Source organism: Sphingobium lactosutens (assembly GCF_013393185.1).
GTDB lineage: Bacteria > Pseudomonadota > Alphaproteobacteria > Sphingomonadales > Sphingomonadaceae > Sphingobium > Sphingobium lactosutens_A.
On record NZ_QJQX01000057.1, the window covers coordinates 56,368 to 111,390 of the forward strand.

General features: G+C 64.6%; 59 protein-coding genes (2 of these 59 cut by a window edge). 29 read left to right on the forward strand and 30 right to left on the reverse strand.

The genetic code is table 11. From position 1 onward, the window contains the following. Positions 1–83 carry the final stretch of a (2Fe-2S)-binding protein gene (locus DM806_RS16450; protein WP_179044268.1) on the forward strand. The gene continues 496 nt to the left of window position 1, outside the view, so the window shows 83 of its 579 coding nt (coding positions 497–579); its start codon lies off the left edge, out of view; the stop codon is at positions 81–83. A 130-nt stretch (positions 84–213) separates the two neighbouring features. Here the strand turns inward: DM806_RS16450 and DM806_RS16455 are convergent, their stop codons facing one another. From DM806_RS16455 to DM806_RS16465, 3 genes are all read right to left on the reverse strand, one after another. Further along, positions 214–1,023, reverse strand: a complete 810-nt coding sequence (locus DM806_RS16455; protein WP_179044269.1) for a DODA-type extradiol aromatic ring-opening family dioxygenase — start codon at positions 1,021–1,023, stop codon at positions 214–216. Between the two features lie 270 nt (positions 1,024–1,293). Next, positions 1,294–3,855: an HWE histidine kinase domain-containing protein gene (locus tag DM806_RS16460; protein WP_179044270.1), complete on the reverse strand. Its 2,562-nt coding sequence runs from the start codon at positions 3,853–3,855 to the stop codon at positions 1,294–1,296. Further along, a complete protein-coding gene (locus DM806_RS16465; protein ID WP_372859585.1) occupies positions 3,848–4,387 on the reverse strand; it encodes a biliverdin-producing heme oxygenase in 540 nt (179 codons plus the stop codon). Before DM806_RS16465 ends, DM806_RS16460 begins: the two co-directional genes overlap by 8 nt. A 247-nt stretch (positions 4,388–4,634) precedes the next feature. On the opposite strand from DM806_RS16465, the gene DM806_RS16470 reads away from it, so the two are divergent. From DM806_RS16470 to DM806_RS16480, 3 genes are all read left to right on the forward strand, one after another. After that, complete coding sequence (locus DM806_RS16470) at positions 4,635–5,648, forward strand: RcnB family protein (protein WP_256869353.1); 1,014 nt, start codon at positions 4,635–4,637, stop codon at positions 5,646–5,648. Positions 5,649–5,749: 101 nt separating this feature from the next. Beyond that, on the forward strand, positions 5,750–6,424 hold the full coding sequence (locus DM806_RS16475) for a prolyl hydroxylase family protein (protein WP_179044271.1): 675 nt from the start codon (positions 5,750–5,752) through the stop codon (positions 6,422–6,424). A 187-nt stretch (positions 6,425–6,611) separates the two neighbouring features. Continuing rightward, a complete protein-coding gene (locus tag DM806_RS16480) occupies positions 6,612–7,082 on the forward strand; it encodes an RcnB family protein (protein ID WP_179044272.1) in 471 nt (156 codons plus the stop codon). Positions 7,083–7,286: 204 nt separating this feature from the next. Here the strand turns inward: DM806_RS16480 and DM806_RS16485 are convergent, their stop codons facing one another. Next, complete coding sequence (locus DM806_RS16485; RefSeq protein WP_179044273.1) at positions 7,287–8,882, reverse strand: lysine--tRNA ligase; 1,596 nt, start codon at positions 8,880–8,882, stop codon at positions 7,287–7,289. A gap of 129 nt (positions 8,883–9,011) precedes the next feature. Here DM806_RS16485 and DM806_RS16490 point away from each other — a divergent pair, with 129 nt between their 5' ends. Genes DM806_RS16490 through DM806_RS16505 form a run of 4 tightly spaced genes read left to right on the forward strand, consistent with a single transcriptional unit; the run spans position 9,012 to position 13,228 of the window. Continuing rightward, complete coding sequence (locus tag DM806_RS16490) at positions 9,012–9,371, forward strand: PilZ domain-containing protein (protein ID WP_179044274.1); 360 nt, start codon at positions 9,012–9,014, stop codon at positions 9,369–9,371. 41 nt (positions 9,372–9,412) lie between these two features. Continuing rightward, a complete protein-coding gene (locus DM806_RS16495) occupies positions 9,413–12,166 on the forward strand; it encodes an ATP-dependent DNA helicase (RefSeq protein ID WP_179044275.1) in 2,754 nt (917 codons plus the stop codon). Then, complete coding sequence (locus DM806_RS16500; protein ID WP_179044276.1) at positions 12,163–12,705, forward strand: SixA phosphatase family protein; 543 nt, start codon at positions 12,163–12,165, stop codon at positions 12,703–12,705. The genes DM806_RS16495 and DM806_RS16500 overlap by 4 nt, the downstream gene beginning before the upstream one ends. Before the next feature lies 1 nt (position 12,706). Further along, positions 12,707–13,228 (forward strand): GNAT family N-acetyltransferase, encoded by a 522-nt coding sequence (locus tag DM806_RS16505; protein ID WP_179044432.1) that lies wholly within the window; start codon positions 12,707–12,709, stop codon positions 13,226–13,228. A 6-nt stretch (positions 13,229–13,234) separates the two neighbouring features. On the opposite strand, the gene DM806_RS16510 is transcribed toward DM806_RS16505, so the two are convergent. The 5 genes from DM806_RS16510 to rpmF all read right to left on the reverse strand — a co-directional run bounded on the left by DM806_RS16510 (position 13,235) and on the right by rpmF (position 16,297). Next, entirely contained in the window at positions 13,235–13,582 is a 348-nt protein-coding gene (locus DM806_RS16510; protein ID WP_179044277.1) for a MerR family transcriptional regulator, read from the reverse strand. Positions 13,583–13,669: 87 nt separating this feature from the next. Then, a complete protein-coding gene (gene ihfA / locus DM806_RS16515; protein ID WP_179044278.1) occupies positions 13,670–13,954 on the reverse strand; it encodes an integration host factor subunit alpha in 285 nt (94 codons plus the stop codon). Between the two features lie 104 nt (positions 13,955–14,058). Continuing rightward, the gene (locus tag DM806_RS16520; RefSeq protein WP_179044279.1) at positions 14,059–15,027 is read right to left on the reverse strand and encodes a beta-ketoacyl-ACP synthase III; all 969 of its coding nucleotides are present in this window, start codon (positions 15,025–15,027) and stop codon (positions 14,059–14,061) included. Then, positions 15,024–16,049 (reverse strand): phosphate acyltransferase PlsX, encoded by a 1,026-nt coding sequence (gene plsX, locus DM806_RS16525; RefSeq protein WP_218647532.1) that lies wholly within the window; start codon positions 16,047–16,049, stop codon positions 15,024–15,026. Before plsX ends, DM806_RS16520 begins: the two co-directional genes overlap by 4 nt. A 68-nt stretch (positions 16,050–16,117) precedes the next feature. Next, complete coding sequence (gene rpmF / locus DM806_RS16530) at positions 16,118–16,297, reverse strand: 50S ribosomal protein L32 (RefSeq protein WP_056690759.1); 180 nt, start codon at positions 16,295–16,297, stop codon at positions 16,118–16,120. 243 nt (positions 16,298–16,540) lie between these two features. On the opposite strand from rpmF, the gene DM806_RS16535 reads away from it, so the two are divergent. Next, positions 16,541–16,969, forward strand: coding sequence for an MAPEG family protein (locus DM806_RS16535; protein WP_179044281.1), 429 nt, complete (start codon positions 16,541–16,543; stop codon positions 16,967–16,969). 35 nt (positions 16,970–17,004) lie between these two features. Here the strand turns inward: DM806_RS16535 and DM806_RS16540 are convergent, their stop codons facing one another. Next, positions 17,005–17,664 carry an MBL fold metallo-hydrolase gene (locus DM806_RS16540; protein ID WP_179044282.1) on the reverse strand — a complete coding sequence of 220 codons (660 nt, stop codon included), beginning with the start codon at positions 17,662–17,664 and terminating at the stop codon, positions 17,005–17,007. 197 nt (positions 17,665–17,861) lie between these two features. Between DM806_RS16540 and DM806_RS16545 the strand changes: the two genes are divergently transcribed. Next, entirely contained in the window at positions 17,862–18,107 is a 246-nt protein-coding gene (locus tag DM806_RS16545; RefSeq protein WP_179044283.1) for a hypothetical protein, read from the forward strand. 107 nt (positions 18,108–18,214) lie between these two features. Here DM806_RS16545 and DM806_RS16550 read toward each other — a convergent pair whose 3' ends face one another. The 4 genes from DM806_RS16550 to DM806_RS16565 form a co-directional block, all read right to left on the reverse strand. Next, complete coding sequence (locus DM806_RS16550; protein WP_179044284.1) at positions 18,215–18,640, reverse strand: RrF2 family transcriptional regulator; 426 nt, start codon at positions 18,638–18,640, stop codon at positions 18,215–18,217. An 89-nt stretch (positions 18,641–18,729) separates the two neighbouring features. After that, positions 18,730–19,773, reverse strand: coding sequence for a glycerophosphodiester phosphodiesterase (locus DM806_RS16555; RefSeq protein WP_179044285.1), 1,044 nt, complete (start codon positions 19,771–19,773; stop codon positions 18,730–18,732). Next, positions 19,770–20,126 (reverse strand): ArsC family reductase, encoded by a 357-nt coding sequence (locus DM806_RS16560; RefSeq protein WP_179044286.1) that lies wholly within the window; start codon positions 20,124–20,126, stop codon positions 19,770–19,772. Before DM806_RS16560 ends, DM806_RS16555 begins: the two co-directional genes overlap by 4 nt. 15 nt (positions 20,127–20,141) lie before the next feature. After that, on the reverse strand, positions 20,142–20,522 hold the full coding sequence (locus DM806_RS16565; RefSeq protein ID WP_179044287.1) for a RidA family protein: 381 nt from the start codon (positions 20,520–20,522) through the stop codon (positions 20,142–20,144). 138 nt (positions 20,523–20,660) lie between these two features. On the opposite strand from DM806_RS16565, the gene DM806_RS16570 reads away from it, so the two are divergent. After that, positions 20,661–20,963, forward strand: coding sequence for a hypothetical protein (locus DM806_RS16570; protein WP_179044288.1), 303 nt, complete (start codon positions 20,661–20,663; stop codon positions 20,961–20,963). A 170-nt stretch (positions 20,964–21,133) separates the two neighbouring features. Further along, complete coding sequence (locus DM806_RS16575) at positions 21,134–21,736, forward strand: thermonuclease family protein (protein ID WP_179044289.1); 603 nt, start codon at positions 21,134–21,136, stop codon at positions 21,734–21,736. Between the two features lie 102 nt (positions 21,737–21,838). Here the strand turns inward: DM806_RS16575 and DM806_RS16580 are convergent, their stop codons facing one another. The 6 genes from DM806_RS16580 to DM806_RS16605 all read right to left on the reverse strand — a co-directional run bounded on the left by DM806_RS16580 (position 21,839) and on the right by DM806_RS16605 (position 26,643). After that, a complete protein-coding gene (locus tag DM806_RS16580) occupies positions 21,839–22,435 on the reverse strand; it encodes a glycine zipper 2TM domain-containing protein (RefSeq protein ID WP_179044290.1) in 597 nt (198 codons plus the stop codon). A gap of 257 nt (positions 22,436–22,692) precedes the next feature. Continuing rightward, positions 22,693–22,890, reverse strand: coding sequence for a hypothetical protein (locus DM806_RS16585; protein WP_179044291.1), 198 nt, complete (start codon positions 22,888–22,890; stop codon positions 22,693–22,695). A 35-nt stretch (positions 22,891–22,925) separates the two neighbouring features. Continuing rightward, positions 22,926–23,165 (reverse strand): hypothetical protein, encoded by a 240-nt coding sequence (locus DM806_RS16590; protein ID WP_179044292.1) that lies wholly within the window; start codon positions 23,163–23,165, stop codon positions 22,926–22,928. 139 nt (positions 23,166–23,304) lie between these two features. Next, positions 23,305–24,354 (reverse strand): ribonucleotide-diphosphate reductase subunit beta, encoded by a 1,050-nt coding sequence (locus tag DM806_RS16595; protein ID WP_179044293.1) that lies wholly within the window; start codon positions 24,352–24,354, stop codon positions 23,305–23,307. A 6-nt stretch (positions 24,355–24,360) separates the two neighbouring features. Next, positions 24,361–24,678 carry a hypothetical protein gene (locus DM806_RS16600; protein WP_179044294.1) on the reverse strand — a complete coding sequence of 106 codons (318 nt, stop codon included), beginning with the start codon at positions 24,676–24,678 and terminating at the stop codon, positions 24,361–24,363. Between the two features lie 66 nt (positions 24,679–24,744). Continuing rightward, positions 24,745–26,643, reverse strand: coding sequence for a ribonucleoside-diphosphate reductase subunit alpha (locus DM806_RS16605; protein ID WP_179044295.1), 1,899 nt, complete (start codon positions 26,641–26,643; stop codon positions 24,745–24,747). Between the two features lie 733 nt (positions 26,644–27,376). Between DM806_RS16605 and DM806_RS16610 the strand changes: the two genes are divergently transcribed. Next, positions 27,377–28,897: a fumarate hydratase gene (locus DM806_RS16610; protein ID WP_179044296.1), complete on the forward strand. Its 1,521-nt coding sequence runs from the start codon at positions 27,377–27,379 to the stop codon at positions 28,895–28,897. 111 nt (positions 28,898–29,008) lie between these two features. Then, positions 29,009–29,257 (forward strand): hypothetical protein, encoded by a 249-nt coding sequence (locus tag DM806_RS16615; RefSeq protein ID WP_179044297.1) that lies wholly within the window; start codon positions 29,009–29,011, stop codon positions 29,255–29,257. 76 nt (positions 29,258–29,333) lie between these two features. Here the strand turns inward: DM806_RS16615 and DM806_RS16620 are convergent, their stop codons facing one another. Continuing rightward, positions 29,334–31,631: a TonB-dependent receptor gene (locus tag DM806_RS16620; RefSeq protein ID WP_179044298.1), complete on the reverse strand. Its 2,298-nt coding sequence runs from the start codon at positions 31,629–31,631 to the stop codon at positions 29,334–29,336. 556 nt (positions 31,632–32,187) lie between these two features. Here DM806_RS16620 and DM806_RS16625 point away from each other — a divergent pair. Together DM806_RS16625 and DM806_RS16630 are read left to right on the forward strand one after the other, a co-directional pair. After that, positions 32,188–33,405: an MBL fold metallo-hydrolase gene (locus DM806_RS16625; RefSeq protein ID WP_179044299.1), complete on the forward strand. Its 1,218-nt coding sequence runs from the start codon at positions 32,188–32,190 to the stop codon at positions 33,403–33,405. Positions 33,406–33,480: 75 nt separating this feature from the next. Further along, complete coding sequence (locus tag DM806_RS16630; protein WP_179044300.1) at positions 33,481–33,909, forward strand: GFA family protein; 429 nt, start codon at positions 33,481–33,483, stop codon at positions 33,907–33,909. Between the two features lie 6 nt (positions 33,910–33,915). On the opposite strand, the gene DM806_RS16635 is transcribed toward DM806_RS16630, so the two are convergent. The 3 genes from DM806_RS16635 to DM806_RS16645 all read right to left on the reverse strand — a co-directional run bounded on the left by DM806_RS16635 (position 33,916) and on the right by DM806_RS16645 (position 35,345). Continuing rightward, on the reverse strand, positions 33,916–34,434 hold the full coding sequence (locus DM806_RS16635) for a DUF3617 domain-containing protein (RefSeq protein WP_179044301.1): 519 nt from the start codon (positions 34,432–34,434) through the stop codon (positions 33,916–33,918). A 70-nt stretch (positions 34,435–34,504) separates the two neighbouring features. After that, the gene (locus DM806_RS16640) at positions 34,505–34,786 is read right to left on the reverse strand and encodes an HNH endonuclease (RefSeq protein ID WP_179044302.1); all 282 of its coding nucleotides are present in this window, start codon (positions 34,784–34,786) and stop codon (positions 34,505–34,507) included. Further along, positions 34,776–35,345, reverse strand: a complete 570-nt coding sequence (locus tag DM806_RS16645; protein WP_179044303.1) for a DUF3617 domain-containing protein — start codon at positions 35,343–35,345, stop codon at positions 34,776–34,778. Before DM806_RS16645 ends, DM806_RS16640 begins: the two co-directional genes overlap by 11 nt. Positions 35,346–35,619: 274 nt before the next feature. Here DM806_RS16645 and uvrB point away from each other — a divergent pair, with 274 nt between their 5' ends. From uvrB to DM806_RS16665, 4 genes are all read left to right on the forward strand, one after another. Next, positions 35,620–37,803, forward strand: a complete 2,184-nt coding sequence (gene uvrB / locus DM806_RS16650; RefSeq protein WP_179044304.1) for an excinuclease ABC subunit UvrB — start codon at positions 35,620–35,622, stop codon at positions 37,801–37,803. 115 nt (positions 37,804–37,918) lie between these two features. Further along, entirely contained in the window at positions 37,919–38,170 is a 252-nt protein-coding gene (locus tag DM806_RS16655) for a type II toxin-antitoxin system HicA family toxin (RefSeq protein ID WP_179044305.1), read from the forward strand. After that, complete coding sequence (locus DM806_RS16660) at positions 38,170–38,388, forward strand: type II toxin-antitoxin system HicB family antitoxin (protein WP_218647523.1); 219 nt, start codon at positions 38,170–38,172, stop codon at positions 38,386–38,388. Before DM806_RS16655 ends, DM806_RS16660 begins: the two co-directional genes overlap by 1 nt. A 53-nt stretch (positions 38,389–38,441) precedes the next feature. Next, positions 38,442–38,723 carry a HigA family addiction module antitoxin gene (locus DM806_RS16665; RefSeq protein WP_256869358.1) on the forward strand — a complete coding sequence of 94 codons (282 nt, stop codon included), beginning with the start codon at positions 38,442–38,444 and terminating at the stop codon, positions 38,721–38,723. Between the two features lie 6 nt (positions 38,724–38,729). Here the strand turns inward: DM806_RS16665 and DM806_RS16670 are convergent, their stop codons facing one another. Both DM806_RS16670 and pip read right to left on the reverse strand, forming a co-directional pair. After that, a complete protein-coding gene (locus DM806_RS16670; RefSeq protein WP_179044307.1) occupies positions 38,730–39,140 on the reverse strand; it encodes a membrane protease subunit in 411 nt (136 codons plus the stop codon). Between the two features lie 18 nt (positions 39,141–39,158). Then, positions 39,159–40,100 (reverse strand): prolyl aminopeptidase, encoded by a 942-nt coding sequence (pip, locus tag DM806_RS16675; protein ID WP_179044434.1) that lies wholly within the window; start codon positions 40,098–40,100, stop codon positions 39,159–39,161. 113 nt (positions 40,101–40,213) lie between these two features. On the opposite strand from pip, the gene DM806_RS16680 reads away from it, so the two are divergent. The 4 genes from DM806_RS16680 to DM806_RS16695 all read left to right on the forward strand — a co-directional run bounded on the left by DM806_RS16680 (position 40,214) and on the right by DM806_RS16695 (position 45,206). After that, positions 40,214–40,975: a class I SAM-dependent methyltransferase gene (locus tag DM806_RS16680; protein WP_179044308.1), complete on the forward strand. Its 762-nt coding sequence runs from the start codon at positions 40,214–40,216 to the stop codon at positions 40,973–40,975. Between the two features lie 54 nt (positions 40,976–41,029). Further along, positions 41,030–41,734 carry a 2OG-Fe(II) oxygenase gene (locus DM806_RS16685; RefSeq protein ID WP_179044309.1) on the forward strand — a complete coding sequence of 235 codons (705 nt, stop codon included), beginning with the start codon at positions 41,030–41,032 and terminating at the stop codon, positions 41,732–41,734. A gap of 174 nt (positions 41,735–41,908) precedes the next feature. After that, a complete protein-coding gene (locus tag DM806_RS16690) occupies positions 41,909–44,710 on the forward strand; it encodes a TonB-dependent receptor (protein ID WP_218647535.1) in 2,802 nt (933 codons plus the stop codon). A gap of 76 nt (positions 44,711–44,786) precedes the next feature. Beyond that, complete coding sequence (locus tag DM806_RS16695; protein WP_179044311.1) at positions 44,787–45,206, forward strand: response regulator; 420 nt, start codon at positions 44,787–44,789, stop codon at positions 45,204–45,206. On the opposite strand, the gene DM806_RS16700 is transcribed toward DM806_RS16695, so the two are convergent. From DM806_RS16700 to dnaN, 3 genes are all read right to left on the reverse strand, one after another. Continuing rightward, entirely contained in the window at positions 45,203–46,141 is a 939-nt protein-coding gene (locus DM806_RS16700) for a homocysteine S-methyltransferase family protein (protein WP_179044312.1), read from the reverse strand. The genes DM806_RS16695 and DM806_RS16700 overlap by 4 nt on opposite strands. 91 nt (positions 46,142–46,232) lie before the next feature. Continuing rightward, entirely contained in the window at positions 46,233–48,851 is a 2,619-nt protein-coding gene (locus DM806_RS16705; RefSeq protein WP_179044313.1) for an EAL domain-containing protein, read from the reverse strand. 94 nt (positions 48,852–48,945) lie between these two features. After that, positions 48,946–50,070 carry a DNA polymerase III subunit beta gene (gene dnaN, locus DM806_RS16710; protein WP_179044314.1) on the reverse strand — a complete coding sequence of 375 codons (1,125 nt, stop codon included), beginning with the start codon at positions 50,068–50,070 and terminating at the stop codon, positions 48,946–48,948. 169 nt (positions 50,071–50,239) lie between these two features. On the opposite strand from dnaN, the gene DM806_RS16715 reads away from it, so the two are divergent. The 3 genes from DM806_RS16715 (at position 50,240) to DM806_RS16725 (ending at position 52,685) form a co-directional block, all read left to right on the forward strand. After that, positions 50,240–50,740 carry a hypothetical protein gene (locus tag DM806_RS16715; protein WP_179044315.1) on the forward strand — a complete coding sequence of 167 codons (501 nt, stop codon included), beginning with the start codon at positions 50,240–50,242 and terminating at the stop codon, positions 50,738–50,740. A gap of 167 nt (positions 50,741–50,907) precedes the next feature. After that, positions 50,908–52,167, forward strand: coding sequence for a 23S rRNA (adenine(2503)-C(2))-methyltransferase RlmN (rlmN, locus tag DM806_RS16720; RefSeq protein WP_179044316.1), 1,260 nt, complete (start codon positions 50,908–50,910; stop codon positions 52,165–52,167). Positions 52,168–52,262: 95 nt separating this feature from the next. Continuing rightward, positions 52,263–52,685, forward strand: a complete 423-nt coding sequence (locus tag DM806_RS16725) for a hypothetical protein (protein ID WP_179044317.1) — start codon at positions 52,263–52,265, stop codon at positions 52,683–52,685. Between the two features lie 56 nt (positions 52,686–52,741). On the opposite strand, the gene DM806_RS16730 is transcribed toward DM806_RS16725, so the two are convergent. Further along, complete coding sequence (locus tag DM806_RS16730; protein ID WP_179044318.1) at positions 52,742–53,254, reverse strand: porin family protein; 513 nt, start codon at positions 53,252–53,254, stop codon at positions 52,742–52,744. Positions 53,255–53,568: 314 nt separating this feature from the next. Between DM806_RS16730 and DM806_RS16735 the strand changes: the two genes are divergently transcribed. Further along, on the forward strand, positions 53,569–54,300 hold the full coding sequence (locus DM806_RS16735; protein WP_179044319.1) for a cytochrome b/b6 domain-containing protein: 732 nt from the start codon (positions 53,569–53,571) through the stop codon (positions 54,298–54,300). Further along, on the forward strand, positions 54,297–55,023 hold the 5' portion of the coding sequence (locus DM806_RS16740; RefSeq protein WP_179044320.1) for a molybdopterin-dependent oxidoreductase. 20 nt of this gene lie beyond the right edge of the window; the window shows 727 of its 747 coding nt (coding positions 1–727); its start codon is at positions 54,297–54,299; the stop codon falls past the right edge of the window. The genes DM806_RS16735 and DM806_RS16740 overlap by 4 nt, the downstream gene beginning before the upstream one ends.

The window sequence follows — 55,023 nt, forward strand, 5'->3', positions numbered from 1 at the left end:
CGGGCATCGCGCCCGAAGAGGCGGCGAAGACCGTGCCGGCGCTCGGGCGTCCGGGCAATCCGAGGGGTAAACGCGTCGAATGACGCGCCCACGCCTCTGATTTGTGGGCGCGTTGTGCGAGCCGTCGGCCGTTCCGGCCGACTTCAAAATGCTCATGATTTTTTGTGGTCGCATTTTGCGAGCCGTCGGCTGTTCCAGCCGACTTCAAAATACTCAGCCGAAACGATAACCGGAAACGGTCCAGCCCATCACGCTGCTGCGATGGGTGCAGGTCGCTGCGTCATCCCCGCCCGCACCGAGCGCCACCATCAGCGGCAGCAGATGCTCCTCGCGCGGATGGGAGAAATGGGCATGCGGCAGCGCGTCCCAGGCAGCGACGCGGGTCGCGCGGCTCTGCGGGTCGGGATCGGTGACGGCGGCGGTCAGCGCATAGTCCCAGGCGGTCGATGGCGCGATCGCCTGCGGACCGCGCACGCGCAGATTGTGGAAGCTCATCCCCGATCCGACGATCAGCACGCCTTCGTCGCGCAGCGGGGTCAGCGCCCGGCCCGCCGCGATATGCGCGGCCGGGTCGAGGTCGCGGCGGAGCGAAAGCTGGGCGAGCGGAATGTTGGCATCGGGCAGCGCCACCTTCATCGGAATGAAGACGCCATGGTCCCAGCCGCGCGCCGCTTCCTCGCCAGCGGCGAAACCGGCTTCGCGGAGCAGGCCGGCGGCGCGGCGGGCCAGATCGGGCGCACCGGGCGCATCCCAGCGCAGCTCATAGGTGTGCGGCGGGAAGCCATAATAGTCGAAGAGCAGCGACGGCCGCTCACCGGTATGGACGGTGAAGTCATCCTCCTCCCAATGGCCCGAGACGAGCAGGATCGCCCTGGGCCGTTCGGGCAGGTCGGCGATCAGATGCGACAGATGATCCTGCATCGGATGCCAGATCGGATCGCTGTGCGGCCGGTCGGGATCGGACGGGTCCATGAAGAAACAGGGGCCGCCGCCATGGGGGATGAAGAAAGTCGGCTGTGTCATGATCGTCTCGATTGTAGGAAATCGCGGGCTTAACTTCGCATGTTTCCCGCAGATTCTGATATTTTGTTGCGCGGGTGCGATCCTATCGGAAAGCGGAAGCGGTCGGACAGGAACGGTCGAGACACGTCATGGCAGGTGATCCTATCATGGGCGCCTCAAATAGGACAGGAAGAGGGGAATATAGCATGGCGGCTACATCGGGACGCCGCCGCCCCGCCGCAATCGGACAAGTGGAAACTGTCCGTTTCGCTGTCGGATTTTACCGAAACCTCAGCCCTGCGCTGCGATGACCGGTCCCAGCGCCGCCGCCAGCGTCGCGCCCGAATAGGGCTTTTTGACCAACATTATCTGCTCGAACCGCGCCGGTAGTTCGAGCCCGTCGCCATAGCCGGTGGCGAAGAGGAAGGGAATGCCGCGCTCTGCCAGCAGGTCCGCGACCGGCAGGCTGGTTTCATGGCCAAGGTTGAAGTCGAGCACGGCGAAGTCCACCTGCTGGATCGCGATCGCCTCCCGCGCGCGGCCGACGCTGGCCGCCGTCATCACTTCAGCGCCGAGGTCGCGCAGCGCATCCTCGCCGTCCATGGCGATGATCATATTATCCTCGACCAGCAGGACATGGCGACCCTTGAGCAGGCTGGGCGTGGCCGGCGCGGCGGGCTTGGCGCGCTCCCGCCCGCTGCTTTCCGGCAGGACCGACACGACATGGCGCGAGGGGATGCAGAAATGCGCCTCGATCCCCGCGAGCCGATAGTTGATCTCGGCATGGCCGCCCAGATCATAGGGGATGGACCGTTCGATCACGGTCGAACCAAAGCCGCGCCGCGTGGGCGCCACGACCGGCGGGCCGTCGCTTTCGGTCCAGTCGAGCAACAGGCTGCCATCCTCGTCCACGCGCCAGTCGATCGCCACCGCACCATTGTCGGACAGCGCGCCATATTTGGCGGCATTGGTCAGCATCTCGTGAATCACCAGCGCCAGCACGGTGAAGCAGCCGGGCGTCAGCAGCACATTGGGACCGGTCAGGCGCACCCGGTCGCTGCGCTCGCCGAGATAAGCGCCCGCCTCCACCTCTATGAGGTCGTAGAGCCGCGCGGGGCTCCAGCGGTCGGCGGTGATCTGGTCATGCGCGCGGGCGAGCGCATGGACGCGGCTTTCCAGCGTGCCGATAAACTCGTCGACCGAGCGGGCGCTGTCGCGGGTCTGCGACAGCAGGCCGCGGATCAGCGAGAGGATGTTGCGGACGCGATGGTTGAGTTCGGCGATCAGCAGTTCCTGCTTCTCATGCGCCCGCTGCCGTTCCGCATCGGCGGAATCGGACAGGCGCAGGATCACTTCCAGCAACGCGGTGCGCAGCGCTTCGGCCACGCGCAGTTCGGCAGGCGTAAAGGGCAAGGCCACGCCCTGCACCAGTTGCGACCATTGCTCGAAACTCTTGCGCGGAGTCAGGCGCGGGCCGTTCGGCCCATATTCGATTTCCTTTTCCGGCTTGCCCGCCCAGCGCACCGAACGCAATTGTTCGGCGCGGAACAGCACGACATAGTCGCGCGGGCGGCGTGACAGCGGAATGGCGAGGATGCCGGAGGCGCGGTCGGCATAGGCGACGGCTTCAGGCAGAACCCGGCTCAAGCTGTCGGTGGTGTAGACCTGACTGGCGGCGACGCGGTTCAGCATCAACACGATCGCGACGAAGGCGGGTTCGTCGGGGGTCAGGCCCGAAAAGGTCATCTGCCCGTCGATATAGACGCCAACGCCATCGGCGGGGATGGTGTCGAAGATGATATCGCCCAGCCAGCGCGCGTTGGACAGAAGATCATGGTCCTGCGCCACGGCCGACAGCAGCCGGTCGGCAACCTGACGCGCCTTGCCTTCATAGCTGGCGGTTTCGGCGCGCTCGCGGCTTTCCAGCATCATCGAGAAGATCTGGCCGAACAGTTCGGCTGCGCTGCGCTGCGCAAAGGTCGGCAGGCGCGGGCTGTAATGATGGCAGGCGAACAGGCCCCAGAGCTTGCCCTCGACGATGATCGAGATGGAGAGCGAGGCCCCCACGCCCATATTGCCGAGATATTCGATATGGATCGGCGACACCGCGCGGGTCAGGCAGAGCGACATGTCGAGCGCGGCGCCGGTGGGATCGAGCGCGGGAACCACAGGAACCGGCTGCGCCTGCACGTCGGCGATGATGCGGAAGATGCTGCGCAGATAGAGGGCGCGCGCCTGCGCCGGGATGTCGGAGGCCGGATAATGGAGGCCGAGGAAACTGTCGACGCCGGGCTTGAGCGCTTCGGCGACGACCTCGCCATCGCCGGCGTCGGCGAAGCGATAGACCATCACCCGGTCGAAGCCGGTGAGCGCCCGCACCTGTCGCGCGCCGTCGCGCAGGAAAGCGGTCATGCCGTCGGCCTGCGCGAGACGGGCGACCATGGAGCGGACGGTGCTGCTCGCCTCCATCTCGTCATGGCTGGCGGGTTCACCCTCGATCACCACCAGCGGGCCGGAGAAATGGACCGCGACGTCGAAGGCGGGTCCGCCCTCCATCAGGGCGAGCGAAAAGACGCGCTCGACCGAATCGGGGCCGCGCAGCAGGGTGATGCGGTTGCGCAGCGTATGGATGGCTTCGGCCGCGAAAATGGCGCTGACCGGCTGGCCAAGCATCTGATCGGGCGACAGGCCGATGAAGTCGGCGCTGTTGGCCGAGGCGCGCGACACCAGCCAGTCGGCGGTCAACGCGATCAGGAAGCCGAAGGACTGGACCTTGCCCAGCACATGGATCGGCTCGCGATCGCAATTGGTGAGGTCGACCGCGAAATCGGTCGCGTCGCCGCCGTCAGCCATGGACAGTCTTCCGCGCTTCCTCGCCAGCGGCGGCGAAGAGGGCGAAGGCGGCGAGGGCGCCCTGCACGGCATCCTCCAGCCAGCCCTCGCCGCCTTCCGCTGCCGCGCTGTCGAGCGCGTGCTGGAAGGCCACCCATTCGCCCTTGCCATGGACGGCGGAGAGATAATTTTTGGGCAGGCCCTCGCCCACCTGTCGCGACAGCATCGCGCCGCCGAGCCGCGATCCTTCCAGCGCATAAAGCAGGCCCCAGCGATAGCCGTCGGCATCATTGGCAGGCGTCGGCAGCGGCGTGGGCATGGGCGCGTCCAGCGCGGCCATGTCCTGCGCCAGCAGCGGCAGGCGCGGCGCATCAGGGCGCGCCGCCGGCTCGATCGCGCCGACCGCGCGGCCATGGGCGGTCAGGAAATGGCGGTAGCTCCGGGGCGAATCGAGCGAAAAATCGGCGAACAGCGCATCCACCCGGCGATGGCTCGCCATCGTCGCATCACGCAGGGCCTGACGGACGCGGCCGGCATCGGGGGATTTCGTCACTCGGCAGTCCTAATGGGAGTGTAGGTGCATTGCACTGATCTGGATCAGCTTTTCCCGCAAGAAAGCGCGTTTTCAGCCCAGAACCGCACAGGAGCGACCATGAGAAGAATATGCCCCAATGTCCATATTCGATGTCCAGATTCTTTCTGAACGCTGACGGACGGGTTCAGACTTGCGACACGCCGTATCGCTTAGACCGGCATCATCAGGGGACGGTCTGTCCGTCTCCGCTTGAGGAAGACGGACGATGTTCAGGAAGTTGATGCTGACCGGTCTGATGGGCGCGACGCTGCTGAGCGGCATTGCGCCGGCCTATGCCCAGGCAGGACAGGCCCAGCCCAGACAGGAAGGTGGCGATCGCGGTGGACGTGGTGAACGGATGGCGCGGCCCGAAGGCAATGTCGCCGTGTCGCGCGGCAATCGCATGATTCAGCCGCGCGGCGATGATGGCGGTCAGCGCTGGCAGCAGCGTGGCGATGCCGGTGGACGGGGTTCGTCTGGCGGACAGGGCTGGCAACAGCGCGCAGCCGACCGGCCGGCGGGACAGATGGCGCCGCCGCGCCCCGATCCGCGCTGGCGCGGCGATCCCAACCTGCCCGCCAATCGCGCGGTCGAGCAGCAGGTGCGCGAACGCCGCGAGCAGCAGCAGCAGAATTGGCGCGGCGACCGGCGGGATGACAGGCCGCGGGATGACAGGCCGCGGGATGACAGGCCGGATGTACGCCCCGAGCGCCGGGACGACCGTCCGAACTGGTCCAATAATGGTCGGGAAGATCGGCGCGACTGGCGCAATGACGGCCGCGATAATCGGCAGGATTGGCGCAACGACCGCCGGGATGACGACCGGCGCGATGATCGGCGCTGGTCGGACAATCGCGGCGGCTGGAGCGGCACCAGTTGGAATAACGGGCGGCGCTTCGATGATCGCACCCGCTGGAGCAGCCAGCGGCGCTGGGACAGCGGCTGGCGCAACGATCGCCGCTATGACTGGAACAGCTATCGCAACCGCTATGGCGACCGCTACCGGGCCGGCCGCTATTATGCCCCGCGCGGCTGGGATTATGGCTATCGGCGCTTTTCGGTCGGGATCTACCTGAACAGCCTGCTCTATTCGAACAGCTACTGGATGGACGATCCCTATAGCTATCGCCTGCCACCCGCCTACGGCACGCTGCGCTGGATCCGCTATTATGACGACGCGCTGCTGGTCGATATTCGCGACGGCTATGTCGTCGACGTGATCAACGATTTCTTCTGGTGAGTTTCCCCGCTTCCTGAACTGGCCTTCAGGAGTGACTGACCCCGGCGTGGCGACGCGCCGGGGTCTTTTCTTGGGGGGCGCTGCTGTGGCAGAGCAGACGCATGACCGAGATGATCGACGATGGCGGGATAGCATCGACCGCCCGCGCGCAATTTGGCGACAGCGTCCGCGCGCGCCTCGACCGCAATCCGATGGTGAGCCGGATCGATGCGCCCAACCTGGAAATCTATGGCCGCCAGAATTTCCTCAGCGCGGAGGAATGTGCGGGCCTGCGCGAACTGATCGACGCCAGCGCCAAGCCATCCTCGCTCTTTTCGGGCAGCGCCAATGCCGAATATCGCACCAGCCACAGCGGCAACCTCAGCCCCTGGAATCCGCTGGTCGAAACCATCACCGCCCGCATCTGCGCGCTCACGGGGCTGCCCGCCAATCATGGCGAAACATTGCAGGGGCAGCGCTATACGCAGGGTCAGGAATATAAGGTCCATTGCGACTATTTCCCGGTGACGGCCGATTATTGGCAGCGGATGCGCACGACCGGCGGCCAGCGGACCTGGACGGCGATGATCTATCTGTCGCCGGTCGAGGCCGGGGGCGAGACACATTTCCCGCAATGCGAATTCATGGTGCCCCCGGTCGAGGGGATGATCCTGATCTGGAACAATATGGACCGCGACGGGGCGCCCAACCGCTACAGCTTGCACGCCGCAAAACCGGTGGAGCGCGGGACCAAATATGTCGTCACCAAATGGTTCCGCGAACGGCCCTGGGGATGATTTGGATTGAGAATGTGCTTTCGCGCATTCCATCTTCTCCCCGATACAATTTGCGACATAAATGACTGGAATCTGACTGCTTCATTCCCGGTCCGTTCAGGCGGCTGGCTGCATATCTCCTTGTGTTGGCGCAGGAGCCCAGCCCTTCGGAAAGGGCGCCGCCGCCAAACCGAATGGGAGACAAGATATGCGTAAGTTCATCATTCTGGGCCTGCTGGCCGCCACCGTCGTGCCGAGCGTCGCTTCGGCCCAGTCCTATGGCGAAGCGCGCCGCAGCGAACAGCGCCTGCGCGAGGAACAGCGCGACCTGCGCCAGGCGCAGCGCCATGGCGACCGCCGCGATGTCCGCGAGGCGCGCCGCGACGTACGTGACGCCCGCCAGGAAGCGCGCGAGGACTGGCAGGATTATCGCCGCTCGCACCGCGACGTCTATCGCGGCGGCAACTGGCGTGCGCCCTTCCGCTACAATGCCTGGAACCGTGGCGCGCAACTGCGTCCGACCTATTACAGCTCGCGCTATTATATCGCCGATCCCTACCGCTATCGCCTGCCCCGTCCGGGTGCGAACATGCGCTGGGTGCGCCACTATAATGACGTGCTGCTGGTCAATGTCCGCACCGGTCGGGTGATGGACGTGCATCGCGGCTTCTTCTGGTAAGCCGACGCGAACAGGAAAAGGAAAAGGCCCCGATCGGGGCCCTTTCTGTGTTTCCCGCCCCTTGGCCGCGTCGCCCGTTTCCAGGCGCACGCGGCCGATGATGCGCCTTGCGACGCAGCACCAGTCCGAAAGGGGGGTGGACCGTTTGCGCAAACGCAAATCCGGCCCGAATGTTCCCCTTCTGGCCTCAATGCCGGCGATAAATTATGCGGCCAGTGCCTCGGCGATCAGCTTGCGGCTGTTGTCGATGCCATAGAGGGCGATGAAGCTGCCCATGCGCGGCCCCTGATCGGCGCCCAGCAGGGTTTGGTAAAGCGCCTTGAACCAGTCGCGCAGCTCGGCAAAGCCGAATGCCTCCTCCTTGCCGATGGCATAGACGATATTCTGGATATCCTCCGCCGAAGCATTGGCCGGCAGCGCGGCCAACTGGTCGTCCAGCTGGCGTAGCGCGGCGGCCTCGTTGGCGTCGGGCGCGCGGCGCTTGAGCGTCGGGGCGACGAAATCGCGGTGATAGGCCAGCGCATGGCCGATCAGCGCATCCAGTTCGGGATAGGTCTCCGCACTGGCGCCGGGGACATAATTCTGGAGATAGCCCCAGACCTGTTCGCGGCTGGCGTCGCCCATCACGCCGACGAGGTTCAGCAGCAGGCCGAAAGTCACTGGCAGCTCGCCTTCGGGCAGCTTGCCGTCATGGATATGATGGACCGGGTTGCCGAGCTGCTGCTCGATCGCCTGCTTGGGATAGTTGCCGCGGAACTGCCAATATTCGTCTACCGCGCGCGGGATCACGCCCATGTGCAGCTGCTTCGCCTTTTTCGGCTCGCGATAGGCGTAGAAGGCGAGGCTTTCCTGCGGGCCATAGGTCAGCCATTGTTCGAGGCTGAGGCCATTGCCCTTGGACTTGGAGATTTTCTCGCCCTTTTCGTCGAGGAACATCTCATAGTTGAAACCCTCGGGCGGGCGACCGCCAAGTGCGCGACAGATCTTCGACGATTGCGTGACCGAATCGATCAGATCCTTGCCCGCCATTTCATAGTCGACGCCCAGCGCATACCAGCGCATCGCCCAGTCGACCTTCCATTGCAGCTTCGCGCCGCCGCCGAGGATCGACTGTTCGATCGTCTCGCCTTCATCCATGAAGCGGACGAGACCAGCTTCGGCGTCGATCACCTCGACCGGCACCTGAAGGACGATGCCGCTCTTGGGCGAAATCGGCAGGACGGGCGAATAGGTCGCCTGCCGTTCCTTGCGCAGGGTCGGCAGCATGATATCCATGATCGCCTGATAACGGCGCAGCACCTGGCGCAGCGCCTCGTCGAAGGCGCCGGCCTTATATTGCTCCGTCGCGGAGACGAATTCATAGTCGAAGCCGAAACTATCGAGAAACTCCCGCAGCATCGCATTATTGTGATGCGCGAAGCTTTCGAACTTCTCGAACGGGTCGGGCACCTGCGTCAGCGGCTTGCCCAGATACTCGCTGAGCATCGCCTGGTTGGGGACATTGTCGGGCACCTTGCGGAAGCCGTCCAGATCGTCGCTGAACGCCACCAGCCGGGTCGGAATGTCCGACAACGCATGGAAGGCGTTGCGGACCATGGTGGTGCGCAGCACTTCGTTGAAGGTGCCGATATGCGGCAGGCCCGAGGGGCCATAGCCCGTCTCGAACAGGATATGGCCTTTCTCCGGCGCGCCGCCCTCCGATCCATTTGGGGAATAGCGCTTCAGGAGCTTGCGGGCTTCCTCATAGGGCCAGGCCTTGGACGCCTGCGCGGCGGTGCGGAGAAGTTCGGACACGGTCATGCGCCAAGCCCCTACCTCCGGACGACGCGAAAGAAAACGGTGTTTGCAGGCAAAAGCATGTTAAGAATTGTTCTCAATTTAAATATTGCTTAACTTCATTTAGGGAAAGTCGATAGGATTGGAGGCACTATGCACATCACACGCAGCCGCGAACGCATTGCCGTCGATATCCCCATCGTGGTCACGACGGTGCTCGACAGCCTGGAAGGGTCGATCGTCGATCTGAGCGAAGGCGGCGCACAGGTGGTCGGCTGCACATTGCCCGCACGCTCCCAGTGCCAGCTCGATCTGGACGGCCATATCGTGTTCGGCACGGTGCAATGGTCCGAAGAAGACCGGATGGGTATCCGCTTTCCCTATGAACTGACCGACGGCCCCTTCTACGAACAGCTGGAGCTGGCCCGCGCAGCGAAACGCGCGCCGGTTGCGTTCCAGCCGCGCACCAGCCCCGGGCCGATCACGGGCGGATTCGGACGCCGCGCGAACTGAAACAGGTTTTCCTTTTGTTCCCGTTCGCCTAAACCGGGCGGGTGATCGATCCAGCCTCATTGCCCGCACTCCACGCCAGCCATGGCGGCATCTGGCTGTGCGAAGACGGCCGCACCCAGGCGCTGGCCAAGGGGCAGGCGATAGCGCGCGCGGCCGAAACGCCGGTTCTGCTGCTGAATGCGCCGCTGACCGGGCAGCGCCTCGGCTATCCCGAACTCAACGGTCTCGACCTGCTGGAACTATGGGCTTTCCTCCACCCGGCCCGTTTTCTGGTGCCGACGCCCAAGGGGCTGGCGGAAGCATTGGGCCTGCCCGCGCCGGGTAATGAAGGCGATATTCCCGCGCTGCTGCAACAGGCGACGGCGATATTGCTGGCGCGGCTTACGACGCCCGAATGGTTGGAGCGCGAGGGCGGCTGGACGGCGGCGCAGGCGTTGCACCGGCTGCGCTGGCCCTGGTCGCCTCTGGTCGCGCCGCGCATCCCCAAACCGCGCGAGGCCGAACGCTGGCTCTTTTCCAAACTGCCCGAATGGGAGGAAGCGCAGCCCCGCCCTGCCCCGCGCACCGTCAATCTATCCGAAGAACAGGTCGTCGCCCGGCTCGATGCACTGACCGGTGTCTGCGCGGAGCCGCGCCCCGGCCAGCGCGCCTATGCCGCCGCCGCCAGCGCCGCCTTCCGCCCGCGCGCCTATCGCGACCAGCCCAACATGCTGCTGGCCGAAGCTGGGACGGGTATCGGCAAGACGCTGGGCTATCTCGCGCCCGCCTCGCTCTGGGCCGGCGAAGCTCAGGGGACGGTGTGGGTATCGACCTATACCAAGGCGTTGCAGCGGCAACTGGACCGCGAATCGCTGCGCCTGTTCCCCGATCCTGCCGTCGCCGCGCGGCGCGTGGTGGTGCGCAAGGGGCGGGAAAATTATCTCTGCCTGCTGAACCTTGAGGATGCGTTGCAGGGCGGCTTTTCCGGTCGCGCCGCGATCCTGGCGCAACTGGTGGCGCGCTGGGCCGCCTTCACCAAGGATGGCGACATGATCGGCGGCGACCTGCCCGGCTGGCTGCCGACTTTGTTCCGCCGCAACGGATCGACCGCGCTGACCGATCGGCGGGGCGAGTGCATCTATGCGGGCTGCCCCCATTATCGCAAATGCTTCATCGAGCGGTCGGCGCGCGCGTCGGCCGATGCCGACATCGTCATCGCCAATCATGCGCTGGTGATGATCAACGCCGCGCGCGGGCGGGAGACGGGGCAGCGGCCGCAGCGCATCGTCTTCGACGAAGGCCATCATCTGTTCGATGCGGCCGATTCGACCTTCTCGGTTGCGCTGTCGGGGCAGGAGGCGATCGAGCTGCGCCGCTGGATCATGGGGCCGGAGGGCGGATCGCGCGGGCGGCGGCGGGGCCTCGCCGCGCGCCTGTCGGACCTTGCCAGCTATGACGAGGAAGGCGGACAGGCGATTCGCGCGGCGATCGACGCGGCGCAGGCGCTGCCCGCCGACGACTGGCTGAAGCGGGTGGTCGCGGGCGAACCGTTCGGGCCGCTGGAAGCGCTGCTCGCCGCGGTGCGGGGCACGGTCTATACCCGTGCGGAAGCGGCGGGCGAGGCGGATGCCGGATATGGGCTGGAGACGGAACTGGCCGAACCCGACGGCGCGCTGGTCGAGGCCGCGCAGGAAGCAGCGCTGGCGCTGGATGCCCTCATCAAACCATTGGTGCGGCTGGCGCGGCGGTTGGAGGCGGTGATCGAGGACGCGCCCGACTGGCTGGACGGCGCGGCGCGGGCGCGGATCGAGGGGGCGGTGGCCTCGCTCGGCTGGCGGCGCGACCTGATTGCGGCCTGGCTGGCGCTGTTGGCGCGGATCGGCGGGCCGGCGGACCCGGACTATGTCGACTGGATGACGGTCGACCGGGTCGAGGGGCGCGAATATGATATCGGCATCCACCGCCACTGGCTCGATCCAACGCGGCCGCTGGCCGAAACGGTGCTCAAACCCGCGCAGGGCGTGCTGCTGACATCGGCGACGCTGAAGGGCGGGGGCGATTGGAGCAATGCGGAGGCGCGCAGTGGCGCTGTCCACCTGCCCCATGGCGCCGAGCGGTTCGAGGCGGCCAGCCCGTTCGATTATCCCGACCGGGCCGAGGTGCTGATCGTCACCGACATCAAGCGTGGCGACATCGCCGCCCTGTCCGGCGCCTATGCCCGGCTGATCGAGGCGGCGGGCGGCGGGACGCTCGGCTTGTTCACCGCGATCCGGCGACTGCGCGCGGTCCATGCCCGGATCGCCGACCGGCTGGCGCGCGCGGGGCTGCCGCTTTACGCCCAGCATGTCGATCCGATGGACACAGGGACATTGGTCGACATCTTCCGCGACGATCCGCGCGCCTCGCTGCTGGGTACCGACGCACTGCGGGATGGCGTCGACGTGCCGGGCCATTCGCTGCGGCTGGTGGTGATGGAGGGGGTGCCATGGTCCAAGCCGACCGTGCTGCACGCCGCTCGCAGGCTGGCGGGCGGCGGCAATGCCTATGACGACCGGCTGATCCGCGCACGGCTGGCGCAGGCCTTCGGCCGCCTCATCCGAAGGGCCGAGGATCGGGGCAGTTTCGTCATCCTTTCGGCCGCCATGCCGAGCCGGTTGCTGAGCGCCTTTCCGCCCGGCACGCCGGTCCGCCGCCTGACGCTGGACGAGGCAATCATCGCCGTAAGCGCGGGAACCCGCCGCGAAAGCCTTGGCGAAGCGGCCGGCTTCGGGCATCAGGGATACGAATCCGGCTTGCCCCGACAGGAGATAAAATGAAACGCCTGACCCTGTTGCGCCATGCCAAATCGGACTGGGACGATCCGGTGGCGCGCGACTTCGACCGGCCCCTGAACCGGCGGGGGGAAAAGGCCGCGCTGTTGATGGGCCAGTTCGCCGCCCGGCGCGCCATGGGTTTCGACTATCTGGTCGCCTCTCCCGCGGTGCGGGTGACGCAGACGCTGGACACTTTCTTCGAAGGCTATGGCGAGACGCTGGACGCCCATTGGGACCGCCGCATCTACCTCGCCTCCTCCGCGACGCTGCTCGACGTCGTGCGCGACCTGCCCGACAATGCGGAAAACGTCCTGATGGCGGGACATAATCCGGGCTTCGAGGAACTGATCCTCGATCTGGTCCCGGATGACGGCAGCAGCACATTGCGCGAAGATGTGGAGATCAAGCTGCCTACCGCCAGCCTGGCGGTCATGGAGTTTGCGATCGACAAATGGCGCCAGGCGGCAGCCGGTGGCGCGACGCTGGCGAGCTTCACCCGCCCGCGCGACCTCGACCCCGCGCTGGGGCCGGGATCGCGCTGACGTGACGCCGATCCTGTGGCGCCGCGCCGAACCGGGCGATGCCGCAGCGCTCTCCATTTTGGGCGGCGCGACATTCCTTGCCAGTTTCGCACATGACCATCCGGGCGCGGCGCTGCTCGCCCATATCCAGGGCGCGCATGGGGCGCCCTATTATGAGGCGGCACTGGCCGACCCGGAACAGACGATCCTGATCGGCGAGACGCCGCTCGGCGCGCCGGTGGGCTATGCGATGATGATGCCGCCCGACCTGCCGGTGCCGACCGATGCGACACAGGATCTGGAACTCAAGCGCATCTACCTGCTCGCGGGATGGCAGGGCGGCGGCCGGGGCGATGCCCTGATGGGGCTGGTCGAGGAAGAAGCGCGACGACGTGGTGCCAAGCGGCTGCTGCTCGCCGTCTATCCGCAGAATGAGCGGGCGCGACGCTTCTACGCCCGGCACGGCTTTGCGCAGATCGGCGACATGGTCTTCATGGTCGGGGACGTGCCGTTCCGCGACCTGATCTACACCCGGATGCTGTAAGCCGCGTCAGACCTTGAGCGCCGCCGCCAGGGCGGCACGGACGGCTTCCAGGCGGGCGAGGAGGTCATCATCGGCCGGCGGTGCAACCGGTGCGGTTTCGGGCAGCGCCTCGCCATTGCCGTCGGTCAGCGCCTTTTGCGCGCCCTTGACCGTAAACCCCTCGACATGGAGCAGATGGTGGATGCGGCGCGCCAGCACCACGTCGTCGGGCCGATAATAGCGGCGATTGCCCGACCGCTGGAGTGGCCGCAACTGGGGAAAGCGCGTTTCCCAATAACGCAATATATGTTGGGGCAGACCAAGCTCGCCGGCCAGCTCGCTGATGGTAAGGAATGCCCCCTCCGCTTTTTTCATGACAAGGATGTTGCACCCAACATCCCGGTCAGGTCAACTGTACCAAATCACAAGGAAAGTGGAAAAAGTGGTAGATCGAGGCGTCGATCAGGCCACCCGGTCGCGCATCGTCTGGCTGGCCCGGAATGTCAGCACCCGGCGCGGCTCGATCGGCACTTCCACGCCGGTCTTCGGGTTGCGCCCCATGCGCTGCGTCTTGTCGCGCAGGACGAAGGTGCCGAAGCTCGAAATCTTGACATTCTCGCCCCGCTCCAGCGCCGCCGACATATGATCGAGAATGGACTCGACCAGCGTCGCCGCTTCGGCGCGTGATAGACCGACATTGCGATTCAGCGTCTCCGCGAGATCCGCGCGCGTCAATGTGCCAGTCATTTTCCCTGTTCCCTCTCGCCTGATCGTAGCGATCACCCCCCGATGATCCGTCCCGAATCTGACTGATTCGCGATGATTCGGCAAGATGGTCCCAAAAAGAGGGATCAGACGCGCAGGACGCAGGCGCCCCAGGTAAAACCGCCGCCCATGGCCTCCAGCACGACGAGATCGCCGGCCTTGATCCGGCCGTCGCGCACGGCCAGGTCGAGCGCCAGCGGAACCGACGCGGCGGAGGTGTTGGCATGGCGGTCGACGGTCATGACGACACGGTCCGCCGACAGCTTCAGCTTGCGGGCGGTGGCGTCGAGGATGCGGGCATTGGCCTGGTGCGGGACCAGCCAGTCGATGTCGCCGGCGGGCAGGCCGGCCTGCGCCATCACTTCGTTTAGGACGGAGGCGAGGTTGGTGACGGCATGGCGGAACACTTCCTGTCCCTTCATGCGCAGCTTGCCGACGGTCTGAGTCGTCGACGGACCCCCATCGACATAGAGAAGCTGGTTGTGGCGGCCATCGGCGTGCAGCTTCGACGCCAGGATGCCTCGATGGCCCTCCTCGCTTTCCTCCGCGCCCAATATGATCGCGCCGGCGCCGTCGCCGAACAGGACGCAGGTGGTGCGGTCTTCCCAGTCGAGGATGCGGCTGAAGGTTTCCGAGCCGATCACGATCGCACGGTTGGCCGCGCCCGAACGGATCATGCTGTCGGCCACGGTGACGGCGTAGAGGAAGCCCGAGCAGACGGCGGCGACGTCGAAGGCGACGCAATCGTTGATGCCTAGCGCCGCCTGCACCTTGGTCGCGGCGGCGGGGAAGGTCTGGTCGGGCGTCGCCGTCGCCAGGATGATGAGGTCGATGTCCTGCGCGACGATGCCGGCGGCGTCCAGCGCGGCCTTCGCGGCGTCGGTGGCGAGCGTCGCGGTCGTTTCGCCCTCGCCCGCGATATGGCGGGTGCGGATGCCCGTGCGCTCGACGATCCATTCGTCGCTGGTGTCGACGGTCTGCGCCAGTTCCGCATTGGTGACGATGCGTTCGGGCAGGGCCGAACCCGTCCCCAGGAGAATCGAACGGCGGATCACTTGACGGGCAGCTCCAGCTTCGACGCGGCAGCCGACAGGCCTTCTATCCCCGCCATGTCGGCGGCGATGCGACGCGTGATATCTTCTTCCAGCAGCCGCGCGGCGACATGCACGGCATTGGCTACGCCCTTTTCGTCCGCACCGCCATGGCTCTTCACCACCACGCCGTTGAGGCCCAGGAAAACCGCGCCATTATGGTTGTTGGGGTCGAGATGATGCTTGAGCATGTACATGGCCGGCTTCGAGATCAGGAAACCGATCTTCGAGCGGATCGAGCTGGTGAACGCCTTGCGCAGCACGTCGGTGACGAAGCGGGCGGTGCCCTCCGCCGTCTTGAGCGCGACATTGCCGGAAAAACCGTCGCAGACGATCACATCGGTGTCGCCGCGGGCGATCTTGTCGCCTTCGGTGAAGCCGTCGAACTGGAGGGGCAGCGCATCAGCGGCGCGCAGCACGGCGGCGGCGTCGCGAATCTCGTCGGTGCCCTTGAGTTCCTCGGTGCCGATGTTGAGCAGGCGGACGCGCGGCCGGTCGAGGTCGAAGGCGATGCGGGCATAGGCCGCCCCCATCACCGCGAACTGGACGAGGTTGCGGGCGTCGCACTCGGTATTGGCGCCCAGGTCGAGCATGACGACGTCATTGTCGCCCAGCGTCGGCAGCATCGCCGCGAGCGCGGGACGATCGACGCCCGGCATGGTGCGCAGGGCAAGCTTTGCCATCGCCATGAGCGCGCCGGTATTGCCGGCGGACACGGCAGCGCCGGCCTCCCCCGCTTTCACGGCGGCGATGGCCTTGGCCATGGAGCTGCTCTTCTTGCGAATCGCGACGCTCGGCTTGTCGGAGCCATCGACGACCGTATCGGCGTGGACGATTTCCGACGCCGCCCGCAAATTGGGGTGATGGTCGAGCGCCGCCTTGATCCGCTCCTCGTCGCCGAACAGGGTGAAGCGAAGACCGTCATGACGGCGACGGGCCAGTGCAGCCCCCGCCATCATCACGCGCACGCCTTCATCCCCGCCCATCGCGTCGATTGCGATTCGCGGTTGGCTGGACACTTTAATTCACCCCTTTGCGGAGTAGAGAGACGGGCTTACGCCCCGACAGCGACGATTTCGCGGCCGTTATAGTGACCGCAAGCGTCGCACAGATTGTGGGGACGCTTCAGTTCACCGCAGTTGGAGCATTCGTTGAACGCTTCGACGCGCAGCGAATCATGGCTGCGACGCATGCCGCGCTTGGAGGGAGAGGTTTTGCGCTTAGGGACAGCCATGTCGGCACCTTATTCCAAATAACAATCAGGTTGTGCGACTGGCCGGTTTCCACAGGATGCCGACGCCAACGGCGCCGCAGACCCATGCGGCCGGATGATCGCGAAGCCCTGCGCCTATAGCGGTTTTTGCCGGAGGCGCAAGCCCTTCCTGTCCCCCGGCCTTGCCCTTTGCCCCTCCCCTTTGGTCTTGCCGCTGCGCCATGGCGCTCTAGGCTGTGGCAGCCAGACAACAGGGAATTCATTATGCTGCTGCCGATCACGCTGACCTTTGCCGCCGCCTGCGCGCTGCTGAATATGTGGCTGGCGATTCGCTGCGCGCGTTTCCGGATCAGGGACAAGGTGCTGCATGGCGACGCCGGGCATGGCCTGCTGGCGAAGCGAATGCGCGCCCATGCGAATTTCGTCGAATATACGCCGATCGTGCTGATTCTCTTCGCGCTCGTCGAGATGGCGGCGGGCGCATCGCTGTGGCTGTGGATCGGCGCTCTGGTCTATGTGGCGGCGCGGGTCGCCCATGCGTTCGGCATGGATGCCGACAAGCCCACAGCGCTCCGCGCCGGGGGCGCCTTGCTGACATGGGGCGTGATGCTGGCCATCGCAGCCACGGCGCTCGGCCTGGCCTACAGCGCGACGCGGGAATTTCCCGCGCCGCCGACGATGGCGGCGCGTTGATTGGCAGAATGTGCGAAAGCACATTCTCAAACCAACTATCGCGCCAGCACCGAATCGGCGACGAAGGGATTGGTCCGGCGCTCATGGGCGAAATTGCTCATCTGGCCATGGCCGGGCACGAAGGCGGTGTCGCCGCCCAGCGGCCAGAGCTTGCCGGTGATGGCGTCGATCAGATCCTGATGATTGCCGCGCGGGAAATCGGTGCGGCCGATCGACCCCTGAAACAGCACATCGCCGACGATCGCCAGCTTGCTCGGCGCGTGGTGGAAGACGACGTGCCCCGGCGTATGGCCAGGACAATGGAAAACGTCGAAGGTCAGATTGCCGACGCTGACCTGATCGCCATCCTTGAGCCAGCGATCCGGCTCGAAACTCTCGCCCGGCACGCCCCAGCGCTCGCCATCGGCGGCCAAGCGATCGATCCAGAAACGGTCATCCTCATGAGGCCCCTCGATCGGGACATTGAGGTCGCGCGCCAGCACGCCCGCCTGCCCGCAATGGTCGATATGGCCATGGGTGACGAGCAGCTTTTCGATCGTCACGCTATGCTGGGCCGCCGCCTTCTTGAGCACCGGCAGGTCGCCGCCCGGATCGACGAAGGCGCCGCGCATCGTTTCGGTGCACCAGAAGAGCGTGCAATTCTGCTGGAGCGGGGTGACGGGGATGAGGACGGCTTTGAGCGGCGGCGTGGTCATGGCCCCGATGTGGCGGACGAGGCAGGCATGTGCAAGTCCTGCCTGGATGGGCGCTGCGGGAGGCTAAGATGTGGTGGTCTGCTGGCCACCAGAAATGGGCATTCCAAAGCAGCGGCCGGAGCGCTACAAGCGGACCTTGTGGTCTATTTCGATCCGCCATAGCTTCGCAGCGCTCGAATGACTGGAAAGTTTGACTGATGTCGGCTGCAACCCTGCTGTTATTGAAAATTGCAGCAATTGCATTTGGCCCATTGGCCGTGACGGCGCTAATATCCTTACGATGGTTTTTGCCGTGGATTATCGTCTATGTCGCAGGGGCATATTGGCTTCTAGGCGGACCGTACGATGGGGCTGGCGCATTTGCTGCCCCTGCAATCGCCCTTTTATTGGCCTCCCCCACCCTTTTTGCGATTGCTATCAGGATCGCGATTCTTTCAAAATAACATAGCGCTTGAATGTCGGTCTTGTTGTGTAGCTAAGCCAGTAGCCGACATTCCCCTACCCACCCCATCGCCCGACACAATAGGCGAACGACCTCCCGTAATCGCGCCTACTCCGCCCCTTCAACCGCGAAAGGCTCGGCCAGGCTGATGCTGTCCAGCACTTTCGCCGTCTCGTCGCGCACGCGCAGCATCACGCGGTGCAGACGACATTCCGATTCGGGCAGGCAATTGGTGCAACTTTCATGCGCGAAGCGGCTGGCGCAGGGGGTCAACGCGAGCGATCCGCGCGTCAGCCGGACGATGTCGCCATAGCTGATATCCACCGGGGCGAGCGCCAGCCAATAGCCCCCGTCCCGGCCCCGCTGGGTCGCGACCAGACCTTCGCGCGAGAGTTCGGACAGAATCACGGTCAGGAATTTGGCCGGGATATTCTGCCGCGTCGCGATCTCGTTCAGGGGCACGGGCCCCTGGCGGTATCGGTCGGCGAGATGCTGGAGGGCGCGGATGGCGTAACGGGTCTTCTGGGACAGCATATATGCGTTATTCGCCTGCGCGCGGCCTTTGGCAAGTCGAGCGAAGCCGTCGGGAAGGAAGTTTTCCGGGCTGGCCCCGCATTATCGATTCAGGGGTTCGTGGCGGACAGGGCCGCGCGCGCCTGGCCGGGAAAGTCACTGAAGATGCCGTCCACGCCGGTCGCGGCGATCGCCTGGACGAAACCGGCGAAATCGCCCCGCCCCTGCGGGTCGTCGGGTCGCTGAAACAAGGCGGGCAGGAAGCTGTTCTCCATGCGCAGCGTCCAGACATGAACCTGCAACCCCGCATCATGGGCGCGTCCGACCAGGGCGCTCGGACCTTCGGGCGTGATCAGCAGGGCGGCGGAAGGTCCGATACCATAGGCATAGCTCGCAATGTCGGCCAGCCCCTGCACCGTCAGCATGTCGGCATAGCTGGTGCCGGGCAGGTCGGCAGGGCCGCCCTCCGCATCGACAAGCTGGATGAGGCGCAGGCGGGTGGCGGCGCGCAGGGCCTTGAGGTTGCCGACCTCGAACGACTGGATGAAGACCGGGTCGTCGGCATTGCCATAGCCGTAGCGGCTGAGCATATCGAGCAGCGCCGCCTGATGCGGCAGGCCGATCTTCGCGAAATAGCCGGGATGCTTGGTTTCGGGATAGATGCCGATGCGCCGGCCGGTTTCCGCCTCCTTGGCGCGGACCAGCTTCAATATCTCCTCGAAGGTCGGGATGAGATAAAGATCGTTGAAGCGCTTGTTGGCGGGGCGCAGGTCGGGCAGCCGCTCGCGGGCGCGTAGCGTGCGCAGTTCGGCGAGGGTGAAATCCTCGGTGAACCAGCCGACCATCTCGATCCCGTCGATGGTCTTGGTCGTCTTGCGGTCGGCAAATTCGGGATGGTCGGCGACGTCGGTGGTGCCGCCAATCTCATTTTCATGCCGGGCGACGAGGACGCCATCCCTGGTCAGCACCAGGTCCGGCTCGATATAATCGGCGCCCTGGTCGATCGCGCGTTCATAGGACGCGAGCGTATGTTCGGGCCGTTCGCCGCTGGCGCCGCGATGGGCGATCAGGATCGGCTCGGCCCGGAGAGTCTGGAGGGGGATGAGGCTCATAAGCAGGATCAACCCGATGCGCAGCAGCCCCCGTCCGATCACGCCTTCACGCCCTGCAGCGCGTTTTCATAGGTCGTCGCCTTGAAACCGACGATGGTTTCGCGACCGGTGTCGAGGATCGGGCGCTTGATCATTGAGGGGTTGGTGATCATCAGCAGGATCGCCTTGTCCGCATCGATATGCGCCTTGTCCCCCGCGTCGAGCGCCTTGAAGGTGGTGCCGGAGCGGTTGAGGATGGTTTCCCAGCCATGCTCCATCACCCATTCCTCGAGCTTGGCCTTGTCGACGCCGGCGACCTTATAGTCGTGGAAGCTGTAGACGACGCGTTCATTGTCCAGCCAGTTGCGGGCCTTCTTGATCGTGTCGCAATTCTTGATGCCGTACATGGTGATCATGATGGTCGGCTCCTGTTAGCCCCTGAAGGCGGTGACTTCGATTTCGATCTTCATTTCCGGCTTGATGAGGCCGACGACGACGCAGCTGGCGGCGGGGCGGATGTCGCCTAAGACAGGCGCGGTCGCCTTGCCCAGATCGTCCCAATAGGCAGGATCGGTAATGTAGTAGGTCACGCGAACCACATCGGCAAAGGAAAAGCCGGCATCCTCCAGCGCCTTGCCAATGACCTTGAGCGCGTTCTGGCCCTGCTCCACCACGCTTTCGGGCATGGTCTTGGTTTCGGGATCGGCGCCGGTGGTGCCGGCGACGAAGCACCAGTCGCCCTGGACGACGGCGCGCGAGTAACCGACCTGCGCCTCGAAGGGCGAGCCGGAGGAAATGAGCTGGCGGGGCATGTGGGGATTCCTGTTGCAGTGCGAAAGGATCGCCCGCGCCTTTGCCCCCTTGGCTGGGCGCTGTCCAGCGCTTTCGCCGGAACGGGGCGGCTTGCGGACCGTTGGGTGGAGAGCAGCCCTGCCTGAAGGAGACTATAGATGGCGAACCCCATTCCCGATCAAGGACCGGAAGAGAATAGCGAACAGACCGAAACCGGCAGTCAGGCTCAGGATGTGGCGAATGATGCGCGCGTCCGGTCGACCGACCTGTCGGAGGATAGCGAGCGCGGCGGTCGCAGCAATCCGGCGCAGATCATCCCCGACGATGTGGAGGATCTGGTCGAGAAGATGGAGGCGATGGACCGGTCCGGGCGGATCGACATGGATGCCTATGCCGGCGAGCCGCAGATGGACGATGAAGAGGATAGCTATGGCGAGAGCGACGACGAGGATGAGGATTAGGCAGCCAGCGCGATCGCCCATCGATCGGCGCCGTTTCGGATGGTTCCGCGCAGCATGACAGGACGGATCGGCGCGGCATTGATGCGTGCCGGATGGGAGCATCGCCGGATCGGCGGAAAGCCGGACCAGTCTTAACGGACCATTTGCCTGTCGGTCGCTAGAGGGGCGACATGGCGAGAATAGGGACTGGACGGCGCGCGCCGTCGCGCAAGGAAAAGGTGGCATTGGCCTGGCTGGCGGAGGCGCGGCGCGCAGGCGGCGCGACACGATTTCAGCGGCCAAGGCAGAAGGAGGGGATCGGCGGACCCGCGCTGGTCTACGCCCTGTGTCTGGGATTGCTGATCGGCTGGTATGGGCCGGAATGGGCCGGGCGGTTCGAATGGACCCGGGCTGGCGCCCCGGTTCAAAGCCTGCCCGCCGATGCGCTGTCCGCCCGGTTCGGCTTCTGCCATCGGGGCGGCGGGACCAATTGCGTGGTCGATGGCGACACCTTCTGGTTCCGGGGCGAGAAATATCGGATCGCCGACATCGATACGCCCGAAACCCATGGCCCGCGCTGCGCGGCGGAGGGGGAACTGGGCGCGCAGGCGACGCGGCGGTTGCAGGATTTGATGAATGACGGACCCTTCTCGCTGGAGAGCGGGGATCGGGACACCGATCGCTATGGCCGCAACCTGCGCATCGTGACGCGCGAGGGCGAGTCGATCGGCGGCATGCTGGTCGCCGAAGGACTCGCCCGGAGCTGGGATGGCGGTCGCCATCCCTGGTGCTGATTGGGAGCCGTGCACGATGAGATTGGATCGTTCACGGCTCCATGGTCTTTTGATGACCGCATATTGCGAGCCGTCGGCTGTTCCAGCCGACTTCAGAATGCTTTAACGGCAGCTGACCCCACCGCGGTCGATCTCGCGGCCAAGCAGTGCGCCCGCGCCGCCGCCGATGAGCGTGCCGAGCAGGTTCGACTGACCCTGCGCGATCTGGTTGCCGAGCAGGCCGCCCAGCGCCGCGCCGACGATCAGGCCGGTGGTGCCGTCCGAGCGGCGGCAATAATAGCGGTTGTCGCCACCGCGATAGATGCGGGTGTTGCGGTCGACGCGCATCGGGGCATAGCCGCCCCGATAATAGCGGTTGGGCTGATAGGTGCGGCCATAACGCGGATCGGGGCGGTTCCAGTCATAGCTGTAGACCGGGCGGCCGGGGCGGATATCGCCGCGGCGGTCCTGACGCCAGTCGCGACGGTCGTCCCGGCGATCGTTGCGGTAATCGCGATTGGCGTCGCGGACGTCGCGGCGGTAGTCCTGCCGCGCATCGCGGACATCCCGGCGATAATCCTTGCGGGCGTCGCGCACATCGCGGCGATGCTCACGCGCGTCGCGGCCAGGCTGGGCCATAGCAGGGGTGGCGGCGATACCCGTCAGGGCCATGGCGCCGAGCGACAGGGCAACGATGGTGCGTTTTAGCGAGAGGTTCATGGGTGAGGCTCCTTCCGTCGGAGAAATGCGGTTGGCTGCTACAACCCGTGGATTTACAGAATGTTGCATGAACGGAACAAAACGCCGCGTTCAGCCGGTGGACAGGGAATGCGAGGTGCGGCCCCTCGTTCTCTCGCAGGCGGTACGCCGACAGCGACTTGGACAATCGGGACGCATTTTGTGCCATTCCTGCGCTATTGGCTCCGCCCGATGCTCCAGCCAGCGCGCCGGCAGTTCATGCGTCAGAGCCGATCGTTTCAGAATGCGTTGGCGATGGCCTGTCGCTGGTCGGCGGTGAGGCCATCGGCGGCGGCGTTGCTATCCGGCCGATCCTGCGCGGTGCCATCGTCACCGGGGCCAACGAACTGGATCGCAGTCAGGATCACCAGCACGGCCCAGAGCAAGGCGAACCAGCGACTGGTGAAAAGCGAGCGGAGACGGACGCCGAAAAGCATGCAGCGGAGAATAGGGCCGCGCAGTTAAGGAAGCCTCACCCCGGCGTGGCGGAAAGGCCGGCCTGGGGTAGAGAGAAGGTGACGGGGCTGGTCAGGACCACGCGGTCCAGGCGGGCATGGCCCATGCAGCTATGGCAATGGGCATGGTCGAACGCGACCTCCAATATCCAGTCCTGCGCCTCCACATCCCACGTCGCCCAGGCATCGCGGGTGACATGGTCGCTGCCGCAGACATTGCAAATATAGGCGTGTCGGGGTGTGGCTTGCTCGGTCATGGAGCGAGCATAAGCGAGATTCGCACCGTTTTGGCGGGAGGTTGATCCGTTATGGATGCAATGGGGAACGGCATATCCCCGTTCCCCAACCGGCCGGAAGGCGGCATCGTTAAAGCGATGCCGCCTTCCGCTATTGCATTTACTCCGCTGCGATCCCCGCAGCCTTGAACATGTCCGGATCGGCGTCGGCGTTGGCCGGTTCGGTGCCCTTGATCTTCTGGCGGCGGTCGAAGGCGTCCCAGACGTCGTTCCACTGGCCGCGGGTCGCGCCCTTCGAATATTCGGTCGCGCGGGTTTCGAAGAAGTTGGCATGCTCCACGCCGTTGAGCAGCGGGGTCAGCCAGGGCAGCGGATGCTCGTCGATCATGTAGATGGGCTTGAGGCCCAGCTGGCCCAGCCGCCAGTCGGCGATGTAGCGGACATATTTCTTGATGTCCTTGGGCGTCATGCCGGGGACCGGACCCATTTCGAAGACGAGATCGACGAAGGCGTCCTCGATGCGGACGGTCTTCTGGCACATGTCCATGATGTCGTCTTTGACCGACGCGGTCAGGCAGTCGCGTTCCTTCACGAAGCTGTGGAACAGCTTGATGATGCCTTCGCAATGGAGCGTCTCGTCGCGGACCGACCAGGTAACGATCTGGCCCATGCCCTTCATCTTGTTGAAGCGCGGGAAGTTCATCAGCATCGCGAAGGAGGCGAAGAGCTGGAGCCCTTCGGTGAAGCCGCCGAACATGGCCAGCGTCTTGGCGATATCCTCGTCCGTGTCGACGCCGAACTGGGCGAGATAGTCATGCTTGTCCTTCATCTCCTTATATTGGAGGAAGGCCGAATATTCGCTTTCGGGCATGCCGATCGTGTCGAGCAGGTGCGAGTAGGCGGCGATATGGACCGTTTCCATGTTGCTGAACGCGGTCAGCATCATCTTGATTTCGGTCGGCTTGAACACGCGGCCATATTTTTCGTGGTAGCAATCCTGCACTTCCACGTCGGCCTGGGTGAAGAAGCGGAAAATCTGGGTCAGCAGGTTGCGCTCATGGTCGCTGAGCTTCTGCGCCCAGTCCCGGCAATCCTCGCCCAGCGGCACTTCTTCGGGCAGCCAGTGGAGCTGCTGCTGGCGCTTCCAGAATTCATAGGCCCAAGGATATTCGAAGGGCTTGTAGACCTTGCTGGCTTGAAGAAGGGGCATGGTGGGTTACTCCGAAACAAGGTCAAGCGGGTCGCCAAATAGGATGGTGGCGTGAATAACCGCAATAACAACAAACAGAACGCCGATGAGGCGATAAAATGCCGGCCGCATCTCAAGATCATCAGAATGACTACCGAATAGCGCCCAGAAACCCATGGCGCTAAAAAGCAGTATAGCAAATGATCTCCAGACAAACCTCGCGGTGGAGTTGGTATCCACCCAGACACCAAAACCGATGAGGTGCGATACAAGCTGCACTGCTACGACAGCAGTCGTGATGATCACTAGCGACCGAAGCACCTGACTTCTCAGAAACGACCTCATGCGATCATCTCCATGTCCAAGCGCCCCATTCCCTCCTCTCCCACAAGGGGAGAGGAGGAAGTCACATCACTGACAGGCGAGGCACTCGTCATAGTCGGTGGTCTCGCCGATTTCGAACTTGGGTGCGTCGATCGTGTTGTCGGCTTCCACGCCACCGGCGAAGCCCGCGCGCTGGACCGACTTGGACCGCAGATAATAGAGCGACTTGATGCCCAGTTCCCAAGCGCGGAAGTGGAGCATGAGCAGATCCCATTTTTCCACGTCCGCCGGGATGAACAGGTTCAGCGACTGGGCCTGATCGATATAGGGGGTACGGTCGGCCGCGAGTTCGAGCAGCCAGCGCTGGTCGATTTCGAAGCTGGTCTTGAACACATCCTTTTCTTCCTGGGTCAGGAAGTCGAGATGCTGGACCGAGCCACCCTTTTCGAGGATCGAATTCCACACCGCGCTGCTGTCCTTCGCCTTGGCGACCAGCAGCTTTTCCAGATAGGGATTCTTGACCGAGAAGCTGCCCGACAGCGTCTTGTGGGTGTAGATGTTGGCCGGGATCGGTTCGATGCAGGCCGACGTGCCGCCGCAGATGATCGAGATCGAAGCGGTGGGCGCGATCGCCATCTTGCAGGAAAAGCGTTCCATCACGCCCTGGTCGGCGGCGTCGGGGCACGGCCCGCGCTCCTGCGCCAGCATCATCGACGCCTCGTTCACCTTGGCGTTGATATGCTTGAAGATGCGCAGGTTCCACGACTTGGCCATGGCGCCTTCGAACGGGATGTTGCGCGCCTGAAGGAAGCTGTGGAAGCCCATGACGCCAAGACCCACCGAGCGTTCGCGGCTGGCGCTGTACTTGGCGCGCGCCATTTCCGGCGGGGCGCGGTCGATATAGTCCTGAAGGACGTTGTCGAGGAAGCGCATGATGTCTTCCGCGAAGGTCGGGTGATCCTTCCACTCGTCCCAGGTTTCCAGGTTCATCGACGACAGGCAGCAGACGGCGGTGCGGTCGTTGCCGAGATGGTCGCGACCCGTCGGCAGGGTGATTTCCGAACAGAGGTTGGAGGTCGAGACCTTCAGCCCCAGATCCCGGTGATGCTTGGGCATCATCCGATTCACGGTGTCGTTGAAGACGATGTACGGCTCACCGGTGGCCAGACGCACCTCGACCAGCTTCTGGAACAGGGCGCGGGCGTTGACGGTGCCGCGCACCGACTGGTCCTTGGGACTGCGCAGGTTGAAGTCGGCGCCGTCGCGCACCGCCTCCATGAACTCGTCAGTCAGCAGCACGCCATGATGCAGGTTCAGCGCCTTGCGGTTGAAGTCGCCCGACGTCTTGCGGATTTCGAGGAACTCCTCGATCTCCGGGTGCGAGACGTCGAGATAGCAGGCGGCCGAGCCGCGGCGCAGGCTGCCCTGGCTGATCGCGAGGGTCAGGCTGTCCATCACGCGGACGAAGGGGATGATGCCGCTGGTCTTGCCATTGAGGCCGACCGGCTCGCCGATACCGCGCACCGCGCCCCAATAGGTGCCGATGCCGCCGCCGCGCGAGGCGAGCCAGACATTCTCGTTCCACGTGTTGACGATGCCTTCCAGGCTGTCGTCCACCGAATTCAGATAGCAGCTGATCGGCAGACCGCGACCGGTGCCGCCGTTCGACAGGACGGGCGTGGCGGGCATGAACCAAAGTTTGGAGATGTAGTCATAGACGCGCTGGGCATGGTCGGCGTCGTCCGAATAGGCCGCCGCGACGCGGGCGAAGAGATCCTGATAGCTCTCGCCGGGCAGCAGATAGCGGTCGTTCAGCGTGTCCTTCCCGAACTCCGTCAGCAGCGCGTCGCGCGACACGTCGGTGGTCACGTCGAACCGGCGCGCCAGCACCGTCGAAGAAGAGACCGGGTCGTAGGAAACAGGCTCGGCCGCCTTGGCAGGCGCCGGCTTGTTCGTCTCGATCGCTGCTTCCAACACTTCTTCCATTACCACGTCGCCAGCACCTGTCTGTCCGCTATCCCGAAAATCCATTGCGAGTCCCCGATGTTCCTGTTCCGTTCGAGTCGGTCAAGGCCGGGCACAACATCAGCGCGCATCCTAGCATGAACCGTCCCGTACGGGCACGGAAATGGGTCCAACCGAGAGGATCGCGGGGACAAAAACGCCCCTGCACCAGATAAGCATCCAGCGTCACAATCACAATCTGTTGGGTAACCCCCGTTAACCCGATACAAGGGATAGTGCCACAGCCGGTTTTTGACGCAAGAGGGTAAATGACATTCCGGCGACTCTGTTCGCCGCTGATCCGATTCATTTCGTCGCTGGCACGGCACGCCGTATCGCAACGACGCACGGACTTTCCAGCAGTCCGAAAAAGGCAAGAGGGGGAAAAGGGGAGAAAAAATAAATTGGGGCTTGTCACGCAAATGCGTGGGGTCGTCAAAAAAGGGTAACACAAGATGATGTGGCCCGTTGGAGCCGATCCACCGCAAGTCGGTACGATCGGGCGCTATCTGCATGACAAGGCGTGCGAATCCGACCGTGCCGGACAATCGCGAGTCGGTTTGTCCGAACCGTCGGCCGATGGTGGATCGCGCCCATCACCGGGCCACCGCCACGCCGGGCGCGACGACTGGACTCATGGGTCCAAAAGCCTATAGCCGCGCCTTGCCAGGACCTGCCGTGCAGAGGCGGGCCGCAAGAATAGGGACCAGGGTAGATGACCGTCATCAAGACCGCCGACCTCATCGAGAGCGTCGCCGACGCGCTCCAGTTCATCAGCTATTATCATCCAATGGATTATATCCGGGCATTGGGTAAGGCCTATGAGGCCGAGGCCAATCCGGCGGCGAAGGACGCCATCGCCCAGATCCTGACCAACAGCCGCATGTGCGCCGAAGGGCATCGCCCGATCTGCCAGGACACCGGCATCGTCAATGTGTTCGTCAAGTGGGGCATGGAATGCCGCCTGGACGATAACAGCCGCTCGATGCAGGAGGTGATCGATGAAGGCGTGCGCCGCGCTTATCTGAACCCCGAGAACCGCCTGCGCGCGTCGATCCTGAAAGACCCGGCTTTCTCGCGCCAGAACACCAAGGACAACACGCCCTGCGTGCTGAATATCGAGATGGTGCCGGGCAACAAGGTGATCATCGATGTCGCGGCCAAGGGCGGCGGATCTGAGAACAAGACCAAGTTCAAGATGATGAACCCCAGCGATTCGATCGTCGACTGGGTGCTGGAGATGGTGCCGCAGATGGGCGCCGGCTGGTGCCCGCCGGGCATGCTGGGCATCGGCATCGGCGGCACAGCCGAAAAGGCGGTGGCGCTGGCCAAGGAAAGCCTGATGGACCCGATCGACATGGGGGAACTCAAGGCGCGCGGCCCGCAGAACAAGATCGAGGAACTGCGGATCGAGATTTTCGACAAGGTCAATGCGCTCGGCATCGGCGCACAGGGCCTGGGCGGCCTCGCCACCGTGCTGGACATCAAGATCCACGACTATCCCTGCCATGCGGCGGGCAAGCCGGTGGCGATGATCCCCAACTGCGCCGCGACCCGCCATGCGCATTTCACACTCGACGGTTCGGGTCCGGCCTATCTGGAAGCGCCCAAGCTCAGCGAATGGCCGCAGGTCGACTGGAAGCCGAGCAAGGAAGCGATCCGCGTCGACCTCGACACGCTGACGCCCGAAGTCGTCCAGAGCTGGAAGCATGGCGACCGGCTGCTGCTCAACGGCAAGATGCTGACCGGCCGCGATGCCGCGCACAAGCGGATCGCCGACATGCTGGCTGCCGGTGAGGAACTGCCGGTCGATTTCAAGGGCCGCGTCATCTATTATGTCGGCCCGGTCGATCCGGTGCGGGACGAAGTGGTCGGCCCGGCTGGTCCCACCACCGCGACGCGCATGGACAAGTTCATGGACATGATGCTGGAACAGGGCCTCGCCGCTTGCGTCGGCAAAGCCGAGCGTGGCCCGGCCGCGACCGAAAGCATCAAGACGCACAAGAGCGCCTATCTGATGGCGGTCGGCGGCGCGGCTTATCTGGTCGCTCGGGCGATCAAGGAAGCCAAGGTCGTGGGCTTCGAGGATCTGGGCATGGAAGCCATCTACGAGTTCACGGTGGAGGACATGCCCGTCACCGTCGCCGTCGATAGCGAAGGCCAGAATGTCCACCGCCTCGCCCCGCTGGTGTGGCAGGAGAAGATCAGGAAAGAGAAGCTGCTCGAAGGCGCGTAACCGACGCGGTTTCGATTATCTCACTGATGCGGATCAAGGGCGGCGCGTGAACGGGGAACTCCCGTTCGCGCGCCGCATTGTTTGCGGCACCTTGATGTCGGAGCGTGCCCCATGTCCTTCACCCAGCTTGACCCGCCCCTGCCCGTCCATGTCGAAGGCAAGGGGAAGGGCTATGCCTTCGCCGTCATCGATTATGGGCAGGAGCATAATCTGATCTGGGTGACGGGATTGTCCGACAGCGGCGAAATCTGGTGCGCGCCCAATCCGCTGGTGCGGCTGGAGGCGAACTGGACCATGGGGCGCAAGGTGCCGCATGCCCCTGACTGGGCGGACGCGGTGGCGAGGACCAAGCCCAGCTGAACGAAAAAGCGCGCCACCCCCGAGGGACGGCGCGCTTTTTCGGTTGCACGAGTGGGGAGTTCCCTCCCCGCCCCTCTTACAGCTTGCCGCTGAGCGACACGCCGATGATGCGGGGTTCGTTGAACACCGGCGCCATATAGTTTTCGATCACGCCCTTCATATTCTTCTCGCCCGTGATGTTGCGGGCGAAGGCGGCGATCTCATATTTGCCGTCCGGCGCGGTGTAGCCGATCTTCAGGCCGCCCTCGAAGTCGCCCTTCGAATAGAACTCCTTCGTCTTGTAGAGGACGAAGTTGGTGTAGCCCTGGATGTTCCAGTCGGTCGCCGCGAAGATCTTGCCGCCATTGCCCAGCGGCACGTCGTAGCGGGCCGCGATGTTCGCCGTATATTTCGGCGCGTTGGGCAGCGGGTTGCCGTCGATCTGGGCGAAGACGCCGCGCGAATTGGTGACGGTCGGGTCTTCCACCGTGCAGACCACCACGCCGTTCAGCGTGCAGACCTGCGCATAGACATTCTTGTCGTTGATCTCGCTGTGCAGCAGGCTGAGGCCCGCCGACAAAGTGAGATTCTCGAACGGACGGGCTTCGAGGTCGGCTTCCAGACCATAGGCCTTGGCGGCGTCGGCGTTGAACAGGACGCCATTGCCGTTCACGTCATTGCCGTTGAGCTGGATGTCCTTCACCTTCCAGGCGAAGCCCGACAGGTTGAAGCGCAGGCGGTTGCCCAGCAGGCTGGTCTTGATGCCGCCTTCATAGGACATGATCGTTTCCGAATCCGCCGTGGTGAAGTCGCTGTTGAACACCGCCGAGCGGCCCTGGATGGTCGGGCCACGGAAGCCGCGCGCGACGCGGGCGTAGAGGCTGACTTCGGGGGTCACTTCGTAGAGCGCGCTGACGTCCCAGCTCGGTTCCTTGCCGGTCAGCTTCACATAGCGGCGACCCGCATAGGTCGACACGCCGGCCGCATTGGCCGTGGCGCGGACTAGACGGGTTTCCTTCGTGTCCTTGGTGTAGCGGCCGCCGGCGGTGATGGTGAAGCCGGGGACGACTTCATAGCTCGCCTGACCGAACAGGCCCCAGCTTTCATTCTTGTTGCGCAGGCGCACCCAGTTGTTCGGATTACGCGCGGCGGTCGTCAGGAAATAGGCGCGCTGGTAGAAGTCGGTGGTATCGCGGCTGTCGAAATACATGCCGCCCACCTGCCATTTGAAGGCGCTGTCGCCGTTGCTGGCAAGGCGCACTTCCTGGCTAAGCTGGTCGAGATCGCGGACATTGCCCTGGCTCTGGCCGAAGCCGTTCGCCACGCCACCCACCGGATAGTCGGCGCCCGCGCCACCGTCCGTGTCGCCACGGCTGTAGCCGCTGGTGGTTTCATAGGCGGTGATCGAGGTCAGCGTGACCGGACCCATGTCGATCGCGATATTTTCCGACGCGCCATAGGTCTTGTAGGCCTGAGGGTTGTTCATCGCTTCGTCGAGGGCGATCTTCGAGCGGGGTTCGCCCGCCACGCTGTTGCTGCCCTTGGTGAGGCCGGCGCGGTGGAAGATGGTCGAGGTGCCGTCATAGTCGCGGGCGTGGACGCTGGTCAGCATCGAGACATTTTCGGTCGGCGTCATCAACAGCTGAAGGCGCACGTCCTTCTCATTATAGCCGCCCATCGCGTCCTTCTTGGGCGAGACAGTGCCGTCGGCGCTGGGGCCGGTGTACGTGTTGTCGACCCAGTCGTCGCGATGCTGGTAGAGAGCCGAGACGCGGAAGGCGAGCTTGTCCGCGACGATCGGGCCGCCAATGCCGCCGTCGAAGGTGACGGTGTTATAGCTGCCATAGCTGGCCTGGGCGCGGCCTTCCCATTCCATCGAGGGGCGGATGGTGTCGAACTTGATGATGCCTGCGGTGGTGTTGCGGCCGAACAGCGAACCCTGCGGGCCGCGCAGCACTTCGACCTGATTGACGTCGAACACCGGGTTCGACTTCAGCACGACATGCTCCAGCACGACGTCGTCCTGGATGATCGACACCGGCTGCGACGCGCCGAGATAGAAGTCGATATTGCCGAGGCCGCGAATGTAGAAGCGCGGGAAGATGCGGCCGGTGGTGGTTTCGGCATAGAGGCCGGGCACGCGGGCGGCGAGTTCGAGAATGTCGCCGCCGCCGGCGGTCAGGTTACGCAGCGCATCGCCCTGCACGACGCCGACCGACACCGGCACCTTCTGGAGGTTTTCGGACCGGCGTTCGGCGGTGACGACGATTTCGCCCAGCGCGCCGTCATCGGCGGCGGCGCCTGCATCCTGCGCACGGGCCGCGCCGGTGAAGGCAAGCGCGCCCAGGGCCGAGGTCAGCAGCAGCGCCGACCGTCCGAAAGTGAGTTTTGTCAAGGTTATTCCCCGATAATCTGTTGGTTTCAAACCAGAACGCCGGCGCCCCTGCGCCCCCGCGTCCGGGATGAGCCGGCCGCTAGGCCCGATTTGTGGCGGGATGGTGACAAGCAGCGCGCGGCGCTGCACGCAGATGCAATATGTTACCGGGCGTGGCAAAGCGGCAACATTGGGCAATGGGGTGGGCTGGTCAGGAAGCGGGCCATTTTCTACCGTTCCTTCTCCCTCGGAGGGAGAAGGATACGAAGCCTTACCGCGTAGCGGTTAGGCGGAGTTGGATGAGGGGGATTGGCGCAAGTTCATCCTATTTCCGTCAGGTTGCTTCCCCCTCACCCAGCTACGACCAGGCAGCAAGCTGCCAAGTCTGCGCAGCTTCGGCCAGAGGCAAGTGACTCTGGCCGCCCCCCCAAGGGGAGAGGGTTTAGAAATGTCCGCTACCCCCCCTCCTGACACACGGCATGGATATCCCCGGACTTATCCACAGCCCTTGCCCAGCCGCCGGCTTGCGCTATGTCGCGAGGGTCGGCAGCGCGGAGGACATATGGGCGCGAAAAACATGGGTCGCCTTATCAGCATCATCCGGGGCGCAGGGGTCGCGCTGCTGTTCCTTGTCATCGCGCTGTGCCTGACGATCACGATCATTCCGCCCTTCCTCGACCGCATCTATTATCAGGGGCCGGTCAGCCGCCATTATGACGGCGCGCATTTCTTCAATCCCGATGGCGCGATCGAGACGCCCGCGCCGCCGGGGACCAACCGGCAGGGCTTCATCCTGCGCTGGCTGCTGGGCCATGACGACCGCCCGCAATGGCCCGTGGCGATCGCGGTCAAGCCCGCCCGTCCGGCTCCCTTCGCCGCGCCGCGTGGCATGGTCGCAACCTGGGTCGGCCATGCGACCGTGCTGGTGCAGGCGGCGGGCCTCAATATCCTGACCGATCCGATCTGGTCCGACCATGCCAGCCCTTTCCCGCCGATCGGCCCGAAGCGCATCGCGCAGCCCGGTATCCGCTTCGACGACCTGCCCAGGATCGACCTCATCCTCCTCAGCCACAATCATTATGACCATATGGACCTGCCGACGCTGAAGAAGCTGTGGGAGCGGGACCGGCCGAAGATCGTCACCAGCCTGGGCAACGACATGATCCTGAAGCGCGAGGGCATAACGTCGACGGCGCTGGACTGGGGCCAGTCGATCAGCGGCGCGGCGCTCAACGGACTTGCGCCGCAGGCGGTGATCCAGTGCGGCAATTACGAACATTGCCCAGACTATCAGGTGCATGTGACGCGCAACCATCATTGGGGCAGCCGCTGGGGCACCGACCGCAACCGCGCGCTCTGGTCGAGCTTCGTGGTCGAGACGCGGGCGGGCAATATCTTCTTCGCGGGCGATAGCGGCGCGGGCGACATGGGCTGGCCCTATGAGGCGCGGCGCTACGGTCCGATTCGGCTGGCGCTGATCCCGATCGGCGCCTTCCGCTTCTGGAAGGGGCAGATGCAGTCGGACGCGCATATCGGCCCGGTGCAGGCGGTGGAGCTGTTCAGGCGGCTGGGCGCGTCGACCGCCATCCCCATCCATTGGGGCACGTTCCGCCTGTCCTATGAACAATGGGACACGCCGCCCAGGATGCTGGAACTGGCGCTGCGCTGCGAGGGGATAGAGCGCAAGCGCTTCGCCCCGCTGCGGATCGGCCAGTCGCTGCTGGTGCCGACGGTCAGCCCGGTGCCGATCGGGCGAAAGCGGTGCGACGAACGGGCGCTGCGCGCGTTGGAGTGATATCCACAACTTATCCACAGGCGATCCACAGCCTGCCCACAGGCCCTCCACAGGCTTTCAACAGGAGAGCGCACAATGACGGAACCGGTTCGAGAGGCAGGACAATGTCTTTGCGGCGCGGTCCGCTTCGACGCGGTCATCGCCAGGGCGGAAATGGGCGCGTGCCATTGCGCTATGTGCCGGCGCTGGACCGGTGGCGTGTTCCTGTCGGTCGAATGTCAGGAGGTCGTCCTGGCCGATCCCGACGCGATGGGCGTCTATGCCTCGTCGGAATGGGGCGAGCGGGGCTTTTGCAAGACTTGCGGCAGTTCGCTGCTCTGGCGGTCGAAGGACGGCGCGCAGGTCGCCGTGTCGGTGCAGGCCTTCGCCGATCCCGGCGCCTTTCCCTTCACCACCCAGATCTTCATCGAGGAAAAGCCGGCCAGCTATAATTTCCGCGAAGAGACCGAAGTGATGACGGGCGCGGAGGTGTTCGCCGCCTTCGCGCCCGGCAATGATATATAGCGCGCGTCAGGACGCGGCGGGGCAATCCCCTTCGCGGGTTCCCGTCAGGTCATGGGTGGTGCGCAGGACGGGCTTGCCGCCTTCGGTCTTGGTCATCGTCGTGCCCAGCGTCAGCGAGTCCGCGGTATAATTGCCCTCCACCGCGATTTCCGCCGTGCCCGCGCCTGCCTTGCAGCTAAGCGTCGCGATCAGTCGCCCCTTGCGCGCCATCTTGTCCTTGTAGCTGCACTCCGTCCCTTCCTTGCCCGCGATCGCATTGGCATCGGGCAGGCCGTCCTTGTCGATCGCGACGCAGAGCTTTTCCTCGTCGATCTGCTTCAGCGCTTCCTGATATTGGGCCGGCGTGACGGTGGGCGTGTTGTATCCGGTGGTCTTGCGGGTCAGCCCCCATTGGCCCGCCTTCATGACGACCGGCGCTTCCTCGGCCTGAGGCGCGGGTGCGGGATCGCTGCCGCATGCAGTCAGGCCAAGGGCGCCGCCAAATATAAGGGCCAGCGGCAGCGCCGCATGCCAGGTCTTTCGCATATCCTCTCCCCTGTTCTCGATAGGAACCGGAATGAAGGCTCTACCGCTTGTCCATGAAGCGCAAGGGAAATTATCTCCGCCTGCGCGTCGGCGCATGAAAGTCCGGCGGCTTGATCGCGATCCAGTCGAGAAAGCGGGCAATGTCGGGCTGAGCGCGCAGCGCATCCCGGTCGACATAGGCCCGCGCGAGTTGCGCATTCGTCAGCGTCGCATGGATAGTGCGATGGCAGATAGGGTGTAGCGGCACCACGTCCCGCCCGCCCCGGCTCTTGGGCAACAGGTGATGCCATTCCACCCGCCGCCCCAACCGTCGGTCGCAGAGCCAGCAGCGCTCCGGCGCGTCAGTCGGCACTGCCCGGCGCGCACTCCGGCCCGATCCACTTGCCCTCCGACCGCGCGGTCATCGCCATGGTCATGTTGTTGGGGCCGCCCTCCATCTTCATGTCCATGTCCATGCTATATTTTTCGGGCGCATAGCTGCCGGACATGGTGGCGTTCATCGTGCCGCCTTCCGACTTGCAGGACACCTGCCCCTTCACCGTGCCGCCCTTCGCCTCGAACCCGCCATAGGTGCAGTTCTTATTCTCCTGGCCGGAGAACATGTCGCCGCTGGGGTTGGCGGCCTGTTGCGGCGTAACGCAATATTTAAGCGAGGTCTGGCTCATCATGCTCTTCATCTGATCCTTCATGCCGGCTGGTGCGCCGGGCATGTTGCCAAGGTCGATATCCTGCACGGTAAAGCGCCCCTCCCACTGGCCGGGCTTCAACTGCACCTTGTCGACTTCCGCCTTCACCTCCGCCTTGCTCATGGCGTCGGTGGCGGCGATGTCCCCGGTCTTGTCGCCGGGCTTGTCACCACAGGCGGCAAGACCCGCCGTCAGAACCGCAAGCATCAAGACTGTCCGGCGCATGATATTCCTCCCTGTTTCTGCCCTTGTCCTGAACATAACGCCGCTGCGCGTGGGTTCAATGACAGGAGGCAAAAGGAGCGAATGTTCTTTATTTGTTCTTGCTGATATGATAAGTCGCGTCGACAAAGGAGCAATCGCGCAGACCATTCCGACAATCATGCTGTCTATATCGTGCAGCCGGGGAGACCCGCCGCGACCCAAGGTCGGGTTCGAACGGAAGCCTGACCATCGCGACGCGGATTGCGTCCCCCGTCAAAGATCCCATATTCGCCCCATGTCGATTCAGATCCGCACCAGCCTCGAAGAACCGGAAACCGGCGAATCCTTCGTCCCTCATCGCCCGGCCCGCCCGGAAAAGAGCGAGGGCGGCAGGCCCTTCACGCTGGTCAGCGACTATGAGCCGTCGGGCGACCAGCCGACCGCGATCGCCGAACTGGTGGCGGCGGCGAAGGAGGGCGAGAAGGATCAGGTGCTGCTGGGCGTCACCGGTTCCGGCAAGACCTTCACCATGGCCAAGACGATCGAGGCGTTGCAGCGCCCCGCGCTGATCCTGGCGCCCAACAAGATCCTGGCGGCACAGCTCTATGGCGAGTTCAAGAGCTTCTTCCCCGACAATGCGGTCGAATATTTCGTCAGCTATTACGACTATTACCAGCCCGAAGCCTATGTCGCGCGGTCGGACACCTATATCGAGAAGGAGTCGAGCGTAAACGAGAGCATCGACCGGATGCGCCATTCGGCCACCCGCGCGCTGCTGGAGCGGGACGACGTCATCATCGTCGCGTCGGTATCCTGCCTGTATGGCATCGGTTCGGTCGAAACCTATTCGGCCATGACCTTCGCGATGAAGAAGGGCGGGATCGAGGACCAGCGCGAGATCATCCGCAAGCTGGTCGCTCTCCAGTACAAGCGCAACGATGCGGGCTTCGCGCGCGGCAATTTCCGGGTGAAGGGCGACAATCTGGAGATTTTCCCGTCTCACTATGAAGACACCGCCTGGCGCGTCAGCTTCTTCGGCAACGAGATCGAGGATATCGTCGAGTTCGACCCGCTGAGCGGCAAGAAGGTCGCGAGCCTCGACTATGTGAAGGTCTTCCCCAACAGCCACCACGTCACGCCCGGCCCGACGCTCAAGCAGGCGATGGAGGCGATCCGTTTCGAACTGGCCGAGCGGCTGAAGGAACTGGTGGCCGAAGGCAAGCTGCTGGAGGCGCAGCGGCTGGAGCAGCGCACCAATTTCGACCTGGAGATGATCGCGGCGACGGGAAGCTGCGCCGGGATCGAGAATTATTCCCGCTTCCTGACCGGCCGCCTGCCCGGTGAGCCGCCGCCGACCCTGTTCGAATATCTGCCCGAAAATGCCGTGCTGTTCGTGGACGAGAGCCACCAGACCGTGCCGCAGATCGGCGCGATGGCGCGCGGCGACCATCGCCGCAAGATCACGCTCGCCGAATATGGCTTCCGCCTGCCCAGTTGCATCGACAATCGCCCGCTGCGCTTCAACGAGTGGGACGCGATGCGGCCGCAGACGGTGAGCGTCTCCGCGACGCCGGGGCCATGGGAAATGGAGCAGACCGGCGGCGTGTTCAGCGAACAGGTGATCCGCCCCACCGGACTGATCGACCCGCCGGTCGAGATCAAGCCGGTCGAGGATCAGGTCGACGACCTGATCAACGAATGCCGCAAGGTAGCGGCGCAGGGCTATCGCACGCTCGTCACGACGCTGACCAAGCGGATGGCGGAGGATCTGACCGAGTTCATGCATGAAGCGGGGATCAAGGTCCGCTACATGCACTCGGACGTCGAGACGCTGGAGCGTATCGAGCTGATCCGCGATCTGCGGTTGGGGGTCTATGACGTGCTGATCGGTATCAACTTGCTGCGCGAGGGGCTGGACATTCCCGAATGCGGGCTGGTGGCGATTTTGGATGCGGACAAGGAGGGCTTCCTGCGCTCCGAAACCTCGCTGATCCAGACGATCGGCCGCGCAGCGCGCAATGTCGAGGGTCGGGTCATCCTCTATGCCGACCGGGTGACGGGCAGCATGGAGCGGGCGCTCAACGAGACGTCGCGGCGGCGCGAGAAGCAGCAAGCCTATAATCTCGAACATGGCATCACGCCGACCACGATCAAGCGCAACATCGGCGACATCATCGCCCATGTGGCGAGCAAGGATCAGGTCACGATCGATACCGGGCTGGAAGATCGCCCGCACCTCGTCGGCCACAATCTGCGCGCCTATATCGAGGATCTGGAAAAGAAGATGCGCGCTGCCGCCGCCGACCTGGAGTTCGAGGAAGCCGGCCGCATCCGCGACGAAATCCGCAAGCTGGAGGCGGAAGAGCTGGGCTTGCCGCATGAGCAGCAGGTGGCGGCGCCGCGGGGGCGCGCGACAGAAGGTAAGCCGGGGACGAGGAAACTGCGTTACGGGAAGGTGCAGAAGAAGTTCGGGCGATGATTTTCATTTGGATAGGCGGCTATCCAAATGGCGTCCGTAGAAGATATGGCCAACGATGGTAATTCCGGACGTCCAAGCCTCATTAAAGTGGCAGGTCACATTGAAGGGATCATCCTTGGTCAAGCCCGCCAAACTCTTTCAGCGCCTTCTGCAAGGCAGTCGCAACCTTGGTTTTCGCGATTTCCAGCGTCTGCTCGAACCCTTCGGATTTCGCCTGATACGCATAAGTGGAAGCCATCATGTCTATGGTCGTACCGGCCTCGACCGTCCGCTAATCATTCAGCCGAACGGCAAGGATGCCAAAGCCTATCAGGTCGAACAGTTTCTTGATATGGTCGAAGCCTACGGCCTCAGCATGGACGAATGATGGACCACCATTATCACATCAATGTTTTCTGGTCGAAGAACGACAAGGTCTGGATTGCGGACGTGCCGGACCTCAAACCCTGCTCGGCCCATGGCGATACGCCGGCGGAGGCGATTGCCGAAGTGCAGGTGGCTATCGGCCTGTGGCTGGATTTTGCGCGCGACAATGACCATCCTATCCCCGAAGCCCGATATCGGCCGGCCATCTACGCGGCCTGAGACAAGCGCAGAAAAAGTCCGGATCGAGGACTATCACCGAGGATGACGACCGGCTGGACAATGTCCATCCCGGCTCCATCCTGCGCGAGGATTTCCTGATCGGCAGCGACATTCCGGCGAAGGAAGTGGTCGATGGCGCCGGCATCGCCCTTGAACGACTGGACGCCATCCTGACCGGGCAGGCGTCGATCGACGCCAATATCGACTTACGGCTCGCCCGCTATTTCGGAATGAGCGAGGGATTTTTCCTTGGCCTCCAGATCGACTATGATCTGGAGGAGGAACGCCGCCTTCATGGCGAGGAACTCGCCCGCATCGCCCGGCGCGCCGCCTGACCTTCCCTATTCCGCCGCCGGTCGCCTTGGCGCGAGGCGCGAACTTTCCAGCAGCGGCAGACCGCCCTCGGTCGGCACGTAGATGAGGCTGGCATCCTTGTTGTCGATGGCCTGAATCTGCAGATAGCGCAGATAGCCGTCCGGGCCGCCCAGACTATCCTGCAATATGCGGTTGGCGCGTGCAGCCCCTTCGGCCCGCACCACTTCCGCATCGGCGAGCATCTTGGCGCTTTCCAGCTTCGCCCGCGCCTCCAGCACGGCGATCTGGCGCGAGGATTGGGCCTCGGCCAGCGCTGCGCGCCCGGCCTGTTCCTTGCTATAGACATTGTAGCTGGGGCACCCCCACAGCACGCCGGACAGCGTCAGGCCGATCAGCAGGGCAAGCCCCAATATTCCCGTGCCGGTCAGTCGCATCATTCCCCCCTCCTTGCGTCTTCAGTCCGCAAACCCATCCGTAGCCCGGATCAGTGCGTCCAATATGCCCGGCTCGTTATAGGCGTGGCCCGCGCCCTCGATCATCTCGAAGCGGGCCTGCGGCCAGGCGCGGTGGAGCGCCCAGGCGGTTTCGGCGGGGCAAGCCATATCGTAGCGGCCCTGCACGATGACGCCGGCTATGTCCTTCAGCCGGCCCGCGTTGCGGATCAGCTGCCCGTCCTCCAGCCAGCCGCCATGGACGAAATAATGATTTTCGATCCGCGCGAAGGCGAGCGCGAAATCATCCTCGTCATGGGTCGCGGACAGGACGGGATCGGGCAGCAGGCGGATCGTCTCTCCCTCCCACACGCTCCAGGCGCGGGCGGCGGCGATGCGGGCGGCGCGGTCCTCGCCGGTCAACAGGGCGCGATAGGCGGCGACCATGTTGCCGCGCTCGGCCTCCGGGATCGGCGCGATGAACCGCTCCCACTTGTCGGGATAGATGCGGCTGGCGCCCTGCTGATAATACCAGTCGATCTCGCTCTGCCGGATGGTGAAGATGCCGCGCAGCACCAGCTGCGTCACGCGCTCCACATGCGTCTGGGCGTAGGCGAGCGCGAGCGTCGATCCCCAGCTGCCGCCGAACACGAGCCATTGCTCCACGCCCATCATCGCGCGCAGCCGCTCGATATCGGCGACGAGATGCCAGGTGGTGTTGGCGTCGAGATCGGCATGCGGGGTCGAGCGGCCGCACCCGCGCTGGTCGAACAGCAGCACGTCGTAGCGCGCCGGGTCGAACAGCCGCCGATGGTCGGGCGAAATGCCCCCGCCCGGCCCGCCATGCAGGAAGACCGCAGGCTTGGCGCCCGGCGTGCCGACCCGCTCCCAATAGACTTGATGGCCATCGCCGACATCGAGATGGCCGGACGCATAGGGTATGATCGGGGGATAGAGCGTGCGCATGGCGCTTCTTTTAGCAGCCCCGATCGTTTCGACCAGCGACTTGAAGCATCGACCACCGGCCTTGAGCGGCGCGCCCGCGCGGCGCATCATCCGCGCCTTCAGGAGGGACCATCATGCGCGCATTTTCCATGCTCTGCCTTGCCGCCACGCTGGCGATCGCCGGCCCGGCCATCGCCGCCACCGCGCCCGACTATGCCGCCGCGCTGGCCGACCCCAAGCGTCCGGCGGAAGCGAAGGAACTGGACGCCAGCCGCAAGCCCGCCGAAACGCTCGCCTTTCTGGGCCTCCAGCCCGGCATGAAGGCGGCCGACATCATGACCGGATCGGGCTATTGGGCGGAGATCATGGCCGATGCGGTCGGGCTGAAGGGCAAGGTGACGGCGTTCGAGCCGAACCAGTTCTACACCCAGCCCGAAGAGCAGAAGAAATGGCAGGCGCTGGTCGCCCGCCGGCCCGAAGTGCAGTGGGTCCGCTATCCGTTCGAGGCGTTCAGCGCGCCCGCGAACAGTTTCGACTTCACCATCATCAACATGAGCTATCATGACCTGTACTGGCAGTCGGACAAATATGGCATTCCGCGCACCGACCCGGCCGCTTTCGTGAAGAATCTCTACGCCGCGACCAAAGCGGGCGGGATCGTCGGCATCGTCGACCATGTCGGCGCGCCGGGCGACACGCGCGAAGTCGTGGACAAGCTGCACCGGATCGACCCGGCGGTGGTGAAGGCGGACTTCAAGGCGGCCGGCTTCGTGCTGGAGGCGGAAAGCCCGCTGCTCGCCAATCCAGCGGACGATCATGCCAAGCTGGTCTTCGATCCGGCGGTGCGCGGCAAGACCGACCGCTTCCTGTTCCGGTTCCGCAAGCCCAGGGGCTGAATCGATCCTTCACCCCGGTGAGCGCAACTTTCCTGTTTGACCGCAAACCACAGGATGACGCAGCCCAGCACCGCTGCCATCCTGCCGCCCATGAAGCTCGATGATCTCGACCGCCATGGCGCGGCGCGCCTGCCTGCCCTGCTCTCCCCCGACCAGTGCGCCGCGATCATAGCGCTGTGGGATGATCCCGCCGCTTTCCGCAAGGACGTGGTGATGGCGCGACATGGCTATGGCAGCGGGCGCTATCGCTATTTCACCTATCCCCTGCCACAGCCGGTTGCGGCGCTGCGCAAGGCGCTCTGGCCGGCGTTGGCGGACGTCGCCAATCGCTGGGCGGCGATGCTGGGGACGGGCGACATCTACCCGGCGCGCCACGCCGATTTCCTCGCCCGCTGTGCGCTCGGCGGGCAGGACAAGGCGACGCCGCTGCTGCTGCGCTATGAGGAAGGCGACTGGAACGCGCTGCATCAGGATGTCTATGGCCCGCATATCTTTCCGTTGCAGGCGGCGATCCTGCTGTCGCAGCCGGACCGAGACTTTACCGGCGGCGCCTTCATCCTGACCGAACAGCGCCCGCGCATGCAGTCCCGTCCCGAAGTCGTGCCGCTGGCGCAGGGCGACGCGGTCATCTTCCCGGTGCGCGACCGGCCGGTCATGGGTGCGCGCGGCGTCCATCGCGTGCAGATGCGCCATGGCGTGAGCCGCCTTTTGACCGGCACGCGCTACACGCTGGGGATCATCTTTCACGACGCCGCCTGAGCGCATTCTCGACCACCAGCCAGCCCCTGTTCAGGCATCCCATTACAATTTGCGACAAATTTGTCCGGCAAATGCCAGAATCTTGCGACATGTGGCGGCTAGACGAATAGGGGTTCCGGTCTGTCTTGGGGGTTTTTCGTGCGTCGATCCGCATCCGTCTTTCTGTTGCCTTTCATGCTGGGCGTCGCGCCCGGCGCGCTGATGGCGCAGGAGGATCAGCCCAAGGGGGCCGCCGCCGCGCAGATGGACGAGGGCGAGGAGATCATCGTCACCGGCCAGCCGCAGCGCGGCGCGGTGATCGGCGAGATCGAGCCGGAGCAGCAATTGTCGCCCGCTGACGTTCGCGCGCTGGGCGTCACGTCGATCAACGAACTCATCACCGAATTGTCGCCGCAGACCAACGGCACGCCGATCATCCTGCTGAACGGCAAGCGCATTTCCAGCTTTGCCGAGATTCGCGATCTTCCCTCCGAAGCGGTGCAGCGGGTCGACATCCTGCCCGAGCAGGTGGCGCTCAGCTATGGCTATGCGCCGACGCAGAAGGTGGTGAACATCGTCCTGCGCCAGCGCTTCCGCGCCGAAACCGGCGAGTTCAAGCTCGGCACCACGACCGAGGGCGGGCGCGAGAATGGCGAGGTGGAAGCTGGCCTGCTGCGCATCCGCGGCGACAACCGCTTCACCCTGAACCTGGAATATAGCCGCGCGGCCCGCCTGCTGGAAAGCCAGCGCGACATTGCCACCACCCCCTCCAGCCGCCCCTATTCGCTGATCGGCAATATCACCTCCCCGACGCAGGGGGCTGAGATCGACCCGGCGCTGTCGGCCCTGGCCGGCCAGGGCGTGACGATCGCCAGCGTACCCGCCAGCGCCGCCAATGGCGCGCCGTCGCTCGGCGATTTCGTCGCGGGCGCCAATGTGACCGACATCAGCGACATCACCCGCTATCGCACGCTCAGCCCCGCGACCGAGAATTTCGCCGCCAATGCCACGCTGGCCCGCGCGCTCGGCGGCGTATCGGCGACTCTCAACGGGCGACTGGAACTGTCGGAAAATGACTCGCTCCAGGGGTTGTCCACGGCCGCGCTCGGCCTTGGCGCGGGCAGTCCCTTCTCGCCCTTCGGCCAGGACGTCACCCTCTATCGCTATCTGGCGCAGGCCGGCGCGCTGGGGCAGCAGATCCGCGGCACCACCGGCCATCTCGGCCTGACCTTGAACGGCCAGATCGGCCGCAAATGGCAATGGTCCTTTACCGGCAATGGCGACCTGTCGATCACCCGCACCCGCACCGACCGGGGGGCGTCCACCGATGCGATCCAGGCGGCCCTCGACGCGGGCGATCCGGCCGTCAACCCCTATGGCGACTTCGCACCGGGGCTGCTCGCCACCCGCATGACCGATAGCGCGCGCGCCAAGAGCCAGTCGGTGACCGCCGACCTGCTGGTCAGCGGCGCGCTGTTCCGCATGCCGGCGGGCGACGTCATGACCTCCATCCGGGTCGGCGGGTCGGCCAACGGCTTTGAAAGCCGCTCGACCCGATCGGGCATCGACCGCCCGACCGATTACAGCCGGGAGATCGGCAGCGGCCAGTTCAGCATCGACGTGCCGCTTACCAGCCGGTCGAAGGGCGTGCTGGGCGGCGTCGGCGATATCGGCGTCAACCTGAACGTCGCGGCGCAGCAATTGTCCGACTTCGGCACGCTCTCGACGCTGGGCTATGGGCTGCGCTGGCAGCCGGTGAAGGCGGTGCAGATACTGGCGTCCGCCAATCAGGATCGCGCCGCGCCGACCGGATCGCAAATCACCGATCCGCTGATTTCCACGCCCAACGTCTCGGTCTTCGACTATGCGACCGGGCAGAGCGTGTTCGTGACCCAGTTGTCCGGCGGCAACGCCTCGCTGCGTGAAAGCGTGCGCGACCAGTTCCGCCTCAGCGCGACGGTGAAGCCGTTCGAGAAGCCGAACCTGACACTGACGGCCACCTATCTCAACAGCCGCACCAGCAATCCGATCGCCGCCTTCCCGACACCGACGCCCGCGATCGAGGAGGCCTTCAAGCAGCGCTTCCTGCGCGATGCGGACGGCAATCTGTTGCAGGTCGATGCGCGGCCGATCAACTTCCTTCGGTCACAGAGCGAGCAACTGCGCTGGGGCTTCGACCTGTCCATTTCGCTCAAGTCGCATATCCAGAAGCTGATGGAGGCCTGGCGTGCATCGGGCGGCAAGCCCGAGGATCGCCCGCCCGAATTGCAGGCGCTGTTCGGCAATCGCCAGCCGCGTCAGGGTGGCCAGGAAGGCGGCCCGCCGCCGGGCGAAGGGGCTGGTGGGAGCGGCGGCGATCGCCCCCGCGGCGAGGGCGGAGCGGGTCCGGGCGGCGATGGCCCGCGTGGTCCCGGCGGTGGCTTTGGTAGACCGGGCGGCGGCTTTGGCGGTGGACGTGGTCCCGGTGGCGGCGGTGGCGGCGGGCGGCTGAGCTTCAGCCTCTACCACACCTGGCATCTGGAGGAGAGCATCCTGATCGCGCCGGGCGTGCCGGAACTCGACCTGCTGAACGGCGACGCCACCGGATCGTCGGGCGGCCAGCCCCGGCATGAGATCAAGGCGCGGATCGGCTATTCCAACAACGGCATCGGCGCGCGGCTGGGCGTCGACTGGGAAAGCGGCACCCATGTCGACGGCGCGCTCGGCGGCAGTTCGCGGCTCGACTTCGGCAGCCTGGCGACCGCCAACCTGCGCCTCTTCGCCAATCTGGGGCAGATGCCGCAGCTGACGAAGAACGCCCCCTTCCTGCGCGGCGCGCGCGTGTCGATCGGCATCGACAATATCTTCAACCAGCGGCGCGAGGTGCGCGACGCGACCGGCGCGACGCCGCTGCGCTATCAGCAGGACTATCTCGACCCTCTGGGCCGGACCATATCGATCAGCTTCCGCAAGCTCTTCTTCCCCAATTTCGGAGCCGGCAACCGGCCGCGTGGTTAAATGAGCGTTAGTCACGCCTAAAGCCCGTCATTCCCCAGCCGTTATGATCGCATGTAACGAGTTGGGGAGACTGGGCATGAAACCCGTGAGGCTTGTGGTCGTCGATGATTCGCTGACCATCCGCGCGATGATCGAGACGCTGCTGGAGAAGGACCGCCGCGTCGAGGTGGTCGGCATCGCCCGCAATGGCGAAGAGGCGATCGAGATGATCCGGCTGGAAAAGCCCGATGTCGTGACGCTCGACATCGCCATGCCGGGCCGCGATGGCATGGCGGTGCTGGACGAGATCATGGACATGGACCCCTGCCCCGTCATCATGCTGTCCAGCCTGATGCGCGAGGGCGCGCCGATCGTCGCCGAAGCGATGGATCGGGGCGCGGCCGCCTGTTTCAACAAGGCGATGATCGTGCGGGAGGCGAAGCGCTTCATGACCCTGATCCGCACCGTCGGGCGCGGCTTGACCATGGTCGAGGAGCCAGTGGCGATCGCGGCCTAACTCTCCGATAGGCAGGCCTCGGCAAGGGCGGTGACATGGCTGATGTCGGTGCCGCAACAGCCGCCCCAGATGGTCAAATGCGGGAAACGGGCGCGCAGCTCACGGTGCAGGGCCGCGAATTCGGCGACGTCGCCCTTGTCCAGCTGCGTCATGGCATCCAGTTCGGCATGGCTGCACCGCGACGCATTGGCGCGCACGCCGCGGATGCGCTCGGTCCATTCGGCCTTCGCCTCCAGCACCGGCGCAAAATGGGTCGGATGGGCGCAATTCACCATATAATAGGCTGGATAGGCATAGGTCGCGGCATCGACCGCGTCGATCGCCGCTGACAGCCTGTCCCCGGTGGGCAGCCGCCCGTCCGTTTCCACAGTGAAGCTGACGGCGATATCGGCGCCCAGTTGCTGCGCCGCCTGCGCCAGCCCGACAGCTTCGGGAATATTGGTCATGGTGATGGCGCTCAGCATGTCGGCCCCGGCCTCATGCAATTGCCGCGCCTGTTGCAGATGATAGGCGCAGGCTGCCTCCGCCGACATGATCCGCCCCGGCTGATAGCCGTCGCCCCTTGGCCCGATGCAGCCGCTGACGATGATGTCGGCGATGTGCGCGCGATAATCCTCCCGCAATCGCACCAGCATCGACACGGCATGATCGTTCAGCCGCGCCAGTTCCGCGTCGTCCATCTCCAGCGGCTCGGCCCAGTCCGGGCTGGCGCGCCAGGTCGCGCTTTCAAGGATGATTCCCGTCTCCATCCGCCGGGCGAGATCGAGGAATCCGCGAAAATATTCGTCCAGCGCCTGCCGCCCCTCCTCGCTCTGGAGCAGGGTGATGGACGCGAAACAGGGCAGGTCCAGCCCCCGGTTGAAGAGCATGTCGGTCTCAAGCCCGGCATCGGTCAGGAAGGGGCGATCCAGTTGCGGCAGCCGCGAAACAGGCATGGGCGCTCTCCTTGAAAGCCCCTGACATGATCCGGGTCATATATAATGATGGCAGGCCGACCGCCAGCGGCAACCGCAGCGGTCCGTCGCGTCAGGACGCCATCGACCGGGGCTGGGGCTGGCGCAGGTCGGCTACGTCGATCACCCCGGCGAACTCGACGCCCATCCGGTCGTCCTTGGACCAGCGCGCCGTGGCCTTCACCCTGATCTGCTCGTTCAGCTCGATCGCGAAGACGGTGCCCGCCGGCACGTTCCACAATCCCTCGACCAGGGCGCCGGTGGCGGAAATATTGCGCACGCGCCCGGTATAGACATGACCGTCATGATGGATCGCCACCGTGCGCAGCATCGTCTTGCGCTCCGGCCGGCTCGATTGAAAGCCGTTGGGTGCCGCTGCAGTGCTTCCGCCGCGATGGGTGATGAGCACCGAGTCGGCGGGCATCGGCTTGCCGTAGATATAGCCCTGGACATGGCTGCATCCCAGTTGGCGGATCAGGTCCAGCTCATCCTGCGTCTCCGCCCCTTCCGCCGTGGTGTCCATGCCCAGCGCCTCGGCCAGGCTGACGATCGCCTTGATGATCGCGCTGTTGCGATTGCCCCTGATCGCGGCCCCGCGCACGAAGCTCTGGTCGATCTTGATCTTGTCGAACGGCGCTTTCTTCAGATAGCCGAGCGAGCTGTAGCCGGTGCCGAAATCGTCGAGCGCCAGCCGCACGCCCAGCGCCTTCAGCCGCGCGAACATGGCGTCGGTGCCGGCATCGTCGTTCAGGAACACGCTTTCGGTGATCTCCAGTTCCAGCCGCTCGGAAGCAAGTTGCGCCGCGGCCAGCGCATTCATCACCGTGGAGGGAAAGCCCGGATTGGCGAATTGGGTCGGAGAGACGTTGACCGCGACGCGGATGCCGCCCGGCCATTGCGCCGCGTCGCGGCAAGCAGTCCGCAGCACCCATTCGCCGATCGGTCCGATCAAGCCGCTATCCTCTGCGATCGGCACGAACAGCGCCGGCGAGATGGCGCCCCGGGTCGGATGGTTCCAGCGCAGCAGCGCCTCGTATCCGGTAATCTGCTCGGTCCTGGACGACACTACCGGCTGATAGACGAGATGCAGCCCGTCGGCGGCCAGCGCGTGACGCAGATCCTCCTCCAGCCTGCGCCGATCCTCCGCATCGGCATGCATGTCCGACGAATAGAAGCGATGCACGCCACGGCCATTGCCCTTGGCCGCATAAAGGGCGAGGTCCGCGTTGCGGATCAGCGCATCGGCGGTGATGCCATCCTGCGGGCAGGAGGAAATGCCGATCGACACCCCGATCACCACCGCCGTGCCTTCGATCGAATAGGGTTGCGAGATGCTGGTGATGATCATCTGCGCCAGATGGGCGAGCGCCGCCGGGTCCTGACGGCCGGGCAGCAGGATCTTGAACTCGTCGCCGCCCTGGCGCCCGACCAGCCCCTTGTCGCCCATCACCCGTTGCAGCCGCTGGCTGACCTGCCGCAGCAGCGCATCACCCGCCGGATGGCCCAATGTATCGTTGACGCTCTTGAACCGGTCGAGGTCCAGCATCATCAGCGTGCAATCGCCCGGCCGCCCCTGGCGCTCGGCCACGGCCTGTTCCAGCGAACGCAGCATCTGGATACGGTTGGCAAGGCCCGTGAGCGAATCGAACTGGGCCAGCCGCGTCACTTCCGCCTGACTGCGGCGCATTTCCGTGAGGTCGGTGCCCGATCCCCGGAAACCGTGAAACTGGTCATATTCGTTGAATACCGGCTGGCCGGAAATGGACCACCAGCGCTCTTCCTTCGACTGGGCGGCGCACACCGCAATGTCGGAAAAGCCGGTGCGGGCGGACAGGTGGAAGCCCAGCGTCCGCTCGCCATCGCCCTGCCGCTTGTCGCCATGGCGGATGATCTCGGTGATCGGGCGACCGATCAGACCGCCCATCGACACATCCAGCGTCTGCACCAGTGCATTCGAAATATAGGTGAGGCAACCTTGGCGATCGGTTTCCCAGAACCAGCCGCGCCCGGTCCGCTCATGTTCCTGCAACAGCCGGTCGGACCGCTGCGCGCGAAGATCCTGGCGATGCCGTTCGATCGCGCGTTCGCGATCCGCCGTCGCCTGTCGCACCGCAGCGATCGCCATCACGAAGACGCAGCTCGCCATCAGCCCGACCTGCGTCATCCCCGCCCTGTCCACCACCGACACCAGCAGCGCGCCCAGGAAATAGACGATCCCCAGCAAGCGCCGGTCGCCGAACACGCACACGGCCAGCAACGCCACCGCCAGTTCGGGCACCGCCGCCAGGAAAATGGCGTCCGAGGCGGCGTTCGGCTCGCTGTTCAGCCACAGGCTGTAGGTCAGGCCCGACAGGAACACCATCGGCAGCATCAGCCAGTTCTGGACATGCGGCATCAACTGCTGGAACGGCTTCTGACGCGGCAGGATCATCAATGTGCCATCGACCAGCAGCATAATCGCCAGCACGGCCGCCTGCTGGACATCGCCAGACCGGTAGAAAGGCAGTCTCAGCAAGGCGAGCACGCAGATCTTGGCGAGCAGGATCAGCGGCCACAAGCGGGCGATGGAGATGAAAGCCCCGGAAATCCAGGACGCTGCGACTTCCGTGCCGCTCCGCGCCAGTCCCAGCGCCATCATCAGGGTGATGGGGCTGGCCGGGCTGTCAGAACGGGAAGCACGTACGAAGGACATGCATCCTTCATAGGCGACCAGTCATTGACAGAGAATTACTTCACCGCCGCCAATATTGGGCGGCGGTGGACTTTATATCGGCCAAATAATCGATTCAGACGCGCATCGGCATCAGCACGTACAGTGCTGGGCTGGAATCGCTTTCGCGAATCAGCGTCGGCGCGGCGGCATCGGCCAGATGCAGCTCGACCAGGTCGGTGTTGATCTGGCCAAGAATGTCGAGCAGATAGCGGGCGTTGAAGCCGATATCGAAGCCCTCGCCCTGGAACGCGCCGGGCACCTCCTCGGCCGCCGTGCCATTTTCCGGGCTGGTCACGGACAGGGTGATGCGGTCCTTGTCCAGGCTCATCTTGACCGCGCGGGTCTTTTCGGTGGCGATGGTCGCGACGCGGTCCACACCTTCCTCGAAGCTGCGCGGATCGATCTTCAGCAGCTTGTCATTCGCGGTCGGGATGACCCGGCTGTAATCGGGGAAGGTGCCGTCGATCAGCTTGCTGGTCAGGATAGCACTGCCGAGGCCGAAACGGATCTTGCTCGCCGACAGGCTGATCTGCACCGAACCCTCGACCTCGTCGAGCAGCTTGCGCAGTTCGCCGATGCACTTGCGGGGTATGATGATGCCCGGCATGCCGTCGGCGCCGTCGGGACGCGGCACGGTGACGCGGGCAAGGCGGTGGCCGTCGGTCGCGGCGGCCTTGAGGACCGGCTGGCCCCCGGAACTGGCATCTTCCGAGACGTGGAAATAGATGCCGTTCAGATAATAGCGCGTCTCTTCGGTCGAGATGGCGAAACGGGTCTTGTCGATGATCTGCTTGAGCGTTTCGGCCGGCAGTTCGAACACGGTCGGCAGGTCGCCCTCCGCGATCACCGGGAAATCGTCACGCGGCAGGGTCGACAGGTTGAAGCGGGCGCGGCCGGCCTGGATCAGCATCTTGCCCTCGGCCGCATGCAGCGACACCTGGCTGCCTTCGGGCAGCTTGCGGGCGATGTCGAACAGGGTGTGCGCGGAAATGGTGGTCGATCCCGCCTGCTCCACCTGAGCCGACACGCTTTCCACCACTTGCAGGTCGAGGTCGGTCGCCATCAGCTTGATCGCGCCATCGGCCGACGCTTCGATCAGCACGTTGGACAGGATCGGAATCGTATTGCGCCGCTCGACCACCGACTGGACGTGGCTCAGGCTCTTCAGGAGCGTTGCGCGTTCGATGGTGGCCTTCATGTCCCTGTTCTGTCCGTTCTTTTAAGCCGTTAGCCAAGGATTCGGTCGAATCCCGGCGACAATGATGGATGCTTCTTCATAACCGCTGTTGCGGTCCCTGCAAGGGTCGCCTTCACGCTTTCGCATCAGCGCGCTTGCAAAAGCGAATGGCTTGGGCTTTGCCGGGGAAATGCGCCGCGCCCTCCTTCTTCCGACCTTGATCCTGCTGGCGTCGATGCCTGCCCTGGCGCGCGATTCCTTGGGCATTTTCGAGAATTGGGGCGCCTTTCGTGACCCTGGCGGCAGTCAGAACGGGCCGCGCTGCTATGCGATCGCTGAGCCGGTGGTGCGGCGCGGACAGGCTCGCAAGGGCTTCGCCTCGGTCGGCAACTGGCCGCGCCAGCGCGTGCGCGGGCAATTGCATGTCCGCCTCAGTCGCGCCCGCTCCGCGCAGGCGCCGGTGACATTGAGCGTCGGCGAACGGCGCTTCACCCTGGTCGCGGGGCAAGTCGACGCCTGGGCGCCCGACGCCCGCAACGATGCACAGATCATCGCCGCGATGCGATCCGCCAGCAGCATGAGCGTGCAGACGGTCGGCGCGGACGGACGCGCCTTTGCCGACAGTTACGCGCTTCGCGGGGCCGCGACAGCGATCGATGCAGCGGCGCTGGGGTGCGCGAAACTGCGCTGATATGAAAATGCGCGGAGAAGCGCATTTTGCCGCACCAGCCCGCACCTCCACCCGACCACCCACAGTGTATCGTGATTGGGAGGTCGGGTGGGGATGCGGACTGGCGCCGTTCTTTCAAGAATCAACGCGTCTTTAAAATTCCGGCGAAATCGACTATGTGCGCGGCCATGCAGACAGCCGCCAGCCCGCTCATGCCGATTCCCGGCGCTATCGATCCTGTGCCCGTGCCCCGCGCGGTGACGCCCCGCGAGGATGGGCGCGTCGACCTGATGGGCCTGTCGCGCCCGCAGATCAAGGGCGCGCTGGAGGAAGCGGGGCTGGACGTGAAGGCCGCCAAGCTGCGCTCCAAGCAGCTGTTCCACTGGCTCTATCATCGCGGCGTCACCGACTTCGAGGCGATGACCGATCTCGCCAAGCCGATGCGCGGCTGGATGGCCGAACGCTTCGTCGTCGGCCGCCCGCAGGTGGTGGAGGCGCAGGTGTCGTCCGACGGCACCCGCAAATGGCTGCTCCGCTCCGACGACGGGCAGGATTATGAAATGGTCTTCATCCCCGATGCGGACCGCGGCACGCTCTGCGTGTCCAGCCAGGTCGGCTGCACGCTCAATTGCAGCTTCTGCCATACCGGCACGATGCGGCTGGTGCGCAACCTGACGCCGGGCGAGATCGTCGGCCAGGTCATGCTGGCGCGCGACGCGCTGGGCGAATGGCCTAAGGGCAGCATGGCGTCGGCCAATGACGACGAGTCGGACGAGGCGTCGCAATATACGCCGGACGGCCGGATGCTGACCAACATCGTGATGATGGGCATGGGCGAGCCGCTCTATAATTTCGACCACGTGCGCGACGCGCTGAAAGTGGTGATGGACGGCGACGGCCTGGCCCTGTCCAAGCGCCGCATCACATTGTCGACCAGCGGCGTCATCCCGATGATGGCGCGCGCGGGCGAGGAAATCGGCGTCAATCTCGCCGTCTCGCTCCATGCCGTGACCAAGGAAGTGCGTGACGAACTGGTGCCGATCAACAAGAAGTTCGGCATCGAGGAACTGCTTCAGGCCTGTGCCGACTATCCGAGCGCCAACAATGCCCGCCGCATCACATTCGAATATGTGATGATCAAGGACAAGAATGACAGCGACGAGGATGCGCGCGAACTGGTCCGCCTGCTGCGCCATTACAAGCTGCCGGCCAAGGTCAATCTGATCCCGTTCAACCCCTGGCCGGGCACCGACTATGAATGTTCGACGCCGGAGCGGATCAGGCGCTTTTCCGACATCGTGTTCGAAGGCGGCATCAGCGCGCCCGTGCGCACCCCGCGCGGCCGCGACATCATGGCGGCGTGCGGCCAGCTCAAGTCCGCCAGCGAGAAGAAGAGCAAGGCCGAACTCAAGCGCCTGGCCGAAGAAAAGCAAGCCGCGCTCGGATGATCCGGGGCTGACAGGCTGCGCCCATGGGTGCGACACGAAACCCCGCCCGAAACGGCGGGGTTTTCTTTTTGGGGGCAGATATGGGGGAAGAGATGATGACCGACGACGATATCGACAGGCTGGCCACGGGCTTTCTGGCCTGCGCCCTGCCCAAGGAACGCTGGACGCATGAGGCGCATTTCGCGACCGCGCTCTGGCTGATGCTGAAACGCCCCGACATCCGGCCCGAACGCGACATGCCGAACATGATCCGCCGCTACAATGAAAGCGTCGGCGGCATGAACAGCGACACGAGCGGCTATCATGAAACGATCACCCAGGCATCGCTGCACATGGCGCGCCGCCTGATTGCCGGGCTGCCCGATGGCGTGAGACCCGCAGCCGCCCTCGCCGCGCTGATGGCCTCGCCGCTGGGCGATAAGGACTGGCCCTTCACCTATTGGTCGCGCGAGCGGCTGATGTCGGTGGAGGCGCGGCGCGACTGGGTGGCGCCCGACCTCATGCCATTGCCCGAATAAAAAAAAGGGCGGCCCGTAAGGACCGCCCTTCTCCTGCTTTGATCTTCTGAGAGGGATCAGAAGCGGAAGCCGACGCCAACCAGGCCGGCGTCACGGCCGCCGATGTTGGCTTCATATTCGCTGCGCTGATATTCAGCCGAGATGTAGGTGTTCGGGGTCACGGCATATTCCAGACCGCCGCCGTAGCGCACGCCTTCGAACGACGCGCCGGCGCCGCTGACGTCGATGCGGGTGTTGGCATAGCCGACCTTGCCGAACGCCAGGATCTGCGGCGTCAGGGTGTAGCCGAGGCGGACCGAAGCGGCCAGGTCACGGCTGACTTCCGCACCGGCGCCAGCGCTGGTGGTGCTGTCGCTGAACGACACTTCCGGACCGAAGGTCACTCCGGGGGTGACGGCGAGGTCGTAGCCGGCGGTCACGCCATAGGTGAAGCCGTCACGGCCGTCGAACTTGTCGTAGCCCGCCGTCACGCCCGCGCGCGGCCCGGTGAAGGGCGCAGCGTCCTGAGCGAAAGCAGGAGCGGAGAAAGCAGCGGCAGCAGCAATAGCTGCGAAAATCACAGTCTTCATAAAGTCCTCGATATTATTCTTGTCGCCGTGACTTAGGTATTCATCCGGCGTTCAGGTTCGATGCCAAGCAATCATGAACTTATTCTCACGATTCCTCCTGCTTCTTTTCTCTCCATTATCAGAGAGAGAAGAGCGCGATCTGCATCTTGATCGTGCAGGGGCCATCTAGGATCGCCAGATTGAGTTGCAAAGGGGTTCAGCCTTTATTTCAATCAATTTCGCCCCTTGTGTTGCAAAACGGTTACAGCCCGCCCTGCATGCCCTTGACAAAAGGCGACTCTGGACGGGGACCGAAAATCCGATAGGATCGCGTCATGGACAGCCCGGTCGACAACGCCAATGCGATCGTCAGGCGGCACCGCCTGTCCACCCGGCTATGGCACTGGCTGAACGCGCTGCTGCTCTACACCTTGTTCACCAGCGGTCTCGGCATCTTCAACGCCCATCCCCGCCTTTACTGGGGGCAATATGGCGCCAATTTCGACCATGCCTGGCTGGAACTGGACCGCTTTCCCGGCTGGCTCACCCTGCCCGGCCATTACAGCCTGGCGCTGTCACGCCACTGGCATCTGGCCGCCGCGCCCGTCTTCGCCTTCGCCTTGCTCTTCTACATGCTCTGGAGCCTTACCAACCGGCACATCGCCCGCGACCTCGCCTTCCGTCGCGATGAACTGGCGCCCCGCCATGTCTGGCAGGATATCCGGAACCATGCCCGGCTCCGTTTCCCGACGGGCGAGGCCGCGCTGCATTATAATGTGCTCCAGAAGGCCAGCTATATCGGCGTGATCTTCGTGGCGCTGCCGCTCATCATCCTGACCGGCCTCACCATGTCACCGGGCATGAACGCGGCCTCGCCCTGGCTGGTCGATCTGTTCGGCGGACGGCAGTCGGCGCGGTCGATTCACTTCCTCACCGCCTTCGCGCTGGTCGCCTTCTTCCTCGTCCATATCCTCATGGTGCTGCTCGCCGGGCCGGTGAACGAATTGCGGTCGATGATTACCGGCCGCTATCGCCTGCCCAAGCCCCGGTCGCGAGCGGTCCCATGATCCTCACCCGCCGCACGCTCCTCCTCGGCGCGACCGCCTCGCTTGCGGGATGTGACCGGCTTGCCCGCAATGAATCCTTTCGCGAGGCGCTCTTCTCCGCCGAGAATTTCCACAAATGGGCGCAGCGCAGCCTGATGGCGCGCGACGCGCTCGCGCATGAATTTCGGCCGGACCAGATTTCTCCCTTCTTCCGCGCCAACGGCACCGCCAATCCCAATACGCCCGATTATAAGATGATCTGGCGCAGCGGCTTCGCCGACTGGCGGCTTCGTGTCGACGGACTCGTCGCGCGGAGATTGTCTATTTCGCTGCCGCAGTTACGCAGCCTGCCCCATCGCGAGCAGATCACCCGCCATGACTGCGTCGAAGGCTGGAGCGCGATCGGCAAATGGCGCGGCGTGCCCCTGAAGACCATCCTCGACGGCGCGGGCCTGCGCGACCGGGCGCGCCATCTCGTCTTTCACTGCGCCGACATGATGGGGAGCGGCCAGCCCTATTATGAGAGTATCGATCTCACCGACGCCTTCCACCCCCAGACCATCCTCGCCTTCGCGCTCAACGACCGCCCCCTTTCCGTCGCCAATGGCGCCCCGCTGCGGCTGCGGGTCGAACGGCAACTGGGCTATAAACAGGCCAAATATCTGATGCGGATCGAGGCGGTGGAAAGTCTTTCCAGCGTCGGCAGAGGCAAGGGCGGATATTGGGAAGACCATGCCGGCTACG

Excerpts from the sequence above, each read along its gene's own strand:
- DM806_RS16455 (WP_179044269.1), bottom strand. The coding sequence starts at position 1,023 with ATGACACAGCCGACTTTCTTCATCCCCCATGGCGGCGGCCCCTGTTTC.
- DM806_RS16460 (WP_179044270.1), bottom strand. The coding sequence starts at position 3,855 with ATGGCTGACGGCGGCGACGCGACCGATTTCGCGGTCGACCTCACCAAT.
- DM806_RS16470 (WP_256869353.1), top strand. The coding sequence starts at position 4,635 with ATGTTCAGGAAGTTGATGCTGACCGGTCTGATGGGCGCGACGCTGCTG.
- DM806_RS16475 (WP_179044271.1), top strand. The coding sequence starts at position 5,750 with ATGACCGAGATGATCGACGATGGCGGGATAGCATCGACCGCCCGCGCG.
- DM806_RS16480 (WP_179044272.1), top strand. The coding sequence starts at position 6,612 with ATGCGTAAGTTCATCATTCTGGGCCTGCTGGCCGCCACCGTCGTGCCG.
- DM806_RS16485 (WP_179044273.1), bottom strand. The coding sequence starts at position 8,882 with ATGACCGTGTCCGAACTTCTCCGCACCGCCGCGCAGGCGTCCAAGGCC.
- DM806_RS16490 (WP_179044274.1), top strand. The coding sequence starts at position 9,012 with ATGCACATCACACGCAGCCGCGAACGCATTGCCGTCGATATCCCCATC.
- DM806_RS16500 (WP_179044276.1), top strand. The coding sequence starts at position 12,163 with ATGAAACGCCTGACCCTGTTGCGCCATGCCAAATCGGACTGGGACGAT.
- DM806_RS16510 (WP_179044277.1), bottom strand. The coding sequence starts at position 13,582 with ATGAAAAAAGCGGAGGGGGCATTCCTTACCATCAGCGAGCTGGCCGGC.
- ihfA (WP_179044278.1), bottom strand. The coding sequence starts at position 13,954 with ATGACTGGCACATTGACGCGCGCGGATCTCGCGGAGACGCTGAATCGC.
- plsX (WP_218647532.1), bottom strand. The coding sequence starts at position 16,049 with ATGGGCGGGGATGAAGGCGTGCGCGTGATGATGGCGGGGGCTGCACTG.
- rpmF (WP_056690759.1), bottom strand. The coding sequence starts at position 16,297 with ATGGCTGTCCCTAAGCGCAAAACCTCTCCCTCCAAGCGCGGCATGCGT.
- DM806_RS16535 (WP_179044281.1), top strand. The coding sequence starts at position 16,541 with ATGCTGCTGCCGATCACGCTGACCTTTGCCGCCGCCTGCGCGCTGCTG.
- DM806_RS16540 (WP_179044282.1), bottom strand. The coding sequence starts at position 17,664 with ATGACCACGCCGCCGCTCAAAGCCGTCCTCATCCCCGTCACCCCGCTC.
- DM806_RS16545 (WP_179044283.1), top strand. The coding sequence starts at position 17,862 with ATGTCGGCTGCAACCCTGCTGTTATTGAAAATTGCAGCAATTGCATTT.
- DM806_RS16550 (WP_179044284.1), bottom strand. The coding sequence starts at position 18,640 with ATGCTGTCCCAGAAGACCCGTTACGCCATCCGCGCCCTCCAGCATCTC.
- DM806_RS16560 (WP_179044286.1), bottom strand. The coding sequence starts at position 20,126 with ATGATCACCATGTACGGCATCAAGAATTGCGACACGATCAAGAAGGCC.
- DM806_RS16565 (WP_179044287.1), bottom strand. The coding sequence starts at position 20,522 with ATGCCCCGCCAGCTCATTTCCTCCGGCTCGCCCTTCGAGGCGCAGGTC.
- DM806_RS16570 (WP_179044288.1), top strand. The coding sequence starts at position 20,661 with ATGGCGAACCCCATTCCCGATCAAGGACCGGAAGAGAATAGCGAACAG.
- DM806_RS16575 (WP_179044289.1), top strand. The coding sequence starts at position 21,134 with ATGGCGAGAATAGGGACTGGACGGCGCGCGCCGTCGCGCAAGGAAAAG.
- DM806_RS16580 (WP_179044290.1), bottom strand. The coding sequence starts at position 22,435 with ATGAACCTCTCGCTAAAACGCACCATCGTTGCCCTGTCGCTCGGCGCC.
- DM806_RS16585 (WP_179044291.1), bottom strand. The coding sequence starts at position 22,890 with ATGCTTTTCGGCGTCCGTCTCCGCTCGCTTTTCACCAGTCGCTGGTTC.
- DM806_RS16590 (WP_179044292.1), bottom strand. The coding sequence starts at position 23,165 with ATGACCGAGCAAGCCACACCCCGACACGCCTATATTTGCAATGTCTGC.
- DM806_RS16595 (WP_179044293.1), bottom strand. The coding sequence starts at position 24,354 with ATGCCCCTTCTTCAAGCCAGCAAGGTCTACAAGCCCTTCGAATATCCT.
- DM806_RS16600 (WP_179044294.1), bottom strand. The coding sequence starts at position 24,678 with ATGAGGTCGTTTCTGAGAAGTCAGGTGCTTCGGTCGCTAGTGATCATC.
- DM806_RS16605 (WP_179044295.1), bottom strand. The coding sequence starts at position 26,643 with ATGGAAGAAGTGTTGGAAGCAGCGATCGAGACGAACAAGCCGGCGCCT.
- DM806_RS16610 (WP_179044296.1), top strand. The coding sequence starts at position 27,377 with ATGACCGTCATCAAGACCGCCGACCTCATCGAGAGCGTCGCCGACGCG.
- DM806_RS16615 (WP_179044297.1), top strand. The coding sequence starts at position 29,009 with ATGTCCTTCACCCAGCTTGACCCGCCCCTGCCCGTCCATGTCGAAGGC.
- DM806_RS16625 (WP_179044299.1), top strand. The coding sequence starts at position 32,188 with ATGGGTCGCCTTATCAGCATCATCCGGGGCGCAGGGGTCGCGCTGCTG.
- DM806_RS16630 (WP_179044300.1), top strand. The coding sequence starts at position 33,481 with ATGACGGAACCGGTTCGAGAGGCAGGACAATGTCTTTGCGGCGCGGTC.
- DM806_RS16635 (WP_179044301.1), bottom strand. The coding sequence starts at position 34,434 with ATGCGAAAGACCTGGCATGCGGCGCTGCCGCTGGCCCTTATATTTGGC.
- DM806_RS16645 (WP_179044303.1), bottom strand. The coding sequence starts at position 35,345 with ATGCGCCGGACAGTCTTGATGCTTGCGGTTCTGACGGCGGGTCTTGCC.
- uvrB (WP_179044304.1), top strand. The coding sequence starts at position 35,620 with ATGTCGATTCAGATCCGCACCAGCCTCGAAGAACCGGAAACCGGCGAA.
- DM806_RS16660 (WP_218647523.1), top strand. The coding sequence starts at position 38,170 with ATGGACCACCATTATCACATCAATGTTTTCTGGTCGAAGAACGACAAG.
- DM806_RS16670 (WP_179044307.1), bottom strand. The coding sequence starts at position 39,140 with ATGATGCGACTGACCGGCACGGGAATATTGGGGCTTGCCCTGCTGATC.
- pip (WP_179044434.1), bottom strand. The coding sequence starts at position 40,100 with ATGCGCACGCTCTATCCCCCGATCATACCCTATGCGTCCGGCCATCTC.
- DM806_RS16680 (WP_179044308.1), top strand. The coding sequence starts at position 40,214 with ATGCGCGCATTTTCCATGCTCTGCCTTGCCGCCACGCTGGCGATCGCC.
- DM806_RS16685 (WP_179044309.1), top strand. The coding sequence starts at position 41,030 with ATGACGCAGCCCAGCACCGCTGCCATCCTGCCGCCCATGAAGCTCGAT.
- DM806_RS16690 (WP_218647535.1), top strand. The coding sequence starts at position 41,909 with ATGCTGGGCGTCGCGCCCGGCGCGCTGATGGCGCAGGAGGATCAGCCC.
- DM806_RS16695 (WP_179044311.1), top strand. The coding sequence starts at position 44,787 with ATGAAACCCGTGAGGCTTGTGGTCGTCGATGATTCGCTGACCATCCGC.
- DM806_RS16700 (WP_179044312.1), bottom strand. The coding sequence starts at position 46,141 with ATGCCTGTTTCGCGGCTGCCGCAACTGGATCGCCCCTTCCTGACCGAT.
- DM806_RS16705 (WP_179044313.1), bottom strand. The coding sequence starts at position 48,851 with ATGTCCTTCGTACGTGCTTCCCGTTCTGACAGCCCGGCCAGCCCCATC.
- dnaN (WP_179044314.1), bottom strand. The coding sequence starts at position 50,070 with ATGAAGGCCACCATCGAACGCGCAACGCTCCTGAAGAGCCTGAGCCAC.
- DM806_RS16715 (WP_179044315.1), top strand. The coding sequence starts at position 50,240 with ATGCGCCGCGCCCTCCTTCTTCCGACCTTGATCCTGCTGGCGTCGATG.
- rlmN (WP_179044316.1), top strand. The coding sequence starts at position 50,908 with ATGCAGACAGCCGCCAGCCCGCTCATGCCGATTCCCGGCGCTATCGAT.
- DM806_RS16725 (WP_179044317.1), top strand. The coding sequence starts at position 52,263 with ATGACCGACGACGATATCGACAGGCTGGCCACGGGCTTTCTGGCCTGC.
- DM806_RS16730 (WP_179044318.1), bottom strand. The coding sequence starts at position 53,254 with ATGAAGACTGTGATTTTCGCAGCTATTGCTGCTGCCGCTGCTTTCTCC.
- DM806_RS16735 (WP_179044319.1), top strand. The coding sequence starts at position 53,569 with ATGGACAGCCCGGTCGACAACGCCAATGCGATCGTCAGGCGGCACCGC.